54 protein-coding genes and 1 riboswitch (1 of these 55 running past the window's edge) are annotated in these 55,544 nt (G+C 73.0%); of the genes, 27 read left to right on the top strand and 27 right to left on the bottom strand.

From position 1 onward, the window contains the following. Together ACFWRO_RS25245 and tyrS are read left to right on the top strand one after the other, a co-directional pair. On the top strand, positions 1-1,195 hold the 3' portion of the coding sequence (locus tag ACFWRO_RS25245) for a metallopeptidase TldD-related protein (protein ID WP_384513495.1). 200 nt of this gene lie to the left of the window's left edge; 1,195 of the gene's 1,395 nt are visible here — the last part of the coding sequence; the start codon falls outside the window, past its left edge; its stop codon occupies positions 1,193-1,195. A gap of 79 nt (positions 1,196-1,274) precedes the next feature. After that, positions 1,275-2,552: a tyrosine--tRNA ligase gene (gene tyrS, locus ACFWRO_RS25240; RefSeq protein WP_384513493.1), complete on the top strand. Its 1,278-nt coding sequence runs from the start codon at positions 1,275-1,277 to the stop codon at positions 2,550-2,552. 72 nt (positions 2,553-2,624) lie between these two features. Here tyrS and ACFWRO_RS25235 read toward each other — a convergent pair whose 3' ends face one another. Then, positions 2,625-2,900 carry a GlsB/YeaQ/YmgE family stress response membrane protein gene (locus ACFWRO_RS25235; protein WP_384513491.1) on the bottom strand — a complete coding sequence of 92 codons (276 nt, stop codon included), beginning with the start codon at positions 2,898-2,900 and terminating at the stop codon, positions 2,625-2,627. A 180-nt stretch (positions 2,901-3,080) separates the two neighbouring features. Between ACFWRO_RS25235 and ACFWRO_RS25230 the strand changes: the two genes are divergently transcribed. After that, on the top strand, positions 3,081-3,428 hold the full coding sequence (locus tag ACFWRO_RS25230) for a DUF3099 domain-containing protein (protein WP_384513489.1): 348 nt from the start codon (positions 3,081-3,083) through the stop codon (positions 3,426-3,428). A gap of 193 nt (positions 3,429-3,621) precedes the next feature. After that, the gene (locus ACFWRO_RS25225; RefSeq protein WP_384513487.1) at positions 3,622-3,840 is read left to right on the top strand and encodes a hypothetical protein; all 219 of its coding nucleotides are present in this window, start codon (positions 3,622-3,624) and stop codon (positions 3,838-3,840) included. Here the strand turns inward: ACFWRO_RS25225 and moaA are convergent. From moaA to ACFWRO_RS25210, 3 genes are all read right to left on the bottom strand, one after another. After that, positions 3,823-4,821 (bottom strand): GTP 3',8-cyclase MoaA, encoded by a 999-nt coding sequence (gene moaA, locus ACFWRO_RS25220; RefSeq protein WP_384513485.1) that lies wholly within the window; start codon positions 4,819-4,821, stop codon positions 3,823-3,825. The genes ACFWRO_RS25225 and moaA overlap by 18 nt on opposite strands. Positions 4,822-4,973: 152 nt before the next feature. Beyond that, positions 4,974-6,602 (bottom strand): cation acetate symporter, encoded by a 1,629-nt coding sequence (locus tag ACFWRO_RS25215; protein WP_384513483.1) that lies wholly within the window; start codon positions 6,600-6,602, stop codon positions 4,974-4,976. Then, positions 6,599-6,970 (bottom strand): DUF485 domain-containing protein, encoded by a 372-nt coding sequence (locus ACFWRO_RS25210; protein ID WP_384513481.1) that lies wholly within the window; start codon positions 6,968-6,970, stop codon positions 6,599-6,601. The genes ACFWRO_RS25215 and ACFWRO_RS25210 overlap by 4 nt, the downstream gene beginning before the upstream one ends. Positions 6,971-7,263: 293 nt before the next feature. Here ACFWRO_RS25210 and ACFWRO_RS25205 point away from each other — a divergent pair, with 293 nt between their 5' ends. Both ACFWRO_RS25205 and ACFWRO_RS25200 read left to right on the top strand, forming a co-directional pair. Next, a complete protein-coding gene (locus ACFWRO_RS25205) occupies positions 7,264-8,805 on the top strand; it encodes a S8 family serine peptidase (RefSeq protein ID WP_384513479.1) in 1,542 nt (513 codons plus the stop codon). A 99-nt stretch (positions 8,806-8,904) separates the two neighbouring features. Further along, positions 8,905-10,236 carry a CoA transferase gene (locus tag ACFWRO_RS25200; protein WP_384513477.1) on the top strand — a complete coding sequence of 444 codons (1,332 nt, stop codon included), beginning with the start codon at positions 8,905-8,907 and terminating at the stop codon, positions 10,234-10,236. Positions 10,237-10,390: 154 nt separating this feature from the next. Here ACFWRO_RS25200 and ACFWRO_RS25195 read toward each other — a convergent pair whose 3' ends face one another. From ACFWRO_RS25195 to ACFWRO_RS25160, 8 genes are all read right to left on the bottom strand, one after another. Further along, complete coding sequence (locus ACFWRO_RS25195; RefSeq protein ID WP_384513475.1) at positions 10,391-11,434, bottom strand: zinc-dependent alcohol dehydrogenase family protein; 1,044 nt, start codon at positions 11,432-11,434, stop codon at positions 10,391-10,393. An 18-nt stretch (positions 11,435-11,452) separates the two neighbouring features. After that, complete coding sequence (locus ACFWRO_RS25190) at positions 11,453-12,118, bottom strand: lysoplasmalogenase (RefSeq protein ID WP_384513473.1); 666 nt, start codon at positions 12,116-12,118, stop codon at positions 11,453-11,455. Then, positions 12,115-13,005, bottom strand: a complete 891-nt coding sequence (locus ACFWRO_RS25185) for a sterol desaturase family protein (protein WP_384513471.1) — start codon at positions 13,003-13,005, stop codon at positions 12,115-12,117. The genes ACFWRO_RS25190 and ACFWRO_RS25185 overlap by 4 nt, the downstream gene beginning before the upstream one ends. Before the next feature lie 130 nt (positions 13,006-13,135). Then, positions 13,136-13,849 (bottom strand): VIT family protein, encoded by a 714-nt coding sequence (locus ACFWRO_RS25180; RefSeq protein WP_384513470.1) that lies wholly within the window; start codon positions 13,847-13,849, stop codon positions 13,136-13,138. Between the two features lie 24 nt (positions 13,850-13,873). Then, positions 13,874-15,097: an amidohydrolase family protein gene (locus ACFWRO_RS25175; protein WP_384513468.1), complete on the bottom strand. Its 1,224-nt coding sequence runs from the start codon at positions 15,095-15,097 to the stop codon at positions 13,874-13,876. Beyond that, positions 15,097-16,377 carry an amidohydrolase family protein gene (locus ACFWRO_RS25170; RefSeq protein WP_384513466.1) on the bottom strand — a complete coding sequence of 427 codons (1,281 nt, stop codon included), beginning with the start codon at positions 16,375-16,377 and terminating at the stop codon, positions 15,097-15,099. The genes ACFWRO_RS25175 and ACFWRO_RS25170 overlap by 1 nt, the downstream gene beginning before the upstream one ends. 91 nt (positions 16,378-16,468) lie before the next feature. Continuing rightward, the gene (locus tag ACFWRO_RS25165) at positions 16,469-17,353 is read right to left on the bottom strand and encodes an SDR family NAD(P)-dependent oxidoreductase (protein WP_384513464.1); all 885 of its coding nucleotides are present in this window, start codon (positions 17,351-17,353) and stop codon (positions 16,469-16,471) included. Next, positions 17,353-18,150, bottom strand: a complete 798-nt coding sequence (locus ACFWRO_RS25160; protein ID WP_362016409.1) for an acetoacetate decarboxylase family protein — start codon at positions 18,148-18,150, stop codon at positions 17,353-17,355. The genes ACFWRO_RS25165 and ACFWRO_RS25160 overlap by 1 nt, the downstream gene beginning before the upstream one ends. A 129-nt stretch (positions 18,151-18,279) precedes the next feature. On the opposite strand from ACFWRO_RS25160, the gene ACFWRO_RS25155 reads away from it, so the two are divergent. The 6 genes from ACFWRO_RS25155 to ACFWRO_RS25130 all read left to right on the top strand — a co-directional run bounded on the left by ACFWRO_RS25155 (position 18,280) and on the right by ACFWRO_RS25130 (position 23,713). Then, positions 18,280-18,936, top strand: coding sequence for a TetR/AcrR family transcriptional regulator (locus ACFWRO_RS25155; protein WP_384513462.1), 657 nt, complete (start codon positions 18,280-18,282; stop codon positions 18,934-18,936). Between the two features lie 66 nt (positions 18,937-19,002). Then, positions 19,003-19,977, top strand: coding sequence for a DEDDh family exonuclease (locus tag ACFWRO_RS25150; protein WP_384513460.1), 975 nt, complete (start codon positions 19,003-19,005; stop codon positions 19,975-19,977). Between the two features lie 54 nt (positions 19,978-20,031). Further along, positions 20,032-20,265, top strand: a complete 234-nt coding sequence (locus ACFWRO_RS25145) for a hypothetical protein (protein WP_361958709.1) — start codon at positions 20,032-20,034, stop codon at positions 20,263-20,265. A 49-nt stretch (positions 20,266-20,314) separates the two neighbouring features. Beyond that, positions 20,315-21,115, top strand: coding sequence for an SURF1 family protein (locus ACFWRO_RS25140; protein ID WP_384513458.1), 801 nt, complete (start codon positions 20,315-20,317; stop codon positions 21,113-21,115). A gap of 52 nt (positions 21,116-21,167) precedes the next feature. Then, a complete protein-coding gene (locus tag ACFWRO_RS25135; protein WP_384513456.1) occupies positions 21,168-22,952 on the top strand; it encodes a glycoside hydrolase family 15 protein in 1,785 nt (594 codons plus the stop codon). Positions 22,953-22,957: 5 nt separating this feature from the next. Beyond that, positions 22,958-23,713, top strand: a complete 756-nt coding sequence (locus tag ACFWRO_RS25130; RefSeq protein ID WP_384513454.1) for an SDR family NAD(P)-dependent oxidoreductase — start codon at positions 22,958-22,960, stop codon at positions 23,711-23,713. A 39-nt stretch (positions 23,714-23,752) separates the two neighbouring features. On the opposite strand, the gene amaP is transcribed toward ACFWRO_RS25130, so the two are convergent. Genes amaP through ACFWRO_RS25105 form a run of 5 tightly spaced genes read right to left on the bottom strand, consistent with a single transcriptional unit; the run spans position 23,753 to position 26,030 of the window. Continuing rightward, the gene (gene amaP / locus ACFWRO_RS25125; RefSeq protein WP_384513452.1) at positions 23,753-24,340 is read right to left on the bottom strand and encodes an alkaline shock response membrane anchor protein AmaP; all 588 of its coding nucleotides are present in this window, start codon (positions 24,338-24,340) and stop codon (positions 23,753-23,755) included. Beyond that, a complete protein-coding gene (locus ACFWRO_RS25120) occupies positions 24,337-24,966 on the bottom strand; it encodes a DUF6286 domain-containing protein (protein ID WP_384513451.1) in 630 nt (209 codons plus the stop codon). Before ACFWRO_RS25120 ends, amaP begins: the two co-directional genes overlap by 4 nt. After that, complete coding sequence (locus tag ACFWRO_RS25115; protein ID WP_384513449.1) at positions 24,963-25,349, bottom strand: hypothetical protein; 387 nt, start codon at positions 25,347-25,349, stop codon at positions 24,963-24,965. The genes ACFWRO_RS25120 and ACFWRO_RS25115 overlap by 4 nt, the downstream gene beginning before the upstream one ends. Positions 25,350-25,355: 6 nt before the next feature. Further along, a complete protein-coding gene (locus ACFWRO_RS25110; RefSeq protein ID WP_315894609.1) occupies positions 25,356-25,547 on the bottom strand; it encodes a hypothetical protein in 192 nt (63 codons plus the stop codon). A 30-nt stretch (positions 25,548-25,577) separates the two neighbouring features. After that, positions 25,578-26,030: an Asp23/Gls24 family envelope stress response protein gene (locus ACFWRO_RS25105; RefSeq protein WP_384513447.1), complete on the bottom strand. Its 453-nt coding sequence runs from the start codon at positions 26,028-26,030 to the stop codon at positions 25,578-25,580. Between the two features lie 57 nt (positions 26,031-26,087). On the opposite strand from ACFWRO_RS25105, the gene ACFWRO_RS25100 reads away from it, so the two are divergent. Beyond that, entirely contained in the window at positions 26,088-26,783 is a 696-nt protein-coding gene (locus ACFWRO_RS25100) for a hypothetical protein (RefSeq protein WP_384513445.1), read from the top strand. A 33-nt stretch (positions 26,784-26,816) separates the two neighbouring features. Here the strand turns inward: ACFWRO_RS25100 and ACFWRO_RS25095 are convergent, their stop codons facing one another. The 3 genes from ACFWRO_RS25095 to ACFWRO_RS25085 all read right to left on the bottom strand — a co-directional run bounded on the left by ACFWRO_RS25095 (position 26,817) and on the right by ACFWRO_RS25085 (position 29,877). After that, positions 26,817-27,614 carry an enoyl-CoA hydratase/isomerase family protein gene (locus tag ACFWRO_RS25095; protein ID WP_384513443.1) on the bottom strand — a complete coding sequence of 266 codons (798 nt, stop codon included), beginning with the start codon at positions 27,612-27,614 and terminating at the stop codon, positions 26,817-26,819. Positions 27,615-27,733: 119 nt separating this feature from the next. Further along, positions 27,734-27,955: a helix-turn-helix domain-containing protein gene (locus ACFWRO_RS25090; RefSeq protein ID WP_006123601.1), complete on the bottom strand. Its 222-nt coding sequence runs from the start codon at positions 27,953-27,955 to the stop codon at positions 27,734-27,736. 323 nt (positions 27,956-28,278) lie between these two features. Continuing rightward, the gene (locus tag ACFWRO_RS25085; RefSeq protein WP_384513441.1) at positions 28,279-29,877 is read right to left on the bottom strand and encodes an ABC-F family ATP-binding cassette domain-containing protein; all 1,599 of its coding nucleotides are present in this window, start codon (positions 29,875-29,877) and stop codon (positions 28,279-28,281) included. A gap of 265 nt (positions 29,878-30,142) precedes the next feature. Here ACFWRO_RS25085 and ACFWRO_RS25080 point away from each other — a divergent pair, with 265 nt between their 5' ends. Both ACFWRO_RS25080 and ACFWRO_RS25075 read left to right on the top strand, forming a co-directional pair. Further along, positions 30,143-31,033, top strand: a complete 891-nt coding sequence (locus ACFWRO_RS25080) for a neutral zinc metallopeptidase (protein WP_384513440.1) — start codon at positions 30,143-30,145, stop codon at positions 31,031-31,033. A gap of 85 nt (positions 31,034-31,118) precedes the next feature. Continuing rightward, positions 31,119-31,520 (top strand): VOC family protein, encoded by a 402-nt coding sequence (locus ACFWRO_RS25075; RefSeq protein WP_362016381.1) that lies wholly within the window; start codon positions 31,119-31,121, stop codon positions 31,518-31,520. A gap of 122 nt (positions 31,521-31,642) precedes the next feature. Here ACFWRO_RS25075 and ACFWRO_RS25070 read toward each other — a convergent pair whose 3' ends face one another. Beyond that, complete coding sequence (locus tag ACFWRO_RS25070; RefSeq protein WP_384513439.1) at positions 31,643-33,055, bottom strand: hypothetical protein; 1,413 nt, start codon at positions 33,053-33,055, stop codon at positions 31,643-31,645. Positions 33,056-33,187: 132 nt separating this feature from the next. Continuing rightward, positions 33,188-34,315, bottom strand: coding sequence for an alpha/beta hydrolase (locus ACFWRO_RS25065; protein ID WP_384513437.1), 1,128 nt, complete (start codon positions 34,313-34,315; stop codon positions 33,188-33,190). 374 nt (positions 34,316-34,689) lie between these two features. On the opposite strand from ACFWRO_RS25065, the gene ACFWRO_RS25060 reads away from it, so the two are divergent. The 7 genes from ACFWRO_RS25060 (at position 34,690) to ACFWRO_RS25030 (ending at position 43,142) form a co-directional block, all read left to right on the top strand. After that, positions 34,690-35,955 (top strand): anion permease, encoded by a 1,266-nt coding sequence (locus ACFWRO_RS25060; RefSeq protein WP_384513435.1) that lies wholly within the window; start codon positions 34,690-34,692, stop codon positions 35,953-35,955. A gap of 12 nt (positions 35,956-35,967) precedes the next feature. Next, positions 35,968-36,189 carry a hypothetical protein gene (locus tag ACFWRO_RS25055; protein WP_384513433.1) on the top strand — a complete coding sequence of 74 codons (222 nt, stop codon included), beginning with the start codon at positions 35,968-35,970 and terminating at the stop codon, positions 36,187-36,189. A 124-nt stretch (positions 36,190-36,313) separates the two neighbouring features. Then, positions 36,314-36,459, top strand: a riboswitch (cobalamin riboswitch). A 31-nt stretch (positions 36,460-36,490) separates the two neighbouring features. Next, positions 36,491-37,468, top strand: coding sequence for a cobalamin biosynthesis protein (locus ACFWRO_RS25050; protein ID WP_384513431.1), 978 nt, complete (start codon positions 36,491-36,493; stop codon positions 37,466-37,468). After that, complete coding sequence (locus tag ACFWRO_RS25045) at positions 37,465-38,973, top strand: cobyric acid synthase (RefSeq protein ID WP_384513430.1); 1,509 nt, start codon at positions 37,465-37,467, stop codon at positions 38,971-38,973. The genes ACFWRO_RS25050 and ACFWRO_RS25045 overlap by 4 nt, the downstream gene beginning before the upstream one ends. 169 nt (positions 38,974-39,142) lie before the next feature. Further along, complete coding sequence (locus ACFWRO_RS25040; protein WP_384513428.1) at positions 39,143-41,176, top strand: putative cobaltochelatase; 2,034 nt, start codon at positions 39,143-39,145, stop codon at positions 41,174-41,176. After that, positions 41,176-41,784 carry a cob(I)yrinic acid a,c-diamide adenosyltransferase gene (cobO, locus tag ACFWRO_RS25035; RefSeq protein ID WP_384513426.1) on the top strand — a complete coding sequence of 203 codons (609 nt, stop codon included), beginning with the start codon at positions 41,176-41,178 and terminating at the stop codon, positions 41,782-41,784. Before ACFWRO_RS25040 ends, cobO begins: the two co-directional genes overlap by 1 nt. Further along, positions 41,778-43,142, top strand: a complete 1,365-nt coding sequence (locus ACFWRO_RS25030) for a cobyrinate a,c-diamide synthase (protein WP_384513424.1) — start codon at positions 41,778-41,780, stop codon at positions 43,140-43,142. Before cobO ends, ACFWRO_RS25030 begins: the two co-directional genes overlap by 7 nt. A 2-nt stretch (positions 43,143-43,144) precedes the next feature. Here ACFWRO_RS25030 and ACFWRO_RS25025 read toward each other — a convergent pair whose 3' ends face one another. Beyond that, positions 43,145-43,873 (bottom strand): ZIP family metal transporter, encoded by a 729-nt coding sequence (locus ACFWRO_RS25025; RefSeq protein ID WP_384513422.1) that lies wholly within the window; start codon positions 43,871-43,873, stop codon positions 43,145-43,147. 63 nt (positions 43,874-43,936) lie between these two features. Here ACFWRO_RS25025 and ACFWRO_RS25020 point away from each other — a divergent pair, with 63 nt between their 5' ends. After that, positions 43,937-44,815: a hypothetical protein gene (locus tag ACFWRO_RS25020; protein ID WP_384513421.1), complete on the top strand. Its 879-nt coding sequence runs from the start codon at positions 43,937-43,939 to the stop codon at positions 44,813-44,815. Then, complete coding sequence (gene cobC, locus ACFWRO_RS25015; RefSeq protein ID WP_384513420.1) at positions 44,812-46,368, top strand: Rv2231c family pyridoxal phosphate-dependent protein CobC; 1,557 nt, start codon at positions 44,812-44,814, stop codon at positions 46,366-46,368. Before ACFWRO_RS25020 ends, cobC begins: the two co-directional genes overlap by 4 nt. Before the next feature lie 113 nt (positions 46,369-46,481). On the opposite strand, the gene ACFWRO_RS25010 is transcribed toward cobC, so the two are convergent. Further along, on the bottom strand, positions 46,482-47,465 hold the full coding sequence (locus tag ACFWRO_RS25010; protein WP_384513418.1) for an SCO1860 family LAETG-anchored protein: 984 nt from the start codon (positions 47,463-47,465) through the stop codon (positions 46,482-46,484). 315 nt (positions 47,466-47,780) lie between these two features. Next, positions 47,781-48,506 (bottom strand): siderophore-interacting protein, encoded by a 726-nt coding sequence (locus ACFWRO_RS25005; protein WP_384513417.1) that lies wholly within the window; start codon positions 48,504-48,506, stop codon positions 47,781-47,783. 81 nt (positions 48,507-48,587) lie between these two features. On the opposite strand from ACFWRO_RS25005, the gene ACFWRO_RS25000 reads away from it, so the two are divergent. Next, on the top strand, positions 48,588-50,786 hold the full coding sequence (locus tag ACFWRO_RS25000) for a penicillin acylase family protein (protein WP_384513415.1): 2,199 nt from the start codon (positions 48,588-48,590) through the stop codon (positions 50,784-50,786). Further along, on the top strand, positions 50,770-51,450 hold the full coding sequence (locus ACFWRO_RS24995; protein ID WP_384513413.1) for a GNAT family N-acetyltransferase: 681 nt from the start codon (positions 50,770-50,772) through the stop codon (positions 51,448-51,450). Before ACFWRO_RS25000 ends, ACFWRO_RS24995 begins: the two co-directional genes overlap by 17 nt. A 19-nt stretch (positions 51,451-51,469) precedes the next feature. Here the strand turns inward: ACFWRO_RS24995 and ACFWRO_RS24990 are convergent, their stop codons facing one another. Further along, positions 51,470-52,555 (bottom strand): amidohydrolase family protein, encoded by a 1,086-nt coding sequence (locus tag ACFWRO_RS24990; RefSeq protein ID WP_384513412.1) that lies wholly within the window; start codon positions 52,553-52,555, stop codon positions 51,470-51,472. A gap of 41 nt (positions 52,556-52,596) precedes the next feature. Next, positions 52,597-54,153, bottom strand: coding sequence for an esterase (locus tag ACFWRO_RS24985; protein ID WP_384513410.1), 1,557 nt, complete (start codon positions 54,151-54,153; stop codon positions 52,597-52,599). 244 nt (positions 54,154-54,397) lie between these two features. Here ACFWRO_RS24985 and ACFWRO_RS24980 point away from each other — a divergent pair, with 244 nt between their 5' ends. Then, entirely contained in the window at positions 54,398-55,498 is a 1,101-nt protein-coding gene (locus ACFWRO_RS24980) for a pyridoxal-phosphate-dependent aminotransferase family protein (protein WP_384513556.1), read from the top strand. The last annotated feature ends 46 nt before the right edge of the window (positions 55,499-55,544 follow it).

The following is a 55,544-nucleotide window of genomic DNA, read 5'->3' as shown; positions in this document are numbered from 1 at the left end:
CTCGGGAGTCGTGTCGCGCTCGGCGGTGACCGCCGAGGACCTGGAGCCCCTGGTGCGGGCCGCGGAGGCCGCCGCCCGGGCCGCGGGGCCCGCCGAGGACGCGCAGCCGCTGGTCGAGGGCGTCGACGCCTCCCCGGACTTCACGGACGCGCCGGCCGAGACGAGCTCCGCCGTCTTCACCGACTTCGCGCCCGCGCTCGGCGAGGCCTTCGCCCGCGCCCGGGCCGGTGGCCGCGAGCTCTACGGCTTCGCCCACCACCAGCTGACCTCCAGCTACCTCGGTACGTCGACGGGGCTGCGGCTGCGCCACGACCAGCCCAACGGCACCCTTGAGCTCAACGCCAAGTCCCCGGACCGCTCGCGGTCCGCGTGGGCCGGGCGCTCCACCCGGGACTTCAAGGACGTCGACCCGGCGGCGCTCGACGCCGACCTGGCGAAGCGGCTCGGCTGGGCGGAGCGCAGGATCGAGCTGCCCGCCGGGCGGTACGAGACGCTGCTGCCGCCGACCGCGGTCGCCGACCTGCTGATCTACCAGCTGTGGTCCTCGGCGGCACGGGACGCGGTGGAGGGCCGGACGGTCTTCTCGAAGCCGGGCGGCGGCACGCGCCTCGGTGAGACGCTCTCCCCGCTGCCGCTGACGCTGCGCAGCGACCCGAACGAGCCGGGTCTCGAATCGGCTCCGTTCGTCCTCGCGCACGCCTCGGGCGACGACTCCTCCGTCTTCGACAACGGTCTGCCGCTCGCCCGGACCGACTGGGTACGGGAGGGCAGGCTGGAGCACCTCATCACCACCCGGCACACAGCGGGGCTGACCCGCCTGCCCGTGGCTCCCGGCCCGGGGAACCTGATCCTGGACGGCGGCGGGGAGCAGTCCCTGGACGACATGGTCGCCGCCACCGAGCGCGGGCTGCTGCTCACCTGCCTCTGGTACATCCGCGAGGTCGATCCGGCGACGCTGCTGCTGACCGGTCTGACCCGGGACGGCGTCTACCTCGTGGAGAACGGCGAGGTGGTGGGCGAGGTGAACAACTTCCGGTTCAACGAGTCGCCGGTGGACCTGCTGTCGCGGGCCTCGGAGGCCGGCCGGACCGAGAAGACGCTGCCGCGCGAGTGGAGCGACTGGTTCACCCGGGCGGCGATGCCCGCGCTACGGGTGCCGGACTTCAACATGAGCTCGGTCAGCAAGGGTGTCTGACCTCCATGTCTGACCTCCATGTCTGACCCCCATAGACTGGGGTCGGCGTGACGACCATCAATCAAGGAGACCGAAGATCGTGACGGACATCGTCGACGAGCTGAAGTGGCGCGGGCTGTTCGCCCAGTCCACCGACGAGGACGCACTGCGCAAGGCTCTCGCGGACGGTCCGGTCACGTTCTATTGCGGCTTCGACCCGACCGCGGCCAGTCTCCACGTCGGTCACCTGGTCCAGGTGCTCACCGTCCGCCGGCTCCAGCAGGCCGGTCACCGGCCGCTGGCGCTGGTCGGCGGGGCCACCGGCCAGATCGGCGACCCGCGCCCGACGGCCGAGCGCACCCTGAACGACCCCGAGACGGTCGCGAACTGGGTGAACCGGCTGCGGAGCCAGATCGAGCCCTTCCTCTCCTTCGAGGGGGAGAACGCGGCGGTCATGGTGAACAACCTGGACTGGACCGCGGGCCTGTCCGCGATCGAGTTCCTGCGGGACATCGGCAAGCACTTCCGGGTCAACAAGATGCTGACCAAGGACTCCGTGGCCCGGCGCCTGGAGTCCGAGCAGGGCATCAGCTACACCGAGTTCAGCTACCAGCTGCTTCAGGGCATGGACTTCCTGGAGTTGTACCGGCGGTACGGCTGCACGCTCCAGCAGGGCGGCTCCGACCAGTGGGGCAACCTGGTGGCGGGGCTCGACCTGATCCACAAGATGGAGCCGGGGGCGCACGCCCACGCGCTCGCGACGCCGCTGATGGTCAAGGCGGACGGCACCAAGTTCGGCAAGACCGAGGGCGGGGCCGTCTGGCTCGACGCGGAGATGACGACGCCGTACGCGTTCTACCAGTTCTGGCTGAACGTGGACGACCGTGACATCTCCACGTACATGCGGATCCTGTCCTTCAAGTCCCGCGCGGAGCTGGAGGAGATGGAGCAGCTCACCGCCGAGCGGCCGCAGGCGCGGACCGCGCAGCGGGCGCTCGCCGAGGAGCTGACGACGCTGGTGCACGGCGCCGAGCAGTGCGCGGCCGTCATCGACGCCTCGAAGGCGCTGTTCGGGCAGGGCGACCTGGCCGAGCTGGACGAGGTCACGCTCGCCGCGGCGCTCTCCGAGCTGCCGCACGCGCGCGTGACCGGGCTCGGGCAGGTCGTGGACCTGTTCACCGAGGTCGGTCTCGCGCCGAGCAAGTCGGGCGCGCGCCGCACGGTGAAGGAGGGCGGGGCCTACGTGAACAACGTGAAGGTGACCGCCGAGGACGCCGAGGTGGCGGCGGACGAGCTGCTGCACGGCCGCTGGCTGGTGCTGCGCCGGGGCAAGAAGAACCTGGCGGCGATCGAGCTCGTGGCCGGCGCGGAGGGCTGACGCCCCCTGGCGGTGACGGTAGGTACGGCGGAGGCCGGTACGCGCAGGACGCGCGTACCGGCCTCCGTGCTGTCAGGCTCGTTGCTTGTTGCCGCGGATCGTGGTCCACAGCATGTCGCCCAGGCCCACCACGACGACCGCACCGACGAGTTGGAGCAGGTGGCGGGTCCAGTCGATGCCCTTGGTGTCCTCGACACCGATCCAGCCCGCGACGGCATTGCCGAGAATGCTGCCGAGAATGCCGAAAATGGTCGTCAGCCACAGGGGGATCTGCTGCTTCCCCGGAATGATCGCCTTGGCGATCAGACCGAGGACGAACCCCACGATGATTGCCCACAACCAGCTCATGCTCGCCTCCTCATGCGGCGCAATCTGCGCATGTGGGCCCAGTCTCGGCCCATGCACCATACGGCGCATGTCGGACGGATCCATACGTGACCCGGCCTCCTCGGGCTCGGACCTCAGGCGTACCGTGGAGACAGGTCCGGAACGGGGAGAGTCCGGCGTGGACGCTGGTGGTGGAATGTGATGCGGAAGCATGGCGGAGCCGAGGTCTTCCGGATCACCGGGGCCCGGCAGGGCCTCGCCGAGGACGTGCGGGGCCGGGAGCGGCGGTACGTGATCTCGATGGCGGTGCGGACGCTGTCCGTCATCGCCGCGGTGGTCCTGTGGAACGTCGAACGCCACGTGGCCGTCGTCGCCCTGGTGCTGGGAGCGCTCCTCCCCTACGTCGCCGTGGTCATCGCCAACGCGGGTCGGGAGCGGCCGCCGTCGCTGCCGTCGACGTTCGTACCCGGCCCGACGAGGCCCGAGCTACCGGCGGCGGGGGACGCTCCGGCGGAACCTCGAACGGAACGCGCACACGGTCAGAGTTGATCATCACAGCGACCTAAAAGCTCAGGAAAAGCTCAGATCAATCATGAAGTTCCTGTGCACCACACCCCGCTCCCCGTGACATACTTCCTACGCGCTCCGCATCCCCCGTCGGAGCGACGGACCGATGCCGGGCAGCTCCCCCCGTGGCTGCTCGGCATCGCCATTGCTGGACAATGATCAGGTGATCAATCCGGTGAGTGACGAGACCCCGATCTGCTCCGCCAAGGGCTGCCGCGCCGACGCGGTGTGGGTCCTTGCCTGGAACAACCCCAAGCTGCACACGCCCGAGCGCCGCAAGACCTGGCTCGCCTGCGAGGAGCACCGCGAGCACCTCTCCCAGTTCCTGGGTGTACGGGGCTTCCTCAAGGACGTCGTCGCACTGACGGAGTGGGACTCAGCCGCCGATCGCTGACATCGGGCGGTCCGGCTGCAGGAAGCTCGGGTCGTCCAGGCCCGAGCCCGCCTTCTTGCCCCACATCGCCAGCTTCCAGATCCGGGCGATCTCGGCGTCCGAGCCCTCCGGACCCGCCGCGCGAAGCGCCGCCCGCAGGTCGGTCTCCTCGGTGGCGAACAGACACGTGCGCACCTGGCCGTCGGCGGTCAGCCGCGTCCGGTCGCAGGCCCGGCAGAACGGGCGGGTGACGGAGGCGATGACGCCCACGGTGTGCGGTCCGCCGTCCACGACCCAGCGCTCGGCGGGGGCCGAGCCGCGCTCGTCCGAGCCCTCGGGGGTCAGGGTGAAGCGGGTGCGCAGGGACTCCAGGATGTCCCCGGCGGTGATCATGCCGTCGCGCTTCCAGCCGTGCTGGGCGTCGAGCGGCATCTGCTCGATGAAGCGGAGCTCGTACTCGTTCTCCACGGCCCAGGCCAGCAGGTCGGGGGCCTCGTCGTCGTTGAGCCCGGGCATCAGGACCGCGTTGACCTTCACCGGGGTGAGCCCGGCGTCCCGCGCGGCGGCCATGCCGTCGATCACGTCGTGGTGGCGGTCGCGGCGGGTCAGGGTCTTGAAGACGTCGGGGCGCAGGGTGTCGAGCGAGACGTTGACCCGGTCGAGGCCGGCGGCCTTCAGCGCGGCGGCCGTCCGCTTGAGTCCGATGCCGTTCGTGGTCAGCGACATCCGGGGGCGGGGCTCCAGGGCCGCGCAGCGCTCGACGATGCCGACCAGGCCGGGGCGGAGCAGCGGCTCACCGCCGGTGAAGCGGACCTCGGTGACACCGAGCTGGGTGACCGCGATCCGTACCAGCCGGACGATCTCGTCGTCGGTCAGCAGGTCGGGCTTGGCCAGCCACTGCAGACCCTCCTCCGGCATGCAGTACGTGCAGCGCAGATTGCAGCGGTCGGTGAGCGAGACGCGAAGGTCGGTGGCCACGCGGCCGTACGTGTCGATGAGCACTGTGGGCCCCCTCCCCTTCGTTCGGTGATTTATACAGCGAGCCTACGCGAGACCACCGACACCGAGCAGGGGCCGTTTGTCACGAGGACCGCGTCGGCCGCGTCGTAGGACCCTACGACGCGGCCGACGCGGTGTCGCTCACCGTGTACGGGTCAGTGCGCTCCGACACCGGTGAGGGACTTGACCTCCAGCTCGGCGTACTTGCCCTTGTCCGGCTCCTCCTTGGAGAGGATCGAGCCGAGCCAGCCGAGCAGGAAGCCCAGCGGGATAGAGACGAGGCCCGGGTTCTCCAGCGGGAACCAGTAGAAGTCCACGGTCTTGAACATCGAGGTGGGCTTGCCGGAGACGACCGGCGAGAAGAGCACCAGGACGACCGAGGAGATCAGACCGCCGTAGATCGACCAGAGCGCGCCCTGCGTGGTGAACCTCTTCCAGAACAGGCTGTAGAGGATCGTCGGCAGGTTGGCGGAGGCGGCGACGGCGAAGGCGAGGGCGACCAGGCCGGCGACGTTGAGGTCGCGGGCGAGCGCGCCGAGGGCGATCGAGACGACACCGATGAGGACGGTCGCCCAGCGGGCCGCGCGGACCTCCTCCTTCTCGGTGGCCTTTCCGCGCCGGATGACGTTGGCGTAGATGTCGTGCGCGAAGGAGGACGACGAGGCCAGGGTGAGTCCGGCGACCACCGCGAGGATGGTGGCGAAGGCGACGGCGGAGATCACGGCGAGCAGGATCGCTCCGCCGGTGGAGCCGGAGCCGCCGCCGATCTCCAGCGCCGCGAGCGGCGCGGCGGTGTTGCCCGCCTTGTTCGAGGCGATGATGTCGCTGTTCTTCAGCAGGGCGGCGGCGCCGAAGCCGAGCACGATCGTCATCAGGTAGAAGGCGCCGATGATGCCGATGGCCCAGTTGACCGACTTACGGGCGGCCTTGGCGGTCGGCACCGTGTAGAAGCGGATCAGGATGTGCGGCAGGCCGGCCGTGCCGAGGACGAGCGCGATGCCGAGCGAGATGAAGTCCAGCTTCGAGATGCTGGTGGCCCCGTACTTGAGGCCGGGCTCCAGGAAGGCCTGGCCCTTGCCGCTGTTGGTGGCGGCCGCGCCGAGCAGGTCGGAGAGGTTGAAGTCGAACTTCAGCAGGATGAGGAAGGTGATCAGGAGCGTGCCCGCGATGAGCAGGACGGCCTTGACCATCTGCACCCAGGTGGTGCCCTTCATGCCGCCGATGGTGACGTACACGATCATCAGGATGCCGACCAGGGCGACGATGGCGACCTTGCCGCCGTCGCTGGTGATGCCGAGCAGCAGCGAGACGAGCACACCGGCGCCGGCCATCTGCGCGAGCAGGTAGAAGATCGAGACGACGATCGTGGAGGTGCCGGCAGCGGTACGGACCGGGCGCTGGCGCATCCGGTAGGCGAGGACGTCGCCCATCGTGAACCGGCCGGAGTTGCGCAGCGGCTCGGCGACCAGGAGCAGGGCGACCAGCCAGGCGACCAGGAAGCCGATGGAGTACAGGAAGCCGTCGTAGCCGAAGAGCGCGATCGCGCCGGCGATGCCGAGGAAGGACGCGGCGGACATGTAGTCGCCGGAGATCGCGAGGCCGTTCTGGAAGCCGGTGAACTGGCGGCCTCCGGCGTAGAAGTCGGCGGCGCTCTTGGTCTGGCGGCCGGCCCAGACGGTGATGAAGAGCGTGGCGACGACGAAGGCACCGAAGAGGGCGATGATCAGGGGCCGGTGCTCGGTGGTGGCGCTGTCCGCCGCGAGAAGGAGGGTGGAGCTGTTCACGCGTCGGCCTCCATACGGGACTTGATGGCCTCGGCCTTGGGGTCGAGGCGCTCGGCCGCGTGGCGGGAGTAGAGCCAGGCGATCAGGAAGGTGGTCGCGAACTGGCCGAGGCCGAGGACGAGCGCCACGTTGATGTTGCCGAAGAGCTTGGTGCCCATGAAGCCCCCCGCGTAGCTGGAGAGCAGCACGTACAGCAGGTACCAGGCGATGAAGGCGACCGTCAGGGGGAAGGCGAAGGAGCGGTACGTGCGGCGCAGTTCGCCGAATTCCGCACTCTCCTGCACCTCGACGAAGGCCTCGGTCGTGGGCTGGACGGGGCCGACGGCGGCCTCGGTGCCGTCAGGGGGCGGCGGTGCTTCGGTGACCACGGAATCTCCTTGGGGCGCGGGTGCGGTGGGCATGGACAAAGGGGCCTCACTGGGGGTCGGGGACGGTGCTCCGGCCGGAGCTCCTCCCCTGCACAACGGCACGGAGCGCGCGGCGAAGCGGTTCACGGGGAGTGGTTTTCCTCCCGCGGTCTGTCTGGATATTCCTCCGGATCCACGCCAATCCCTCTCAACTCATTGATGACGCGGGAAGATCAGCGATAACTTCACTCGTCATGCACCTGCCCGTGCGCAAACGGCGTACGGGCAGTACATACGGATGATGTGGAGAACCCATGGCTCATCTGGGATCGAGACGCGGCCGAGTACTCGCTCTGCCCGTCGGTCTCGCGCTGACGGCCTCGCTCGGCTTCCTGCCGGCGGGCGCCTCCGCCGCGGAGGTCAGCGACGGCGCCGCGACGACCGCCGTCTCGACGAACGGCCCCAAGCTGTCCTACGTCGTCAACGTCGACGGGGGCCGCGGGACGGCCGCCTCGGTGAAGAAGGCGATAGCCGCGGCCGGTGGCACGGTGGTCATCGCGTATGACCAGATAGGCGTGATAGTCGTCCACTCGCAGAACCCCGAGTTCGCGAAGACGATCCGCAAGGCCCGGGGGGTGGTGTCGGCCGGTTCGACGCGTACCGCACCCCTCTCCGTCCAGAAGGACACCTCCGTCGGCGAGGGTGGTCAGGCGCTCACCGCGTCCGAGGCCACCTCCGCCGCGGCGCGTGCCACGGACGACCAGGACGCGCTGGAGCCGCTGCAGTGGGACCTGCCCGCCATCAAGGCGGACAAGGCCCACCGGAAGACCCTCGGCAGCAGCAAGGTCACGGTCGCCGTCATCGACACGGGTGTCGACGACACCCACCCGGACCTGGCGCCGAACTTCGACGCCCGTGCCTCGGCCAACTGCGTGACCGGCAAGCCGGACATCACCCCCGGCTCGTGGCGGCCGCAGGCGGGCGAGAGCGACCACGGCACGCACGTCGCGGGCACGATCGCCGCCGCCAAGAACGGCATCGGCATCACCGGTGTCGCGCCGGGCGTGAAGGTCTCGGGCATCAAGGTGTCCACGACCGAGGGCTTCTTCTACACCGAGGCCGTCGTCTGTGGCTTCGTGTGGGCGGCCGAGCACGGTGTCGAGATCACCAACAACAGCTACTACACCGACCCGTGGCTGTTCGCGTGCAAGAACGACGCCGACCAGAAGGCCCTGATCGAGGCCGTCACCCGCGCGACCCGCTACGCGGAGCGCAAGGGCACGGTCAACGTCGCGGCGGCCGGCAACTCGGACATGGACCTGGCGGCGGACGAGCTCACGGACGTCACCAGCCCGAACGACACCACGCCGGTGACGCGGACCATCGACCCGCGGGAGTGCTTCGACTACCCGGCGATGCTGCCGGGCGTGGTCACCGTCTCCGCGACGGGCGCCAAGGACCTGAAGGCCTCGTACTCCAACTACGGTCTCGGCGTCGTCGACATCGCGGCGCCCGGTGGCGACCGCACCGAGTACCAGACCCCGGAGGCCCCGGCGGTCAACGGCCGCATCCTGTCGACCACGGTCAACGGCGGCTACAACTACAAGGCCGGTACGTCGATGGCCTCGCCGCACGCCGCCGGTGTGCTCGCGCTGCTGAAGTCGACGCACCCGAAGGCGAGCCCGGCCGAGCTGAAGGCCCTGCTGTACGCGCAGGCCGACGACCGCGCCTGCACCAACCCGTACGACATCGACGGTGACGGCGCCGTCGACGCGGTCTGCGAGGGCGGCAAGAGCAAGAACGGCTTCTACGGGGCCGGTCTCGTCGACGCGCTCGACGCGGTCAAGCGCCGCTAGGCACGTTCGTAGGACATTCCGTAGGACATGAGGAGGGGCCCTGGTGTGGTGCGCCACGCCGGGGCCCCTTCGCGTGGCACGGAGTGCCATCATGCGCGGATGGACAAGCTGATGGACAACACGGTGCGTACGGGTACGGAGTTGTTGTGGTCGGCCCTGGGCGGCGATCCCTCGCTGGTCGACCGGGTGGCGTACGGCGGTCCGTCGGGGCTGCTCGCGGCCCGGCTGCCGGTGATGGACCTGGCGCGGGCGACGGTCGCGGTCGCGGGGCTCGCGGCGGTGGAGCGGGGCGGGCTGCCGGGGCGGGTCCGGGTGGACGACGGGGCGGTCGCCACGGCCTTCGTGAGCGAGCGTCACCTCCGGATCGACGGCAGGGTGCCGGTCACCTTCGCGCCGCTCTCCCGCTTCTGGCGGGCTTCGGACGGCTGGGTCCGTACGCACGCCAACTACCCGCACCACCGGGCGGCGTTGCTGGCGGCCCTGGGTGTGCGGGAGGAGTCGGTGGAGGCGGTGGACGCCGTGGCCGCGGCGATCGCCGAGCGGGAGGCCGTGGAGACCGAGACGGCGGTGTACGCGGCCGGTGGCCTCGCCGTCGCCCTGCGGACGCCGGAGGAGTGGGCGGCGCACGAGCAGGGCCGGGAGGTGGCGGCCCGGCCGCTGCTGACGCGGGAGCGGCTCGACGACGCGGCGCCTCGACGGTCCTCGCGCGCGGGCCGGCCGCTGCGGGTCCTGGACCTGACCCGGGTCCTCGCCGGGCCGGTCGCGACCCGGACGCTCGCGCTGCTCGGCGCGGACGTGCTGCGGATCGACCCGCCGGCCAACCCCGAACTGCCCGACCAGCACGCGGACACCGCCATCGGCAAGCGGACCGCGGCGCTCGACCTGGCGAGCCCCTCGGACCGGCGGACCCTCGACGAGCTGCTCGACGCGGCCGACGTCCTGGTCACCGGCTACCGCCCCGGCGCCCTGGACCGCTTCGGCCTGCACCGCACCGGCCTGGTGATCGCCCGGCTCTCGGCGTGGGGCGACTACGGGCCCTGGGGCGAGCGGCGCGGCTTCGACAGCCTGGTGCAGGTGGCGAGCGGCATCGCGGTGACCGAGGGTTCGGCGGAGGGGCCGGGCGCGCTGCCCGCGCAGGCCCTGGACCACGGGACGGGCTACCTGCTCGCGGCGGCGGTGCTGCGCTCCCTGACCGAGCAGGAGCGGGAGGGCGGCACGCGTCTCGTACGCCTGGCGCTGGCCCAGACGGGCCACTGGCTGACGCACGTGCTGCCCCGGTACGAGCCGGGGCGGTACCTCACGGAGACGGACGGCCCGCTGGGCCGGCTGCGGCATGCGCTGTCGCCCGTCTCGTACGAGGACGGCCCGGCGGGCTGGTCACGCCCGCCGGGCGTCGCGGGAGCCGACGCTCCGGAGTGGCTCGGGGCTTGAGCTCGGGGCTTGGCCTCGGGGCTTGAGCTCGGGGCTTGGCCTCAGAGCTTGGCCTCAAGGCTTGGCCTCAAGACTTGGCCTCAAGACTTGGCCTCAAGACTTGGCTCAGAGCTTGGCTCAGAGCTTGGCTCAGGGCTTGGCCTCAGGGCTTGGCTCAGGGCTTGACGAGGACCTTGAGGGCGGTGCGCTCGTCCATCGCCTTGTAGCCGCCGGGGACGCCGTCGAGCCCGACCGTCAGGTCGAAGACCGGGGACGGGTCGATGGTGCCGTCGAGGACGTCCGGGAGCAGCTCGGGGATGTACGCGCGGACCGGGGCGACGCCGCCGCGCAGGGCGATGTTCCGGTCGAACATGACGGAGAGGTCGAGTCCCGTACCGCTGCCGTGCGGGACGCCGACGTAGCCGATGGAGCCGCCGTCGCGGGTGATGGCGACGGCGGTGCGCATCGACTGCTCGGTGCCGACGGCCTCGATGACGGCGTGGGCGCCCTGGCCGCCGGTGAGTTCGAGGACGGCCGCCTCGGCGGCCTCGCCGCGCCCCGCGACGACGTCGGTAGCGCCGAAGGTACGGGCGATGTCGGTACGGACGGTGTGGCGGCCGAGCGCGATGATCCGCTCGGCGCCGAGCCGCTTGGCGGCGAGGACGCCGCAGAGGCCGACGGCGCCGTCGCCGACGACCGCGACGGTCGAGCCCTTGACGACGCCGGCGCCGAGGGCGGCATGGTGGCCGGTGCCCATGACGTCGGAGAGGGCGAGGAGCGCGGTCAGGAGGTGGTCGTCGGAGGCGGCCTCGGCGGGCAGCTTGACGAGGGTGCCGTCGGCGAAGGGGACGCGGACGGCCTCGCCCTGCCCGCCGTCGGAGCCGACGGAGCCCCAGAAACCGCCGCGCGGGCAGGAGGTCTGGAGGCCCTCGGCGCAGTAGTCGCAGGTGCCGTCGGACCAGACGAACGGGGCGACGACGAGGTCGCCTGCGGCGAAGCCGGAGACGGCGGCGCCCGCCTCCTCGACGATGCCGAGGAACTCGTGCCCGATGCGCTGGCCGGGCTGCCGGGCCGACTCGCCGCGGTAGGCCCACAGGTCGCTGCCGCAGATACAGGCCCGCAGGACCCGTACGACGACGTCGGTGGGGTCCTGGACGAGGGCGTCGGGGACGTCCTCCACGCGCATGTCGAACGGGGCGTGGATGGTGGTGGCGCGCATGCGGGGAGGTCCTTGCTGTCAGGCGGCGGTACTCCGTTCACCGTACGCCTGTGTGAGGACGCCGGTGGTCAGCAGGTACTGGGCGGCGATGTAGGTGGCCATGATCCAGAAATCGGGGGCGGGCAGCTGGGGCCACTCGGCGACGCCGGTCGCGATGAGGGTGTCGGAGAGCAGGAAGAGCGCGCCGCCGGCGCCCGCGGTGAGCCCGAGGGAGCCGGCGCGGTAGGCCATGGCGGTGAGCAGGAGGGAGTAGCCGGCGACGGGGACGCGCAGGTCGGCGGGGAGGTCGGGCCAGAGCAGCGCCACGGTCCCGACGAGGGCGACGGCGTACGCGATCCCGAGGGGCACGGACGCACTCCGGCGCCCGAAGATCGCGAGATAGCAGACGTGTCCGGCGGCGAAGGAGCCCATGCCGACGAGGAAGGCCCAGTCGGCGTCGAACAGCAGGAAGACGTCGCCGCCCCAGCCGAAGAGCAGCGCGACGATCAGGAGCCTGGGGGCGCCCCGGGTGGCGGCGTACGCGGCGAGCAGTGGCATGAGCAGCGGCTTGGCGATCCGGTGCCCGAGATCGGCGCCGGCGAGGAGGGAGACCAGGTCGACGGCGACGGCGAGCGCGAAGGCGGCGAGGAGGGCGCGGGAGAGCGTGCTCGTCACGGCGGCGGGGGCCGCGGTACGGGCGCTCACGCGGCGGGCTCCGGGGCGGCGGGACCGGTGCTCTGGTTCTCGCCCTGGGCCGGCGGTGGCCCTGGCTGCCAGCCCGGCCCCCGGAACACCCGCCCGGCGCGCTCGCGCCAGCTGGTCGCGGCGCGGACGTCGCGGGCGATGGCGGCGTACTCGTGGGTGGCGACGCGCAGCGGGTTGTACGTCTCGATGTTCTTGGTGAGGCCGAAGACGGGCTTGGCCGTCTCCCCCACCCAGGAGCCGAACATCCGGTCCCAGACGATCAGGATCCCGCCGAAGTTCCGGTCCAGGTAGCCGCCCTGGGAGGCGTGGTGGACGCGGTGGTGGGAGGGCGTGTTGAGGACGTACTCGAAGGGGCGGGGCAGCTTGTCGATGCGCTCGGTGTGGATCCAGAACTGGTACACGAGGTTGATCGAGTAACAGAACGCGACGGCGGCCGGGTGCACGCCGAGGGCGATCATCGGCAGATAGAACGGCCAGGACGTCAGGCTGGTCCAGGGCTGGCGCAGCGCGGTGGTGAGGTTGAACTTCCGGCTGCTGTGGTGCACCACGTGGCAGGCCCACAGGACGCGGATGACATGGTGGCCGCGGTGCTGCCAGTAGTAGAAGAAGTCCTGGGCGAGCAGCATCAGCGGGATCGTCCACCACAGGACGGGGACGCGGAGCGGGGTGAGCTCGTAGACCGCGGTGTAGATGGCGACGATCGGGATCTTCCAGAGGAAGTCGAAGGCGAGACTGCCGATCCCCATGCCGAGGCTGGTGGCGGCGTCCTTGGTCTCGTATCCGGCGGCGTCCTCGTCGGGATGGAGCCGGTAACTGACCATCTCCAGGACGGTGAGCAGGACGAACGCCGGTATGGACCAGAGCACGACATCGGGCAGGTTCGGCATGCCGACGACGGTAGAGGTGCGGGTCGGGGTGCGGCTAGACGCTGTTACCAACAAGTATGCGAGACGACTTGTCAGCAAGCTTTGGCACCTTCCGACAAGAACGGGTCCGGTCCGGACCGGACGAGGCGCCCTAGACCCCCGCCGCCCCCAGCAACGACCCCGCCCCGTACGTCACCGCCATCGCCAGGGCGCCGCCGCCGACCGTGCGGAGGATGGCTCGGGTGGGTGGGGACGTGCCGAGGCGGGCGCTGGTCCAGCCTGTGAGGGTGAGGGCCGCCAGGACCGAGAGGACCGTGATCCAGAGGCGGGTCGAGGGGGGTGGGAGGACGATCGCGAGGAGCGGGAGCAGGGCGCCGGCCGTGAAGGCGAGGAAGCTGGCGGCCGCCGCGTGCCAGGGGTTGGTGAGGGCGTCGGGGTCGATGCCCAGCTCCACGCGCGCGTGGGCGCGCAGGGCGTCGCGTTCGGTGAGCTGGACCGCCGCCTCGCGGGCCACGTCGGGGCTGAGGCCGCGCGCGGACAACAGGTTCGTCAGCTCGGCGAGTTCGGCCTCGGGCTCGTCGCGGAGTTCGCGCCGTTCCTGGGCCAGGGCCGCCTTCTCCGAGTCGCGTTGGGTGGAGACCGAGACGTACTCCCCCACCGCCATCGACATCGACCCCGCGAGCAAGCCCGCGAGGCCGGCGGTCAGGAGCGCGGCCTGCGACTCCGTCGCGCCGGCGACGCCGACGACGAGACCCGCCGTGGAGACGATGCCGTCGTTGGCTCCGAGCACGGCGGCCCGGAGCCAGTTGAGACGGGTGCCGAGGCCGCCGCCGTGAGCCTCTGTGTGGGTGGGGGCGTCAGTCACTCCGGGAGGGTCTCACCCGGTCCGTCACCAGACCCGGACCGACCCGCCCGGTGCGAACGCCGGGCTGGTGGCGGCCGCCGGGACCTCCTTCAGGGGCTCGGCGATCTCCTCGACGGTCGGGCCGTGCACGGCCGCGAGGGAGTCGAGGAACGGCAGGTCGAAGCCGTAGACGCGAGCCGCGTTGCCGCCGACCATCGCCGCGACCTCCTCCCTCGGCAGCCCCGCGTAGGCGATGCGGAGGCCTTCGCGGGAGTACGGCGTCGTGCCCTCGTCGTGCGGGTAGTCGCTGCCCCACATGATCTTGTCGAGGCCGATCCGGTCGCGCAGCGGCACCTCGTGCGGGCGCATGAAGCTCGCGCCGACGAAGCAGTTGTCGCGCCAGACCTCACTGGGGCCCTTGCCCATGGACTCCGCGAGCCCCGCGCCGAACTTGGACTCGGCGGTGGCCGCCCGGGAGGCCGCCGCGACCAGGCGCGCGTGGTAGTAGTCCAGCATCTCGACGACGCCCGGGATCCAGCCCGAGCCCTGCTCGGTGAGGACGAGCTTGAGGTCCGGGTGGCGGCGGAACGCACCGCCGAACACCAGGTGCCAGAGCGCCCGGTGCGAGAACCAGGTCGTCTCCACCATGAACACCGCGCGCGCCGCCGGTTCGTCGCCGAGCGGCGGCGACGCGGAGCCGCCGTGGTGATTGACCGGGACGTCGAGCTCCGCGCAGACCGCCCAGATCGGGTCGTACGTCTGCGAGTACAGCTCCGGGATCCCGCTGCCCGGCGGGGCGCCCGGCAGGAGGATGCCGCCCGTGAGGCCCGCCTCCTTGGTGCGGTGGATCTCCTTCACCGCCTCGTCGACGTCGTTGAGCAGGATCTGCGCGACGCCCGCGCGGCGGCCCGGCGCGTCCGCGCAGAACTCCGCCAGCCACCGGTTGTGCGCGCGCAGCCCCGCCCAGCGCTGTTCGTACTCCTCCCGCGTCGGCGCGGGCGCCATCAGCGAGGCGGACGGGAAGAACGGCGGGATCGTGTTGGGGAAGACGACCTCGGCGACGATGCCGTCCTCCTCCAACTCGCGGAGCCGGCGCCGGGAGTTCCAGTTGCGGTCGGCGGTGTCGGCGAGCAGGTCCTCGTACGGGTTGACGTAGCCGGCCGCCCAGGCGTCGAAGGCGTCGTGGTGCTTCTTCTCCAGGTACGGCTTGTAGTCCAGGAGGTCGGCGCCCGCGTGGCAGTCCGCCGAGATGACCGTGTACCGGTCCATCAGTTCACCCCCAGGGTGGGGAAGTCGTGGTCCGTCAGCCAGTGCCGGCCGACCTCGCGCGAGCGGGCCCAGGACGCCTCCACGGCCGCCTGGTCCGGCGACTGGCCGAGGTCGGCGGGGGTGGGGCCGATGCGCTTGGCGATCGGATCCAATATTCGAATATTGAATCCGAACACCTCCGCCGCCGCCAGGCCCAGCATCCGTCGCGTCTCCTCCACCGGGATGTCGTGGAAGGTGTTCCGCAGCCACGCGCGCGTGTTGGGCCAGGTCCCCTCGGGGTGCGGGAAGTCCGAGCCCCAGAGGATGTTGTCCACGCCGATCTCGTACCGCTGCGCCAGCTCGCGCCGCTTGGTGTTGGTGGCGCAGACGAAGACCTGGCGGTCCAGGTACTCGCTCGGCGGCCGCTTCAGCTCCGCGAACGGGGAGAGCTTCTTGCCGCCGTGCGCGCCGAGGTAGAGCCGGTCCATGAACCAGAGCAGGTTCGGCAGCCACCAGCAGCCGGACTCGGCGACGCCGAACTTCAGCCCCGGGTGCCGCTCGAAGACGCCGGACCAGAGCAGGAACCACAGCGGCCTGGCCGGCCACCAGGTCACCTCGCTGACGTAGATGCCGAGGTGGTCGCCGTACTCCTCGCGCGGCGCCGCGCCCGAGTGGGTGACGAGCGGCATCCCCGTCTCGGCGGCGGCCGCCCAGATCGGGTCGTAACGCCGGTCGTGGTACGGCTCCTTGTCCACCCACATGGAGGGGATCATCAGCGCGCCGAGCCCGGACTCCTTGGCCCGGTGGATCTCGGCGACGACCTTCGACGGCTCGGCCGTGATCGGCAGCAGCGCCACCCCGCAGTGCCGCTCGGGGTTCTGGCCGACGAACTCGGCGAGCCAGCGGTTGTGCGCCTGCGCGCCCGCCATGCCGAGCTCCGGGTCCTGGTCGCCGGAGAGCCCGAGGCCGACCCCGAAGGGCGCGGCGGTCTGGCTGTCGACGGCGTCCGCGTCGGGGAAGACGACCTCGGCAGCCACCCCGTCGCCGTCGAGCTCCTTGAGCCGCTGGGCGGCGTCCCAGCCGCCCCGCAGCCCTTCCTCGTTGTCGCTGAACCACTTGGTGGCGAAGTCCTCGTTGCGCACCCCGAGCCGCGTCATGGCCTCGCGGCGGGCCTCGCGCCCGGCGAGGAACTCGTCGAAGTCGCGGTGGAACCGGGGGTCGAGATAGGGCCGGTAGCGCTCGGTGGGCAGTCCGGCGTGGCAGTCGGAGGAGATGATCAGATACGGGTCCTCATGGGTCATGGCCAAGCCCCCTCAGTCGAGAATGCTGTGCCTTCCCGGGGGACGACCCCCGGACCCCCGGCCGAAGATCGCGGCCGACGGGGCGGCACAGTCAGTCGAGGATGAAGTTCTCCAGGTAGGACGGGTTCGCGCGGTCGAGCATCGACCGCGAGCGCGCCCGGATCTGCTTGTCGCTGTGCTCGCTCGCCGGCAGCATCCAGAACCGGTCGGCGCGGATGCCGTCGACGACGTGCTCCGCGACCTCCTCGACGGGCGTGAAGGCGACCTCGTGCCCGGCGTCCTTCATGGCCGCCTCCCACTGGTCGAGGCTGCGGTACGGGGTCTTGCGCGGCCGCTCCTTGGCGTACCGCTCGGGCCGGTTGCGGTGCGACTCCCACAGCCCGGTGCGCAGCATGTGCGGGCCGGGGAAGAGCACGGACGCCCCCACGCGCGCGTGCTCGGCCTTCAGGTGCGCGTACAGCGACTCGGTCATGGTGACGACGGCCGCCTTGGTGACGGCGTAGACGGAGGCGGTGGGCAGCGGGGCGATCCCGCCGTCGCCGGATGAGGTGTTGACGACGTGCCCGGGCTCGCCGCCGGCGATCATGCGCGGGACGAAGGCCTGGATGCCGTGGAAGACGCCCCAGACGTTGACGGAGAAGGCCCATTTCCAGTCGTTGGGCTCGTGCTCCCACATCCGGCCCTCGGCGCCCGAGCCGACGCCCGCGTTGTTGCAGAGGACGTGGACGGCGCCGAAGGTGTCGAAGGCCGCGTCCGCGAGGTCCCGGACGGACCGCGCGTCGCTGACGTCGACGGTACGGGCGAGGACCTGCGCCCCGCCCTCGGTCAGTTCCCCGGCCGCCTTGGCGAGCGCGGTCTCCTCCACGTCGGCGAGGACGACGGCGAGGCCCTCGGCGGCGAAGCGGCGGGCCATCGCGAGCCCGATGCCGCTCGCCGCGCCGGTGACGACCGCGACCTGCCCCTGACGCAGCTCCATCACACGCTCCCTTCCGGCGGGCCGTCGAGGATCTGCTGCGGGTCGTCGTAGCGCTGGTGGATGTACGGCAGGAGGGCCTGGGCGCTCACGCGTTCGGCGACCCGGCCCTTCTGGTCGGTGGTCTTCTCGCCGATCGTGATCTCGACGACCCGGCGTACGGGGAGGTCGGCGACGGGGTCGTACATCGACTCGCGCAGGACGATGTCGCCGGTGATCCGCTCCAGCTTGCGGACCTTCTCGTTGCGCAGGCAGTGGACGAGGACCGGGTCGGCGTCGAAGCCCGTGCCGTCCACGCCCGGCAGGAACTTGAAGTAGAAGTCGGTCTTCTCGGTCGGCTCGGGCAGCGGGAGCGGCCCGGAGACCGCGCCGCGCACCTCGACGAAGTCGATGCCGTGCCGGCCGAGGGCGGCGCGGACGACGAGTCCGTCGCGTTCGACGACGACCTGGCCGAGCTTCTTCGGCTCGCCGAAGACCTCGCGGCCCCCGATGAGGGCCCGCTCCAGGGTCATCGGCATGACCAGCGGGTACCAGCCCTCCTGGTCGCCGTGGGCGGCGGCCACCGCGACGGAGCCCGCGCCGAGGGGGTAGCCGGGCAGGTCGACCTGGGAGATGTTGGCCCGGACCAGGGGCCGCTCAGTGGGTTTCAGCGGCGGCGGCAGGACCGCCGCGACCACGTCCGGATCGGTCTCCCAGACGGCGACCACTCCGGTGGACCAGATGTCGGGAAGCTTGCTGCTCTTGGCGCGGGCCGCCGAGATCTCGGCGTCGGTGCGCGCCCCGTACCGTACTCGTGCCATGACGTACCACCCTTCAGGGACTTCAGGGACCGTCGGCCTGTAACACAGTTACACCGGCGGCGATGAAGGGTAAAGAGCCGTGCACGCGGAAGAAGCGGACGGAAGAACGGCGGAGGGACGGGGGACCGGATGGCGCGCAGCGCACTCACCCGCGAGGAGGTCCTGGCCACCGCCGCGGCGCTCGTGAAGCAGCACGGCCCGGACGCCCTCACCATGCGCAAGCTCGCGGCCGAACTGGGCACGGCGGTGACCTCGATCTACTGGCACGTCGGCAACCGCGAGTCGCTCCTCGACGCGCTCGTCGAGCGGACGGTCGCCGACCTCTCGACGATCGGCGCGCGCGGCCGCACCCCCGCCGAGCGGATCGTCTCGGTGGCCCGCGCGCTCCGCCGCGAGCTGCGGGACCGGCCGCATCTGGTGGCGATGGTCCACGAACGCGGCCTGACGGAGCGGATGTTCCTGCCCGCCCAGCGCGCCCTGGCCCACGAGGTCCACGCGGCCGGGCTGCGCGGCGCGCGGGCGGCGGAGGTGGTCCGGGCGGTCCAGGTCCAGGTCGTCGGCTACGTCCTGGTGGAGCGCAACCGCGAACGCGCCCCGGTCCAGTCCCCCGCCGAGGAGGAGCTCTGGGAGAGCGCCACGACCGACCCGGACGACCCCGCCCTCACCCGCGCCCTGGCCCGCCCGATCGACCCCGAACGCCTCTTCACCACTTCCGTACGGGCCCTGGTGGAGGGACTGTTGGCCGCCCGCACCGGCAGCGCCGAGGAGCGGCGGGCGTCAACCTGATGGCCGGTTCCTGAGGGTGGGTGGGGCACCGGGGCGTCGAGGTGTCAGTAGGGGCCCGTATTCTCAGTGACCATGCTCGACGACCAGACGACAGCAGCATTGTGGCCGACCGCCTACCCGCAGGGGTACGCGGTCGTCGACGTGGAGACCACCGGACTCGCCCGCGACGACCGGATAGTGTCGGCTGCCGTCTACCGCCTGGACGCCCAGGGGAACGTCGAGGACCACTGGTACACGCTGGTCAATCCGGAGCGCGACCCCGGTCCGGTCTGGATCCACGGCCTCACCCGTGACCTGCTCGAAGGCGCGCCGCTCTTTCCCGAGATCGCCGCCGAGTTCTCCGCCCGGCTCGACGGGCGGGTCCTGGTGGCGCACAACGCGCTCTTCGACTGGTCGATGATCGCCCGCGAGTACGCGCGTGCCGAGAGCGCCGCGCCCGTGCGACAGCGGCTGTGCACCATCGCCCTCGCCAAGGAGCTGTCACTCCCGCTGCCCAACCACAAGCTGGAGTCGCTGGCCGCGCACTTCGGCGTCGTCCAGCAGCGCGCGCACAACGCGCTGGACGACGCGCGCGTGCTGGCCGAGGCGTTCCGGCCGAGCCTGCACGCGGCGGCCGAGCGGAACGTACGGCTCCCGCTCCTGGAGTGCCGGCCGCTGACCGAGTGGGTCTCCACGCCCGCCCCCGCCCGGATCGGCCACCAGGCCTCGTACACCACGAACGGCTGGCGTCCCTCGCGGAAGCGGCCGCCGTGCCCGTACCCGAACCCCGGGCGTTACGAAGTGGACAAACCACTCAAGCAGGGCATGCGGGTGGCGTTCTCGGGTGACACCTCCATCGACCGCGAGCTGCTCGAGGACCGCGCGGTCGAGGCCGGTCTCCATGTCGCCACCAGCGTCTCCCGCCTGACGAGCCTGCTGGTGACGAACGATCCGGACTCCGCCACCTCCAAGACGGTGAAGGCGAAGTCCTTCGCCACCCCCGTCGTCGACGAGGCCGCCTTCACCCAGCTGCTGCGCGACGTGGCCCCGGCAGACGGGTGACGCGCCGGGCGTGCCGCCCGCGGCTCGTCCGCCGCGGGCCGCACCCTGTGGCGCATGGCACGTTGTGAGGTCTGCGGAAACGACTACGGCATGTCCTTCGAGGTGCACGCGCAGGGCGCGGTGCACGTCTTCGACTGCTTCTCGTGCGCCATCCACCGCATGGCGCCCATCTGCGAGCACTGCCGGGTCTCGATCATCGGGCAGGGCGTCGAGGTCGAGGGGAACTGGTACTGCGGCGCCCACTGCGCCCGCGCGGAGGGAAAGGTGGGCATCGTCGACAGGGTCTGACCACAACCCCCGTGCGTGCACCCCATGACCACAGTTGTACGGTCATGGGGTGTACCGCTTCCTGTTGTCCCGGCAGTGGGTGATCCTCACCCTCGTCGCCCTCGTCCTCGTCCCGACGATGATCGAGCTGGGCTTCTGGCAGTTCCACCGGCACGAGCGCCGGGTCGCCCAGAACGCCCTGATCGCGGACAACCTCAAGGCGGAACCCCTCCCCGTCGAGGAGCTGACCTCCCCCGGCCACACCGTCCCGCGCGCCGACTACTGGCGGACGGTCACGGCCACCGGCACCTTCGACACCGCGCACGAGGTCGTCGTCCGGCGCCGCACGAACGCCGACGACCAGCAGGGCTACATGGTCCTGACCCCGCTGGCCCTGAAGGACGGCCGGGCCGTCATGGTCAACCGCGGCTGGGTCCCCGCCGCCCCTGACCAGAAGGCCTACCCCGAGGTCCCGCCCGCCCCCAGGGGCGAGGTGACCGTGACCGGCCGGCTCAAGGCGGACGAGACGACCGGCGCCAGCGGCATCAAGGACCTGCGCGGGCTGCCGGACCGTCAGGTGATGCTGATCAACAGCGCCCAGCAGGCGGAGCTGACCGGCCTCACCGTGCTCGGCGGCTATGTCGAGCAGACCTCCCCCGAATCGCCCGGCGGCTCCCCCGAGCTGGTCCCCGAGCCCGACCACGACTCGATCGGCGCCCACATGGCGTACGCCGTTCAGTGGTGGCTCTTCACGGCCGGTGTGCCCGTCGGCTGGGTGATCCTGGTGCGCCGCGAGAAGCGCGACCGGGAGGCCGCGGCCGCTACGGACGGCGGCGCGGGGACTCCCGAACCCGAGCCGGCAGCGGTGTAGGCCACAGCGCCCCTCTGATTGACCGTCGCCTCGCGCGGGAACACGCCAAAGCGTGACGCAACGTATCGACGACTACGCCCTCATCGGCGATCTCCAGACCGCCGCGCTCGTCGGACGCGACGGGTCGATCGACTGGCTGTGTCTGCCGCGCTTCGATTCGGCCGCCTGCTTCGCCGCGCTCCTCGGCGACGAGGAGAACGGCCACTGGCGGCTCGCGCCCAAGGGCGCCACGACCTGCACCACCCGGGGCTACGCGGGTGACTCGCTGGTCCTGGAGACCTACTGGGAGACCCGCACCGGCACCGTGAAGGTCATCGACTTCATGCCGCAGCGCGACGCGTACCCCGATGTGATGCGGATCGTGGAGGGGGTCAGCGGCACCGTCGAGATGAGCGGGGTCCTCCGGCTCCGCTTCGACTACGGCTCGATCGTGCCGTGGGTGCGGCGCAGCGAGGACCACCGGGTGGCCGTCGCCGGTCCCGACTCGGTCTGGCTGCGCAGCGAGCCGCCGGTGAAGACCTGGGGGCAGCAGTTCTCCACGTGCTCCTCGTTCACCGTCGACGCCGGCCAGAAGGTCGCGTTCGTACTCACCTGGCACCCCTCGCACGAACCGCGACCCGAACTGATCGACCCGTTCGGCGCGCTCGACGAGTGCCTGACGGACTGGCGGGACTGGGCGTCGCGCTGCGCGTACGAGGGTCCGTACCGGCAGGCGGTGCTGCGCTCGCTGCTGACCCTGAAGGCGCTCACCTACCGGCCGACCGGCGGCATCATGGCGGCCCCGACCACCTCGCTGCCGGAGGAGCTGGGCGGCGTACGGAACTGGGACTACCGCTCCTGCTGGCTCCGCGACTCGACCCTCACCCTCGGCGCGCTCCTGTCGGCCGGTTACGTCGACGAGGCGGCGGCCTGGCGCGACTGGCTGCTGCGGGCGGTCGCGGGCGATCCGGCCGACCTCCAGATCATGTACGGGCCGGCCGGCGAGCGGCGGCTGCCGGAGACGGAGCTGACCTGGCTGCGCGGCTACGGGGAGTCGGCGCCGGTCCGGGTCGGGAACGCGGCGGTGGAGCAGTTCCAGCTCGACGTGTACGGCGAGGTCATGGACTCGCTCCACATGGCACGGCAGGCCGGGATCCCGCCCGGCGACCACGCCTGGAACCTCCAGCTCAGCCTGCTCGGCTTCCTGGAGTCGACCTGGCGGAACCCGGACGAGGGGCTGTGGGAGGTGCGCGGCGCTCGCCGGCACTTCGTGCACTCGAAGGTGATGGCCTGGGTGGCCGCCGACCGGGCGGTGCGCACGCTGGAGGCCGACCCCTCGCTGCGCGGCGACCCGGCGCGCTGGCGGGCGATGCGGGACGAGATCCACGCGGAGGTGTGCGACAAGGGGTACGACCCCCGGCGCAACACCTTCACCCAGTCCTACGGCTCGCGGGAGCTGGACGCGGCGACGCTGCTGATCCCCCGGGTCGGTTTCCTGCCGCCGGACGACCCCCGGGTGGTGGGGACGGTGGACGCGGTGCGGGAGGAGCTGACGCACGGCGGCTTCGTCCGCCGCTACAGCACCGAGGGCGGCTCGGTCGACGGCCTGCCCGGCGACGAGGGAACGTTTCTCGTCTGCTCCTTCTGGATGGCCGACGCGCTGCGGATGACCGGCCGGAAGGACGAGGCCCGGGAGCTCTTCGAGCGCCTCCTCGAGCTCCGCAACGACGTCGGGCTGCTCGCGGAGGAGTACGACCCGGTGGCGCGGCGTCAGCTGGGCAACTTCCCGCAGGCGTTCAGCCACATCGGTCTGGTCGGGACCGCTCTCGCGCTGGGCGAGGAGGACCCGGCAGGATAGGGCGCATGGATCTTGGACTGAAGGACCGTGTGTACGTGGTGACCGGCGGGACCCGGGGGCTCGGCCGTGCCTCGGCCGAGGCGCTGCTCGCCGAGGGCGCGAAGGTGCTGGTCACCGGGCGCGAGGAGAAGACGGTCGCCGAGGCTGTCGCCGAGCTCGGCCCGGACGCGGCGGGGCTCGCCGCGGACAACGCGGACCCGGAGGCGCCCGCCCGGCTGATCGCGGAGGCGCGCTCCCGCTTCGGGCGCTTCGACGGCATCCTCGTGAGCGTCGGCGGCCCGGCCCCGGGCTTCGCCGCGGACAACACCGACGAGCAGTGGGCGGCGGCCTTCGACAGCGTCTTCCTCGGAGCGGTACGGATGGCAAGGGCGGCGGCCGAGGCGCTGACCGAGGGCGGGGTCATCGGCTTCGTCCTGTCGGGCTCGGTCCACGAGCCGATCCAGGGCCTGACGATCTCCAACGGGCTCCGCCCGGGCCTCGCCGGCTTCGCGAAGTCCCTCGCGGGGGACCTGGGCCCGCGGGGCATCCGGGTCGTCGGCGTGCTGCCGGGCCGGATCGACACGGACCGGGTGCGCTCACTGGACGCCCTCTCGGGCGACGCGGACGCCGCCCGCACGGCGAACGAGTCCCGCATCCCGCTGCGCCGCTACGGCGCCCCGGAGGAGTACGGCCGCACGGCGGCGTTCCTGCTGTCGCCGGCGGCCTCGTACGTGACGGGCGTGATGGTGTCGGTGGACGGCGGCGCCCGGCACGGCTTCTGACGGGGTCGCGGGGCACGGCTTCTGACGGGGCGCGGGGCGTCACGTCACGCGGCGGGCACTGTGCTTGACCGCCCGGAGGCGGGCCTCCGTGGGAAGGGCGGTCAGGCCCGTCGAGGTGCGGGCGTTGGCCAGGGCCTCCGTGCTCAGCGAGGCCAGGGCGGCGCCCGGGGAGGCGTACGGCTCCAAGAGCAGCGCCACGCGCGCGTGCGGGGCCGTGCGGCGGCCCGTCAGGGCGACCCGGGCCCGCGCCACGCCGTCCTGGGCCGTCGCGTCCGCCTCCAGGACGGCCTCCAGGGTCCGGCCGCGTACCCTCGCGCCCTCCCCGTCGCCCGTGTCGATCAGGACCTCGGCGAGCCGGGCGCGCCGGAACTGCGCGAGGAGCCACCACAGGGCGAGGAGCACGATCACGCCGAGGACGGCGATCACCACCGGCCACCACCAGCCCTCGTCGCGCCAGCGCAGCCGGTCGGCCCGGCTCAGCAGGACATCGGAGGGGTCGTACCACGGCCACCACGAGGGCACCGGCAGGTCGAACCCGGCGGCGAGGACCGCCCCGCCGACGACGACGAGCACCAGGCCGATCAGGGCGAGCAGCACGCGGTTGACGCGGCGCAGGACGACGGTCACACCCGGCCCCCCTTCGTCGGCGGGCGGCCCACCCGTACGGTCAGCGCCGGCGGCCGGGCGAGGCCCAGGTCGTCGATGCCGGTGCCGAGGACGCTCTCCACGTCGGCGCGGATCTCGTCGAGTTCGCGGAAGTGCGAGACCGCCCGGACGGCCACCTTCTTGCGCCCCATCCGTACCCGTACCGACTGCACGCCCGAGATCTCCATCGCCCGGTCCCGCAGGGTCAGTGCGGCGGCGTCGCGGTCGAGCCCGGCGCGTACGTCGGTGTGGTCCCGGCGCATCGGGAGGACCGCGCGCAGCCCCGGGGTGGCCGCCAGGATCAGCAGCCAGACGCCGACGAGGACGGCGACGGACGCGCCGGCCAGCACCCAGGCGTTGTCGAGCGGCCGGGTCGCCAGGTCGTCGGCGAGTTCACGGCGCCAGGCCATGGCCGTGCGGTCGGCCCGGACGGCGGCCACGTCGTAGAGCAGCAGGCCGGTGGCGCCGAGCAGGACGAGCGCGATCAAGGCCGCGGGGATGCGCCGCACCGCCCAGAAGCGGCGCGCGCCGGGCGGCGGCGGTGGGTCCTTCGGTACGGGTACGGGCGCGTCCTCGGCTCCGGTGCCGGTCGCCGTGTCCGTGGTCATCGCAGCCTCCGCCCGTCGGACTCCCGCGCCGTGCGCGGGGAGTGCAGCCGCTCGACGTGGACGGCCACCTCGGGGACCTCCATGCCCGCCAGCTCCCGTACCCGGCTCATCACCCGGCCGCGCACCGCGCCGCACTGGCGGCCGAGGTCGGAGGGGTAGGCCAGCTCCAGGGTGACCGAGACGCGCGCCGTGTCACGCAGCACGACGACCGAGGCGTGCGGCGCCGAGCCGCCCGGGGGGACCGCGTCGAGCGCCTCCCTCGCGGCACGCGCGGCGATCTTCGCGACGACCCGGTCGGCGATCGTGGTCGCACCACGGCCGGCCGGGCCCACCCGCTCGACCGGCCGGTCGAGCGCACCACCGCCTGCCCCGTCGACTGTCACCCCCGGTCACCGCCGCCGGTCGCCGCGCTCGCGACCCCGGAAGAAGTCGCCGGGTTCGAGGTCGCCCTCCAGGAACCGCCCAACGACGAAGCCGACCGCGCCCAACGCCGCGACCAGCACGAACGCCCCGAATCCGCCGAAGTATCCGGCGAATCCGAGGGCCATTCCGGCCACCAGGCCGACCACCGCCATGCTCATGCTGAGCCCTTTCCGCCGGTCAGCCCGCGGCTACTGGAGCCGTGACTCCGGCACCTCGTCCTCTTCGTCCGGCAGCTTCACGTCGCTCACGGCGATGTTGACCTCGACGACTTCGAGGCCGGTCATCCGCTCGACGGCGGCGATGACGTTCTCGCGCACGGCCCCGGCGACATCGCCGATGGAGACGCCGTAGTCGACGACGATCTCCAGGTCGAGGGCGGTCTGCACCTCGCCGACCTCGGCCTTCACGCCGCGGGTGACCCCCGACTTGGTACCGCCTCCACCGGGCACCCGGTCCCGTACGGCACCGAGCGTGCGGGAGAGCCCACTGCCCATGGCGTGGACGCCGACGACCTCGCGGGCCGCAAGACCGGCGATCTTCTCGACGACGCCGTCGGCGATGGTGGTCCGGCCGCGGGCGGCCGGATTTCCGCCGCCCCGCTTGGTGACGGACGGTTCCTTGGGGTGTGCGGGGTCATTCATCACCGTTCATCCCTTCCGTGGGACTATCTGTGCCTTTGCCCACATTAGGCTGGGGCGATGACGACGACACCTGGGGCGGGATGGGCGGGAACGGTCCGTGAGCGGCTCGGGCCCGGACGGCTGCTGCCGCTCGGGGACGCGGCGGACGGGGCGTGGCTGGCGGAGCGCGCGGCCCGGACGGTGCTGCTGCGGGCGGCGGGCGCGGTACTGGGCGTGGTGCCGGGGGCGCTGCGGGTGGGGCTCGCGGAGGCGGGGGCGGAGGCACCGTTCCCCGTACCGCCGGGCGGGTTGCCGCCGGGGACGCTGCGGATCACCGGGGAGTTCGCGGCGGAGGCGGATCGGGTGGCGGAGCGGCCGCTGCCGGAGCTGGCCAAGGACGTGCGCGGCGTGCTGTTCGTCTCGGCAGAGCGGGAGCTCGGCCTGGTGGTTGCGGCGGTGGACCTGCGGGTGACCGGCCTCGCGGAGGCCGCCCCGGATTCCCCGGCCGCCACTCCCCCACTCGGGCGAACTGCGGGTGGGAACTCCACACCCGAGGACCCGGTGGCGGTCGCCGTGCTCGGGGTGCCGGGCGTGGCGGGCCTCACGTCCGTGCTGGGCGCGCCGCTCCACCGCTCCCCGGGCGCGCTGCGCGTGGAGCTGGCGGTCGCCGCGGGTCACCGCGCCCTGGACGTGGCCCGCGCCGCCCGCGCCCGGGCGGCCGAAACGGCTCCCGGGGCGGCGGCGGTCACGGTCCTGGTCGCGGAGATCCGCTGAGGGCCCGCGTGCGGCGCACGCCCGCGCGCCGAATCAGTCGCCGAGCCCGGCCAGATCGCGCAGTCGGCGGGCCTGGGCGGCGCGCTCGGCGACGCGCTGGTCTTCGTACGAGCGGTCGGCGGCACCCTGGAGCAGCGCCTTGGTCTCGATGACGGCGTCGCGCGGGCCGGAGAGCAGCGCGGCGCTCAAGTCCCGTACCGCACCGTCGAGTTCGTCGGCGGGCACGGCGATGTTGGCGAGGCCGATGCGCTCGGCCTCCTGCGCGTGGACGAAGCGGCCCGTGGCGCAGATCTCCAGCGCACGGGCGTAGCCGACAAGACCCACGAGGGGGTGCGTGCCGGTGAGGTCGGGGACGAGTCCCAGGCTGGTCTCGCGCATGGCGAACTGCACGTCGTCGGCGACGACCCGCAGGTCGCAGGCGAGGGCGAGCTGGAAACCCGCACCGATGGCGTGCCCCTGGACGGCCGCGATCGACACGAGGTCGCTACGACGCCACCAGGTGAACGCCTCCTGGTACTCGGCGATGACCGCGTCCAGGTCCTCGTCCGAACCCCGTGCCAGGTCCAGGAAGGACGGCTCTCCGTCGAAGCCCTCGGGCGTGAACGCCTGCCGGTCGAGCCCCGCGGAGAAGGACTGCCCCTCACCGCGCAGGACGACGACCCGCACGCTGCCCGGCAGTGACCGGCCGGCCTCTGTCAACGCCCGCCACAGAGCGGGAGACTGGGCGTTGCGCTTCGCCGGATTGGTCAGGGTCACCGTGGCAACGGCGTCCTCGACGGTGAGCCGTACACCGTCCTTGTCGAACACGAGCACAGAGTCGAGCGAAGTCATGGGGCGCCTCCGGTTCCGGTGCAGCACGCTTAAGTGACTGCACAGTAACCACCCGGTCGACCGCACGGGCGACCGGGTGGCCACCGTAAGAACCGATGGACCCGACGAACCGCGCCCAGTCAGGCCGAGGCTGCCTTCTTGCCCCGTGTCGCTCCGCCGCGTCCACGCAGCGTGACTCCGGATTCGCTGAGCATCCGGTGGACGAATCCGTAGGAGCGGCCGGTTTCCTCGGCCAGCGCCCGGATGCTCGCACCGGAGTCGTACTTTTTCTTCAGGTCTGCCGCGAGCTTGTCGCGCGCGGCGCCGGTTACCCGGCTGCCCTTCTTCAGAGTCTCGGCCACCCGTGCCTCCTCATGGGAAGTGCGCTCTGGACTTCTCATGATCACCCCTTCCGGACGTCCTGGCCACCCATTCGACAAGGTCCGTGGCACCAGGTTTGCGCCTCGTCGGCCCGTCGCCACGAGCGGAGTCTTTGATTCCGGATGGCGTGATCCACACTCCGGGACACGCCCGGCCAGGAAGTACCAGGTCAGCGCCGCAGAGGGCGAAACAAGGCGGCGCGGCTCTGGCGGAAGGATTCCGCAGAGAGCCGCGCCGGGGGGTATGAGACGCCCTCACTCAGATGAAGGATCACCCATGAGCCGAATGATCCATACCGAGATGATCAGGCGAGCGTCACGAGGTCCTTGTAGTCCGGGCCCCACAGGTCTTCGACACCGTCCGGGAGCAGGATGATCCGCTCCGGCTCCAGCGCGTCGACCGCGCCCTCGTCGTGCGTGACGAGGACGACCGCGCCCTTGTAGGTGCGCAGCGCGCCGAGGATCTCCTCGCGGCTGGCCGGGTCGAGGTTGTTGGTCGGCTCGTCCAGGAGCAGCACGTTCGCCGAGGAGACGACCAGGGTCGCCAGGGCGAGCCGGGTCTTCTCGCCGCCGGAGAGCACCCCGGCCGGCTTGTCGACGTCGTCGCCGGAGAAGAGGAAGGAACCGAGCGTCTTGCGCACGTCGACCAGGTCGAGGTCGGGCGCGGAGGAGCGCATGTTCTCCAGGACCGTGCGCTCCGGGTCGAGCGTCTCGTGCTCCTGGGCGTAGTAGCCGAGCTTGAGACCGTGGCCCGGGGTCACCTCGCCGGTGTCGGCCTTCTCGGCCCCGGCGAGCAGCCGGAGGAGCGTGGTCTTGCCCGCGCCGTTGAGGCCGAGGATGACGACGCGCGAGCCCTTGTCGATCGCGAGGTTCACATCGGTGAAGATTTCCAGCGAGCCGTACGACTTGGACAGGCCCTCCGCCGTCAGCGGGGTCTTGCCGCAGGGCGCGGGCTCGGGGAAGCGGAGCTTGGCGACCTTGTCGGAGACGCGGACGGCGTCCAGGCCGGAGAGCAGCCGCTCGGCGCGCTTGGCCATGTTCTGCGCGGCGACGGTCTTGGTGGCCTTGGCGCGCATCTTGTCGGCCTGCGAGTTGAGGGCGGCGGCCTTCTTCTCGGCGTTCTGGCGCTCGCGCTTGCGGCGCTTCTCGTCGGCCTCGCGCTGCTGCTGGTAGAGCTTCCAGCCCATGTTGTAGACGTCGATCGTGGAGCGGTTGGCGTCCAGGTAGAAGACCTTGTTCACGACGGTCTCGACGAGGTCGACGTCGTGGGAGATGACGATGAAGCCACCGCGGTAGGACTTCAGGTAGTCGCGCAGCCAGACGATGGAGTCGGCGTCGAGGTGGTTGGTGGGCTCGTCGAGGAGCAGGGTGTCGGCGTCGGAGAAGAGGATCCGGGCCAGCTCGACACGGCGGCGCTGACCACCGGAGAGGGTGTGCAGCGGCTGGCCGAGGACGCGGTCCGGCAGGCCGAGGGCGGCGGCGATGGTCGAGGCCTCGGCCTCGGCTGCGTACCCGCCCTTGGTGAGGAACTCGGTCTCCTGGCGCTCGTACTGCTTCATCGCCTTGTCGCGCGTGCCGCCGGAGCCGGTCGCGATGCGCTCCTCGTTCATCCGCATCTTCTTGATGAGGACGTCGAGGCCGCGGGCGGAGAGGATGCGGTCGCGGGCCAGGACGTCGAGGTCGCCGGTGCGCGGGTCCTGCGGGAGGTAGCCGACCTCGCCGGAGCGGGCGATCTGGCCGCCGGCGGGCACGCCCTCGCCCGCGAGGCACTTGGTGAGGGTGGTCTTGCCCGCTCCGTTGCGGCCGACCAGGCCGATGCGGTCGCCCTTGGCGATACGGAAGGAAGCGGACTCGATGAGGATGCGGGCGCCGGCGCGCAGCTCGATGCCGGTAGCGGTGATCACGGACAGACTCCAGGGCGAACGGTTCGGCGGAAGGGGTTGAGTGCGGATTCGACGCCGCTAGTCATGCGCGCGGAGAATGGCCATACGGCCAGTCTAACGGGCCCATGCAACTGCTTTTCGGCTGCTGTCCCCGGCCTGCCCACCGCCACCCCTTCCCCCCAATACCGCCCACACCAGACAAAAGGGGCGATCGCTATCGGATTCGCCGATACTCGGGCGCAAGGCGGCGGTCTCTGCCGCGGCGCGACGGCAGAGGGTGTGGCCCATGCAGTTCGACGACGACGCCAACCTGGACACCTCGGAGGTCAAGGACGTCCGCGGCAGCCGCATCCCCGGCGGCAAGGCGACCGTGGGCGGCGGCATCGTCGGATTCATCGCACTGATCCTGGGGCTGCTCTTCGGGGTGGGTCCCGAGCAGCTGGGGCTCTCCGCCGGCGATCCCGAACCGGTCGCGACCTCGTCCTCGCTCGCCCAGGTCGAACAGACCTGCCGGACCGGCGCCGACGCGAACGCCCGCGAGGACTGCCGGATCGTGGCGGTCGTCAACAGCGTGCAGGACTTCTGGCGGGCGGAGTACGAGCGGCGGGGCGGGCAGTACGGGGACGCGCGCACGGTCATGTTCGCCAACCGGGTCGGCACGGCCTGCGGCTCGGCCACCTCGGCGGTCGGGCCGTTCTACTGCCCCGGCGACCGCCAGGTCTATCTGGACCTGGGCTTCTTCGACGAGCTGCGGACCAAGTTCGGGTCGAGCGGCGGACCCTTCGCCCAGGCCTACGTGGTCGCGCACGAGTACGGCCACCACATCCAGAACATGATGGGCACCCTGGCCCGCGCCCAGGACGGGCGGACGGGCGCGAACTCCAACGCCGTGAAGGTCGAGCTGCAGGCCGACTGCTACGCGGGCGTCTGGGCGCGCCACGCGACGACCACGCCCGACGGGAAGACCGGCCGGCCGCTCCTCACCCGGCTCACGGACGAGGACATCCGGGACGGTCTGGACGCGGCCGCGGCGGTGGGCGACGACCGGATCCAGGAGAAGTTCCAGGGCCGGGTGACACCGGAGAACTGGACGCACGGCTCGGCGGCCCAGCGCCAGCAGTGGTTCTACACCGGGTACCGGACCGGGGACATGGCGCAGTGCAACACCTTCCGCTGAGCCGCCCCGATGTCAGTGCCGGTGTCAGCGCCGGATGCCAGACTGAGACCCAGGTCACATTCCGCCATGAGAAGGAGTGATCGGGATGGCTGAGGCACCCCATATCTGTCCGACCCTGACCTACCACGACGCGCACACCGCGATCAGACAGCTCACGGAGGCGTTCGGCTTCACCCGCACCGCGGTGTACGAGGGCGAGGACGGCAAGGTCATGCACGCCGAGCTGTCGTTCGGCAACGGAATGGTGATGCTCGGCAGCAAGGGCACGGGGACCGAGTTCGACAAGCTGGTCGAGGGCTCCGGGCCCAGCGGGGTGTACGTCCACGTGGACGACGTGGACGAACACCACGCGCGGGCGGTGGCCCACGGCGTCGAGATCGTGATGCCGCCGACCGACCAGGAGTACGGCTCGCGGGACTACATCGCCCGCGACGGCGAGGGGAACGTCTGGAGCTTCGGCACCTACCTGCCGGGGGCCACCGGCTGAGGAGGGGGCGGGGAGCCCGGACGGAGAACCGGGGCGGAGAGCAGAGACACAGAGCCGGGGTGCGAAGCCCTGCGGAGACCCATGGCGGAGAGCCCGGGCGCGGGGGCCCGGGCCGCTGAGCGTCAGGCTCCCCCGGTGTGCACCTGGAAGGCCGCCCGGCGGACCGCCTTGGCGAGGGCGGGGTCGGGGTGGGCGGCGGCGAGGGCGACCAGGACCTGGACCGTACGGGGGTGGCCGATGGCGCGGACCTCGTCGAGGAGCGCCGGGACCGTGCCCTGGACGGCCGACTCCAGGTGCCGGACCAGGAGCGTGCTCTCGCCGTGGTCGGCGACGGCCGCGGCGGTGTCCACCCAGAGCCAGGTGGCCTCCTCGCGGGTGAGCACCTCGGGGGCGTCGTCGGGGTCGGCGCCCTCGTACTCGGCGAGCCAGAGCAGGGCGTACGGCCGCAGCGAGACCTCCTCGGCCGCGGCGCGGACCTCCGCCTCGGCGGGGGCCCCGACGACCCGGAGCGCCTCGAAGGCGAGGCCGCGCAGCAGGGCGTCCTCGCCGCGGGCGACGGCGATCAGCTCGGCGACCGCGCCGGCGAGGGTGCGGGCCGCGAGCCAGGCGCGGTACTCGTCGCGGGCGGGTCCTGGGGTGAGGCCGGCGCAGCCGCGGAGCATGTCCTCGGCGGACTGTTCGATGTTGCCGGCCGGGCTCTGGGCGGCGACGCAGATCTGCTCCAGCTTGACCCAGACCGCCCAGTTGCCGAGCGGGGTCAGGGTCGCCTGACGGCCTTCGGACCCCTCGCCGAGGGTCAGGGCGCCGACGGCGGCGAGCCCTTCCAGGGCCCAGTCGAGCAGCGCGGCGAACCGGTCGGGCCCGGCGGCGGAGGCCGTGACGGGGGCGGGGGCGCCCTCGACGGGCACCTCGCAGCGCTCCTCGCGCAGTTCGTCGACGCGCTGCCCGAGCAGGTCGAGCAGGGCCGGGACCACCACGGGTCCGGCGGAGAGCTGGAGGAGCGAGAGCACCTGGGGGACGGCCTCGACGACCTCGGCGACGGCGCCGGGGGCGACGTCCTCCGGAGCGGGGTGGACCAGGGACCAGGCGTCGAAGAGGGCGACCCAGCCGCGCAGCACGGCGGAGTCGTCGCGGTCCCAGGCGTGCAGCCGCCAGCCGGGGCGGGCGGTGTCGCCGTGGAGCTCCACGAGTCCGGCGAGCCGGGCGCGGTCCCAGCCGGCCCGGATCTGGCCGGGTGTCAGGTCCAGCGCGGCGGCGGCCCGTTCCTGGTCGGGGACGGCCTGCGGGCGGGGTGCGGCGGCGGTCCCGGGCTCGGCGTCGAGGGCCGCCCAGCGGGCGATCCGTACGGCGTCGGCGAGGACGGTCCGGGCCTGGCGGGCCAGTTCCGCGCGGGGCGGAGTGCCCTCCGGCGGGCGCGGGGCCGGGCGGGTGCGCCGGGTCGTCACGGCCCGCCGGGCGGTGGCGAGTGCCCGCGGTCGGACAAGTCGGAGTCTGGAGTTGCGCGCCAATTGCTCATCGGGCTTTCGAGACGTCACGGAGGCAGTCTTCCCGTTGACGGCCCGAAAGCCCAATCGGAATCGAAGGACGCCCGCGCCGGGCCCCGGCCGTGGCGCCACCGCGGCCCGGCGCGGGGCAAGCGGAAGACTCGTGGAGGGCTCGCGGGAGCGCTACAGAAGGGGGGTGAGGAAGCGGCGCAGGGCCTCCTCGTAGCGGATCGGGTCGGCGTTCCACATCGCGGCGTGCGGGGCGTTCCTGACGGTGTGGAGGGTGACCAGTTCCGGTCGGCGGGCGGCCAGTTCGAGGGAGGGTTCCCAGGGGGCGATCGTGTCGCCGGGGCCGTGCAGGACGAGCGTCGGTACGCGCAGGGCGGCCGGGTCGGCGACTTCCGGGAGCCGGTCGCCGTGGGGCCAGCCCCGGCCGGTCGCGGCGCGCACGGCGAGCGGGAGCAGCGGTCCAGGGACGCCCCGGGCGGCGGCGAGGTTGCGCAGGGTGGCCTCCCGGTCGAGGACCGGGGAGTCCAGGACGAGGCCGCGGATGACGTCCCGTACGCCGGATTCGGCGGCGGCGTGCAGGGCCATCGTGGCGCCGGTCCCCCAGCCGTGCAGGACGACGTGCTCGGCGCCCCGGCGGACGGCGTAGCGGACGGCCGCGTCGACGTCGCGCCACTCGGAGTCGCCGAGGTGGCCGAGGCCGTCCGGGGACTGCGGCGCGCCCTCGTCGCCCCGGTAGGAGAGGCAGAGGACGGGGATCTGCCGGCGGGAGAGGAAGGGGACGAGGTTCAGGGGGTGCCGGCGGGTGGTGCCGATGCCGTGCAGGGCGATGACCCAGGTGGAGCGCGGCCCGGGGACGAGCCAGGCGGGGAGGGAGCCGAGTTCGCCGGGGATCTCGACGTCCTCCTGGGCCACGCCGAGGGCGGTCTCCGGGGTGCCGCTGTGCAGCTCGGGCGTGAGCCGGACCCGGGCGCCGGGGCCCAGGTCGCCGTGCTCGACGCGTTCCAGGCGCCGTACGACGGTGTCGGCGGTGTGCGGCACGCGGTCGAGGACCGGGCCCACGACCGCGTGGACGCCGGGGCCCTCGATCCCGTACGTACCGGGGCGCAGGGAGGCGAGGCTGCGGGTCAGGGTGACCTGGCCGGGGCCCGTGGCGTGCACGGTGAGCCGGGGGTCGCCGGGCAGGGGCCGTCCTGACGTCGCCTTCAGGGCGATGTCACCGGCGTACCGACCGGCCGCGAGCGCGGCCGCACCGGCACCGAGCAGAGTGGTGACGGCCGCTGCCGTCGCTGTAGCGGGGCGCACGGTCCCAGTGTCGACACGTCGGGCCGGGGCTGCCACCGGACGAACCCGCCCGTGGCGGTCCCCTGTGAGAGTGACGTGGATCTCGTTGCGGGTCCCTCGGCGGGATGACGACCCTCCGGGCCCGTCCACGGGCTGACACGGGCGAGGGTGGGCGAAGCGGGCGATGTCCCCTGTTTCCGGTGACGGCACGGATTACCCGGGGTCGCACGGCGCTCACATCGTGGACAGAGCGTTCACGCAAGGCCCCTCGGCGGCTCAAGCGGAATGGCTGGAACCCGATTTGGGACACCACAACGCCCGGCCCAGTTCACCTTCCGTTCACTCAGGTTGCCTACGTTCGTCCAGCCACTGACGTCAAACGATTGCCTGGGTAAATGGAACACATCACGCTGCTGCTCGCGATTGTGGTCGTGACAGCTCTCGTGTTCGATTTCACGAACGGTTTCCACGACACCGCCAACGCGATGGCGACGACCATCTCGACCGGTGCCCTCAAGCCCAAGACCGCGGTGGCCATGTCCGCCGTGCTCAACCTGGTCGGTGCCTTCCTGTCCGTCGAGGTCGCCAAGACGATCTCCGGCGGGATCATCAACGAACAGGGCATTCGTACTGAAGTGATCTTCGCGGCGCTCGTCGGCGCCATCCTCTGGAATCTGCTGACCTGGCTCCTGGGTCTGCCGTCCAGCTCCTCCCACGCACTCTTCGGCGGACTGATCGGCGCGGCCGTGATGTCGGCCGGCTGGTCGGCCGTCAACGGCTCGACCGTGGTCAGCAAGGTCCTGATCCCCGCGATCGCCGCGCCGCTCGTCGCCGGCCTCGCCGCGATGGCGGCCACCAAGCTGACGTACAAGCTCGGCTCCAAGACGGAGACGAAGGCCACCGCAAAGGGCTTCCGGGCCGGCCAGATCGCCTCCGCCGGTCTCGTCTCCCTCGCCCACGGCACCAACGACGCGCAGAAGACGATGGGTGTCATCACCCTCGCCCTGGTCACCGGCGGCGTCCTCGCCCCCGGCTCCAACCCCCCGATGTGGGTCGTCGTCTCCGCCGGTATCGCCATCGCGCTCGGCACCTACCTCGGCGGCTGGCGCATCATCCGCACCATGGGCAAGGGCCTCACCGACCTCCAGCCGCAGCAGGGCTTCGCCGCCCAGACCAGCGCGGCCACGGTCATCCTGGCCTCGTCCAACCTGGGCTTCTCGCTCTCCACCACGCAGTCCTGCTCCGGCGCCGTGATGGGCGCGGGCCTCGGCCGCAAGGGCGGTGTCGTCCGCTGGTCGACCGCCACCCGGATGTTCGTCGCCTGGGGTCTGACCCTGCCCGCCGCGGGCCTGGTCGGCGCCGGCGCCGAGTTCCTCACCAAGCAGGGCCCCTGGGGCGTCGCCGTCGTCGCGGTCCTCCTGGTCGCCGGCTCGGCGGTCATCTGGGCGCTCTCCCGCCGCAAGCCGGTCGACCACCACAACGTCACGGCCGACGAGATCGACGGCGAGCCCGCGGGCGTCGTGACCACCGCCATCGCGGCCGTCACCCCGCCGGCCCCCGCCGGTTCCTTCGCCACCGTCGCGGACGACGACCTCAAGACCACCATCCCCTCGCCGGCCCCCACGGACCCGGCAGCCCCCGCCGCCTCGGCCGCGGTGTAAGGAACCAACGACATGAAGATCGACTGGGCAGCTCTCGGCTCCGTCTTCGGAGTCAGCCTCGTGGCGACCGTCGCCCTCGTGGGCCTCTTCACCCTCGGCATCATCGGCCTCTCCAAGCAGGAGCAGGCCGCGGCCCAGGGCGGCTCCGCGGCCATGGCGCGCACCGGCGCGTACGCCTGCTTCGCGCTCTGCGCGGCGGCCGTCGCGTACGGCATCTATCTGATCGTCGTCTGACGACGATCCCGCTCCGCCGGCCGGGCGGGTCGCACCTTCGGGTGCGGCCCGCCCGGTCGTCGTTTCACCGGGTCCGTGTGGTGCTTCGCACAGTGTCCCGCCGCAGGTCAAGCGTGAGTTGACGGGTGTTCGCACACGTGGTGGACTTCCGGGGCCATTACGGCGGCAAACAGAGGAAGCCCGGTGCGAATCCGGCGCGGTCCCGCCACTGTGACCGGGGAGTCGCTCCCCCGGGAGCCAGGAACTCTCGCCGCCGGTCACGTCGAGCCAGGGCGCGGACCCTGAGTGAGGACACAGCGCCATGCCCGGCCGCAGTGCTGCCCCAGGTGTATTCGCTTACGGCGCGGCCGCCGGCCTTGCCGCCGATCTGATCGTCGGCGACCCCCGCCGCGGCCACCCGGTCGCCGCGTTCGGGCGCGCCGCAGGGGCCGTCGAGAAGCTGCTCTGGCGCGACCACCGCGGGTGGGGCGCGCTGCACACCGCCGTCTGTGTCACGGGCGCCGCGGGCGCCGCCGCGCTGGCCGCCCGTACCGTACGTGACCACCCCCGGGCCTCCGCCGCGCTGACCGCCGCCGCCGTGTGGGCCGTCGTCGGCGGGACGACCCTGGGCCGGGAGGCCCGCGCGATCGGCGGGGCGCTCGCCGCCGGCGACCTGGACGTGGCCCGGGAGCGGCTCCCCCATCTCTGCGGGCGCGATCCGCAGTCCCTGGACGGTCCGGCAATGGCCCGCGCGGTCGTGGAGTCCGTCGCCGAGAACACCTCCGACGCCGTCGTAGGGGCCCTGGTCTGGGGCGCGGTCGCGGGCGTACCGGGCCTGGTCGGCTTCCGGGCGGTGAACACCCTGGACGCCATGGTCGGCCACCGGTCGGCACGGTACCGGCGGTTCGGCTGGGCCTCGGCCCGGCTCGACGACGTGGCCGGCTGGCCGGGCGCCCGGCTGACCGCCGCGCTGGCGACGGTGGCCGGGGGCGATCCGCGGGGGGCGGTACGCGCCTGGAAGGCGGACGCGGCGAAGCACCCGAGCCCCAACGCCGGCCCGGTGGAGGCCTCCTTCGCGGGGGCGCTCGGGGTACGGCTCGGCGGGACGCTGTCGTACGGCGGCCGGGTCGAGCACCGGCCCGTACTGAACGGGGAGGGACGGGCCGTGGAGGTCGCGGACATCGAACGGGCGGTCCGGCTCTCGCGCCGGGTGACGGGGCTTACGCTCGCCGTCTGTGTGGGCGGACGGATCGTGGCGGGCGCGCTGAAGGCGCGTGCGGTGAAGCGGAGGACGATATGAGGGGCGGCGGGCTGCTGGTCGCCGGGACCACGTCCGACGCGGGCAAGAGCGTCGTCACGGCGGGCATCTGCCGCTGGCTGGTCCGGCAGGGCGTGAAGGTCGCCCCGTTCAAGGGCCAGAACATGTCCCTGAACTCCTTCGTGACCCGGGAGGGCGCGGAGATCGGCCGGGCACAGGCCATGCAGGCCCAGGCGGCCCGGGTCGAGCCGACCGCGCTGATGAACCCGGTCCTCCTGAAGCCGGGCAGCGACCGCTCCAGCCAGGTCGTCCTGATGGGCAAGCCGGTGGGCGAGTTGAGCGCGCGCGGCTACCACGGGGGGCGGCAGAAGGAGCTCTTCGAGCCGGTGATGGCGTGCCTGGAGGAGCTGCGGGGCACGTATGACGCCGTGATCTGCGAGGGGGCGGGCAGTCCGGCCGAGATCAACCTGCGCCGGACCGACATCGTGAACATGGGCATCGCGCGGGCCGCGCGGCTGCCGGTGCTCGTGGTCGGGGACATCGACCGGGGCGGGGTGTTCGCCCAGTTCTTCGGCACGACGGCGCTGCTCGCGCCGGAGGACCAGGAGCTGATCGCGGGCTATCTCGTGAACAAGTTCCGCGGCGACGTGACCCTGCTCGAGCCGGGGCTCGACATGCTGCTGGGGCTGACCGGGCGGCGTACGTACGGTGTCCTGCCGTACGCGCACGGGCTCGGCATCGACGAGGAGGACGGACTGCGGGTCTCCCTGCGGGGCGCGGTCCGCGAGTCGGTCGTCGCGCCGCCGGTCGGCTCGGACGTGCTGCGGGTCGCCGTGTGCGCCGTACCGCTGATGTCGAACTTCACGGACGTGGACGCGCTGGCGGCCGAACCGGGCGTCGTCGTGCGGTTCGTGGACCGGGCCGAGGAGCTGGTCGACGCGGACCTGGTGATCGTGCCGGGCACCCGGGGCACGGTGAAGGCCCTCGCGTGGCTGCGCGAACGCGGGCTCGCGGACGCGTTGGCCCGGCGCGCGGCGGAGGGCCGGCCGGTGCTCGGCATCTGCGGCGGCTTCCAGGCGCTCGGGGAGCGGATCGAGGACGAGGTCGAGTCGAAGGCCGGCACGGTCGACGGGCTCGGGCTGCTGCCGGTACGGGTCCGGTTCGCGGCCGAGAAGACGCTCGCGCGGCCGGTCGGCGAGGCGCTCGGTGAGCGGGTGGAGGGGTACGAGATCCACCACGGGGTCGCGGAGGTCCTTGGCGGGGACCCGTTCCTGGACGGGTGCCGGGTCGGCGCGGTCTGGGGCACGCACTGGCACGGCTCGCTGGAGAGCGACGGCTTCCGCCGGGCGTTCCTGCGGGAGGTCGCGGCGGCGGCCGGGCGGCGCTTCGTCCCGGCCCCGGACACGTCGTTCGGGACGCTCCGCGAGGAGCAGCTGGACCGGCTCGGGGACCTGATCGAGGAACACGCCGACACGGACGCGCTGCTGCGGCTGATCGAGCACGGGGCGCCGGCGGGGCTGCCGTTCGTGCCGCCGGGGGCGCCGTGAGCTGCGCCCGGCCTTCGGCCGGGCTTGGGTTCCCACCCGCACCGCCCGTGCGGCATGGAGAACAGAGGTGCGGGTGGCCCCTGTGCGTGGTCACTCACCATCGGCGACCGCGGGCCGTCGCACATCGACAAGAACGTCAGCGAACCGAACTCGAAGAGAGGACCACCCGATGAGCACCCGGTATCCGTTCACCGCCGTCGTCGGTATGGACGACCTGCGCCTCGCGCTGCTGCTCAACGCGGTGAGCCCGGCCGTCGGTGGAGTCCTCGTGCGGGGCGAGAAGGGGACCGCCAAGTCGACCGCCGTGCGGGCGCTCGCGGACCTGCTGCCGTCGGTGGCGGTCGTCGCGGGCTGCCGGTTCAGTTGCGACCCGGGCTCGCCCGATCCGCAGTGCCCCGACGGGCCGCACGAGACCGCGGGCGCCGACGCCCGGCCCGCGCGGATGGTCGAGCTGCCCGTCGGCGCCTCCGAGGACCGGCTCGTCGGTGCGCTCGACATCGAGCGGGCCCTCGCCGAGGGCGTGAAGGCCTTCGAGCCCGGTCTGCTGGCCGACGCGCACCGGGGGATCCTCTACGTCGACGAGGTCAACCTCCTCCACGACCACCTGATCGACCTGCTCCTCGACGCCGCCGCGATGGGTTCCTCGTACGTCGAGCGCGAAGGCGTCTCCGTACGGCACGCGGCCCGCTTCCTGCTCGTGGGCACGATGAACCCCGAAGAGGGCGAGCTGCGGCCGCAGTTGCTGGACCGGTTCGGTCTGACGGTCGAGGTCGCGGCCTCCCGCGAGCCCGAGCAGCGGGTGGAGGTCGTCCGGCGGCGGCTCGCCTTCGACGACGAACCGGCCGCGTTCGCCGCGCGCTGGGCGGGCGAGGAGACCGCGCTGCGAGAGCGGATCGTCGCCGCGCGCGAGCTGCTGCCGCGCGTGGCGCTCGGGGACGCGGCCCTGCTCCAGATCGCCGCGACCTGCGCCGCGTTCGAGGTGGACGGCATGCGCGCGGACATCGTGATGGCCCGGACGGCGACCGCGCTGGCCGCGTGGGCCGGGCGCACGGAGGTGAGCTCCGAGGACGTCCGGCAGGCGGCGCTGCTCGCGCTCCCGCACCGCCGCAGGCGGAACCCCTTCGACGCGCCGGGGCTCGACGAGGACAAGCTCGACGAGACGCTGGAGCAGTTCAAGGGCGAGGACGAGGGCGACGAGGACCCGGACCCCGGTCCGGACGGCCCCGGCGGCCCGGGTGGCGGCGGAGGCGGCGTTCCGCCGCAGAGCGAGGGGCCGGAGGGGAACTCTCCGCAGGACGCCGGGCCCGACGAGGCGCCCGCGCCGGCTCCCCAGGGGCCCGGAGGCGCCGGTGAGCGTGCCGCCGTCAAGGCCGCCGAGCCGTTCCGTACGAAGATGCTCAGCGTCCCCGGACTCGGCGAGGGCGCGGCGGGCCGCCGCTCCCGGGCCCGTACCGAACACGGCAGGACCACCGGTTCCGTACGGCCCCGGGGCGCGCTGACCAAGCTGCACCTGACCGCGACCGTGCACGCCGCCGCCCCGCACCAGAAGGCGCGCGGGCGGAGCGGACCGGGGCTCGTCGTCCGCCGTGACGACCTGCGGCAGGCGACGCGCGAGGGCCGGGAGGGGAACCTGGTGCTCTTCGCCGTGGACGCCTCCGGTTCGATGGCGGCGCGGCAGCGGATGAGCGCCGTGAAGGGAGCGGTGCTCTCGCTGCTCCTCGACGCCTACCAGCGGCGCGACAAGGTCGGCCTGGTCACCTTCCGGGGCCGGGACGCCGAGGTGGCGCTGCCGCCCACGTCCTCGGTCGACGCCGCCGCGGCCCGGCTCGAACAGCTCCCCACGGGCGGCCGTACGCCGCTGTCGGCGGGGCTGCTGAAGGCCCACGACGTGCTGCGCGTCGAGCGGCTGCGCGACCCCTCGCGCCGGCCGCTGCTCGTGGTCGTGACCGACGGCCGGGCGACCGGCGGCGGCGCCGACCCGGTGGCGCTCGCCGCCCGCGCCGCGCGGCTGCACGCCGCCGAGGGCACGGCCGCCGTCGTCGTGGACTGCGAGACCGGTCCCGTACGGCTCGGGCTCGCCGGGGACCTCGCCCGCGAACTGGGCGGCACCGCCGTGACCTTGGACGAGCTCCGCGCCGACTCGATCGCCGGGCTCGTCAGGAACGTACAGGCAGAGCAGCACGCAACGAGGAGGGCAGCCTGATGCCGCAGGGACAGCCGACCGCAGTTCCCGACGACGGTCTCACCACCCGCCAGCGCCGCAACCGGGCGCTGGTGATGGTCCACACCGGCGTCGGCAAGGGGAAGTCGACCGCCGCCTTCGGCATGGCGCTGCGCGCCTGGAACCAGGGCTGGCCGATCGGGGTGTTCCAGTTCGTCAAGTCCGCCAAGTGGAAGGTCGGCGAGGAGAACGCCCTCAAGGCACTCGGCGAGACCGGCAAGGGCGGCACGGTCACCTGGAACAAGATGGGCGAGGGCTGGTCCTGGATCCAGCGCGAGGTCGCCGAGGGCGAGCAGTCCCACGAGGACAAGGCGCGCGAGGGCTGGGAGCAGGTAAAGCGCGACCTCGCGGAGGAGAAGTACAAGTTCTACGTCCTCGACGAGTTCGCGTACCTGCTGCACTGGGGCTGGATCGACACGGCCGAGGTGGTCGAGGTGCTCCGCGACCGTCCCGGGCATCAGCACGTCGTCATCACCGGCCGCAACGCCCCGCAGGAGCTCGTGGACTTCGCGGATCTCGTCACGGACATGTCGAAGGTGAAGCACCCGATGGACGCGGGTCAGAAGGGCCAGCGGGGCATCGAGTGGTAGCACGTCTCGTCATCGCCGCGCCGTCCTCCGGCGCGGGCAAGACCACGGTCGCGACCGGCCTGATGGCCGCGTTCGCGGGCCGTGGCCTCGCGGTCTCCCCGCACAAGGTCGGCCCGGACTACATCGACCCGGGCTACCACGCGCTCGCGACGGGGCGGCCGGGCCGCAACCTCGACGCGTACATGTGCGGTACGGGGCTGATCGCGCCGCTCTTCGAGCACGGGGCGCGCGGCTGCGACCTGGCGGTCGTCGAGGGCGTCATGGGCCTGTACGACGGGGCCGCCGACCAGGGCGAGCTGGCGTCGACCGCCCAGGTGGCGAAGGTGCTCAAGGCGCCCGTGGTGCTGGTCGTGGACGCGTCCTCGCAGTCGCGGTCGGTGGCGGCCCTGGTGCACGGGTTCGCCTCCTGGGACCCGGAGGTGCGGATCGGCGGGGTCATCCTCAACAAGGTCGCCTCGGACCGGCACGAGCACCTGCTGCGGGAGGCGCTCGGCGGGTCGGGGGTGCCGGTCATGGGCGTGCTGCGGAGGGCGCCCGCGGTGGCGACTCCCTCGCGGCACTTGGGCCTTGTGCCGGTGGCCGAGCGGCAGGCCGCTGCGTTGGCCGCCGTGGCGGCGCAGGGGGAGCAGGTGCTTCAGGGGTGCGACCTGGATGCGCTGTGGGCGCTTGCGCGGTCGGCGCCGCCGATGCCTGGAGAGGCCTGGGACCCCGTGGGCGCCGTTCAGGTGCGGCCCGGTGGGGTGGCACGACCGCGCGTGGCCGTCGCCGGTGGCGCCGCCTTCACGTTCTCGTACGCCGAGCATGCCGAGTTGCTGACCGCCGCCGGGGCCGAGGTGGTGACGTTCGATCCGCTGCGGGACGAGGCGCTGCCCGAGGGGACCTCCGGGCTCGTCATAGGTGGCGGGTTTCCCGAGATGTACGGTGCCGAGCTGTCCGCCAACGAGCCGTTGCGGAAGGCCGTCGCCGAGTTGGCCGGGTCCGGGGCGCCGGTCGCCGCGGAGTGCGCCGGGCTGCTGTACCTCGCGCGTTCGCTGGACGGGCGGCCCATGTGCGGGGTGCTCGACGCGGAGGCGCGGATGTCGGAGCGGCTCACGCTCGGGTACCGGGACGCCGTGGCGGTGAGCGACAGTCCGCTCGCCGAGGCCGGGGCGCGGATGCGGGGGCACGAGTTCCACCGGACCGTGATCGAGCCGGGCGCCGGGGACCAGGCGGCCTGGGGGCTGCGGCAGCCGGAGCGGCGTTTGGAGGGGTTCGTCCAGGGCGGGGTGCACGCGAGTTATGTGCACACCCACTGGGCGGGGGCCCCGGAGGCGGCGGTCCGGTTCGTCGCGCACTGCGGGAACGGGCCTGCCGCGTGAGATCAGCCGCCCGACACACCCACCACGAGCCAGATGAAGCCGACGCCCGCCACCGTGCACAGCAGGGTGGAGAGGGCCGGGTGTTCGTGGTGGGCCTCGGGGAGGATCTCGGCGGCGGCGAGGTAGAGCAGGGCGCCGCCGAAGAAACCCAGATAGCTGCCGAGGAGTTCCTCCGGAAGGGTGAACAGCAGCGTGGACGCCGCGCCGACGATCGGGGCGGCCGCGTCCGCGATCAGCATCAGGACCGCCTTGCGCCGGGCGTTCCCGTAGAGGCTGGTGATCGTGTACGTGTTGAACCCGTCGGCGAAGTCGTGGGTGATGACGGCGAGCGCGACGGTCGCGCCCATGCCCCCGCCGACCTGGAAGGCGGCGCCGAGCGCGATGCCGTCCATGAGGCTGTGGGCGACCATCGCCGCCGCCGCGGTGAGGCCGACCTGCGGCACCCGCTCGTCGGCCCCGACCCCGTGCGCGGCCTGACGGACCGCCAACAGCCGTTCCACGACATGGGCGAAGAGGAACCCGCCCATGAAGAGCAGCAGGGCCTGCGGCACGCCGAAGACCTTCTCGCCCGCGGCTTCCATGGCCTCCGGCAGGAGGTCGAGTCCGACCACGCCGAGCATCAGTCCGCCGGCGAGGCCGAGGACCAGGTGGCGTCGGTCGGTGACGCGCTGCGCCGTCCAGCCGCCGAAGAGCGTCATGAGGAACGCGCCGAGCGCGACGAAAACGGCCATGCGCCTTTGCTATCGGATCGGGCGCGATCCGCGCACATCGGACTCGCCTTCGGGCGCCTGGGGTTGGCCTGGGACGACGCCGTCGTGGTGGAGGGCTCGGTGCCCGACCGCGCGGTGAACGTCTGCCGGGCGCACCCCAAGGTGGCCGTGCTGCCCGCGCCGGGCTTCGGGCCCGCCGAGCTGGGCTCGGCGCTGGCGCACCGGGTGGCGTCGCGGACGCTGGTGGTGTTCTCGGCCCTTGGCGATCCGTTCCGCGAGCGGTTCGAGCGGGTGGAGCCGGCGGAGGCGATGTGCCGCGGCTGGGACGGCGTGAGCCTGGTCCTGTGCCTGGACGAGTCGCGGCAGGACGGGCCCGCTCCGGTGGTCACCGGTCCGCTCACCGGGCCGGGGCGGTGGGCGCTGCCGGACGGGGAGTTCGCGGCCGGGAGCGCCGGCAGGTCCGTACTGCCGTACGAGGCACGGGCGTTGGCGCTCGCGCGGCTCGGGCCGCGGGCCGGGGATCTGGTCTGGGACATCGGTTCGGGCTGCGGCGCGGTGGCGATCGAGTGCGCCCGGCTCGGCGCGGCGGCGGTCGCCGTGGAGCGGACGGCGTCGGGGGTCGAGCGGGTCCGGGCGAACACGGCCGCCCACGGGGTGGAGGTGCGGGCTGTGCGGGGGGAGGCGCCTGCGGTGCTGACCCATCTCGCCGATCCGGACGGGGTGTTCGTCGGGGGCGGTCCTGGTACGGGCCGTGAGCTGGAGTCGATCGTGCTGTCGGCGGCGCGGCGGGCGCGCCGCGCGGTGGTGGTGGCGGTGCCCGACCGGGAGCGGATCTCGCCGGTCCGGTCGGCGCTCGCGTCCTGCGGGTTCGCGGCCGAGGGGGTGCTGCTGCGGTCCGAGCGGCTGGACGCTCCGTCCGCGGCGCCGGTGCCGCCGGTGTGTCTGGTCTGGGGGACGCGATGAGCGGGGTGACGGTCGGGGTCGGCGCGCGGTCCGGGGTGTCCGTGGACGAGGTGCTCGCCCCGGTGGTGGCGGCGCTGCGGGAGGCCGGTCTCGCGTGCTCGGACGTGGTGGCGTTCGCGACGCTGGAGGTACGGGCGGCGGAGCCGGGGATCGTGGGCGCGGCCCAGCGTCTCGGCGTACCGCTGCGGGCCTACGGGTCCGAGGAGCTGTCCGCCGTGTCCGTACCGCACCCCTCGGGGGTCGCGCTCGCGGCGACGGGGACGGCGTCGGTGGCGGAGGCGGCGGCGCTGCTCGCGGCGGGGCCGGGTGCCGTGCTGCTCGTACCGAAGCGGAAAGCGGCGCGTGTGACGTGTGCGATCGCCCGCGGAAACCGGGCCCTCCGGCTTCGTCCGAACGAAGATGCCGCCGCCGTACGGTTGTTGCCCCAGGGACGGGGGTACATCGACGGTCAGACGGAGCCCCGTACACCCCCCACTCATCACCCGACGGCGGCCATGGATACCCACGCGCATTCTGACGTCCACGATCTGCGGCACCACGGTGACGCGGAGGTACGGGACGAGAAACTGATCGATCTCGCGGTCAACGTCCGGACGCACACGCCTCCGGAGTGGCTGCGGGCACGTATAGCTGATTCCCTGACCGGCCTGGCGCAGTACCCGGACGGCCGGGTCGCGCGGGCCGCGGTCGCCGAGCGGCACGATCTGCCGGCGGCCCGGGTGCTGCTCACGGCCGGGGCGGCGGAGGCGTTCGTGCTGCTCGCGCGGGCGCTTCCGGCGCGCCGGCCGGTGGTGGTGCATCCGCAGTTCACCGAGCCCGAGGCGGCGCTGCGCGACGCGGGGCACACGGTGCGCCGGGTGCTGCTCCGCGAGGAGGACGGCTTCCGGCTCGATCCGGCGGCCGTGCCGGAGGACGCGGACCTGGTGGTGATCGGGAACCCGACGAACCCGACGTCCGTGCTGCATCCGGCGGCGGCGATCGCGGCCCTGGCCAGGCCGGGGCGGACGCTGGTGGTGGACGAGGCCTTCATGGACGCGGTGCCGGGCGAGCGGGAGTCGCTGGCCGGGCGGACGGACGTGCCGGGTCTGGTGGTGCTGCGGAGCCTCACGAAGACCTGGGGCCTCGCGGGGCTGCGGATCGGCTACGTCCTCGCGCACCCGGACACGATCGCCCTTCTCCAGCGGGCGCAGCCGCTCTGGCCGGTGTCGACTCCGGCGCTCGTGGCGGCGGAGGCGTGCATGTCGCGGGCGGCGCTCGCGGAGGCGGAGCTCGCGGCGCACCGGATCGGCGTGGAGCGGGCCCATCTGCTCGCGGGGCTCGCGGAGTTCGACGAGGTGCGCGCGGTGGCGGCGGCGGAGGGTCCGTTCGTACTGATCCGGATCGATCGCGCGGACGCGGTACGGGAGCGGCTGCGGGCGCTCGGCTTCGCCGCGCGGCGCGGGGACACGTTCCCGGGCCTGGACCGGAACTGGCTCCGGCTCGCGGTGCGGGACCGGGTCACGACCAACCGTTTCCTGCAGGCTCTGGACCAGGCGCTGTTGATCGAGGGCTGAGGGCCCTTTTCGGGCTTTCGCGCGTACGTCACGCGCACGGGGAGGGCGGCGCCGTCGCGCCGCCCTCCCCGCGTGCTCCCCTACCCCTCGGGCCCCAGGCCCCCTCGGGTCGGTCAGCCGCGGGCGCGGCTGCGGGCCAGGACGAGCGCTCCCGCGCCGCCGCCGAGCAGGACGATGGCGCCGCCTGCCAGGTACGGGGTCATCGAGCTGCCGCCGGTCGCGGCGAGGTTCTGATCGGTGGGCTTGGCGCCGTCGTTCTGGGTCTTCACGCCACCGGCGTCGGTGGGCTCGGTGGAGGGCTCGTGCGAGGGCTTCTCGGTCGGCTGACCGGTGGGCTCCTCCGTGGGCTTCTCGGTCGGCTTCTCGGTGGGCTTCGTGCCCTTCGGCGTCTCGCAGGTGGCCTCGGCGAGGGTGACCGTGCCGTTGACCTCGGCCACGCCGAGCTTCAGCGGGTTGACCTCCACCTTCAGTTCGAGGGCGGTGGCGGCGGCGGTGCGCGAGGTGGTGGACGTACGGGACAGGTCGAGGGTCACGTCGCCGACGCCCGGCACGCTGACCTTGGTCTGGCCGGCCGTCGACAGGGTGGTCTTCTTGCCGAGGACGGTCACGTGCCCGAGCAGGTTCGCCTCGGCGACCGGCTGCTTGCCGGTCTCGCAGAGCGCCTTGGCGGTGACCTTCTCGACCTCGATCAGGGAGAGCAGGGGCACGCCGGGGACGTGGACCCGGGCCTTGACCAGGTTGACGTACCCCTCGGCCTTGTCCTTGTCGACCGTGGCCTTCGACGTGGCGACGTCGGCGCGCAGCACGTCGATCGGCTTGCCGTTCTCGGCGCCCCGCACCTTGACGGTCAGCGCGGTCTTGTCCTCGGTCTCCGGCGCCTTGACCTCGTTGAGGGAGACGCGCAGCGGCACGTCGACCGACTTGTTGAGCAGGGAGACGTCGAGACCGGTCCGCAGGACGACGGCGGTCGCGCGCCCCTCGCCGCCGGTGGCGTGCGCCGCGGGGGCCAGGAGGACCACGGGCCCGACGGCCAGCGCGACGGCGGTCGCCGCGGCGGCGGTGCGGCGTACGGGCATGCGGAAGGTGTTGCTGTTCAAGATGGTGGTACCCCCACAAGAGACATGGCGTCGCCGGCCGCTCACCACGGGGACACGGGGTCGACGCGGTCTCGGCGACTTGAGACACCGGAATCTTTACGCACGGAGGGTGAACTGGCAGACACCTGGCGTGAGTTCACTCCAAAGGGGGGTTTCCGCGCCCATATTCGATTCTTTCGGCACACGCGTTCCCGCGCGCCCCGCGCGTTGCGAATCGCGCGGGGCGCACCACGGAAGTGCTTCAACGACGCCCGCCGACCTCCGGTAACGGACGGTCAACCCGACGCATCGGCGGCGGGCCGGATCGGGGTCGGGTCAGGAGGCGCGCCAGTAGCCCAGGGAGTGGACCCGCTCCTTGGGGAGCGCGAGCTCCTTGCGGACGTACGCGGCGAGGGTGCGGGTGGTCGCCGTGTCGCAGGCGATCCAGACGTACGGGTCCTCGCCCTTCTCAAGCAGCTCGGGAAGGTCGCCGCGCACCCGCTCGACGAGCGCGGCGCCGCCGGCCTGGCGCGGGACCCGGCGCAGCTCGTGGCGGTCCGCGTCGAGGCGCAGCGGCAGCTCCTCGTCGGCCTCGTGCGAGGTCTCGAACCAGAGGGTGGCCGGGACGTCGGGCGCGGAGTCGAGGAGCGAGTTGATGGCGGGCAGCGAGGCGGGGTCGCCGATCACGAACATCCGGCCGGGCCGGGGCTCGGGGGCGGTGAAGCCGGTGCCCTGGAGGGTGGCCTCGATGGTGTCGCCGGGGGCGCAGGAGCGGGCCCAGTCGCTGGCGGCGCCGTCATGGAGGGCGAACTCCAGGCTGAAGGTGCCCGCCTCCTGGTCGGGGTCGACGAGGGTGTAGGCGCGCTGGTGCGGCTTGCCCGCGCTCTCGAACCAGAGCCGTACCCACATCGTCGGGTGGACACCGACGGCGGCGAGCAGGCCGCCGTCCGTCAGGTGCACCCGGCGGTAGTGCTCGGTGACCTGCTCGGCCCCGGTCACGGTGAACGTGAAGTCCCGCCCCCGGAACAGCTTCAGGACCACACCTTCCCAGCCATGCCCCACCGCGATCGCCTCCCCATGCGTTACCTGTAGATTAATTTAGGTCAGCCTAACCTAAGCAGAGCGAAGAGGATCGGGGTCGGAGTGGGTATCGAGGTCTACCGGGACGATTGGGGCGTTCCGCATCTGCGGTGCACCGATCAGGACGAACTCGCCTTCGCGCAGGGACGGGTGACGGCGGTGGACCGGGCCTGGCAGTTGGAGGTCGAGCGGCACCGGGCGCAGGGCACGACGGCCGCGTTCCTCGGCGCCGGCGAGACCGGCTGGGACACCTTCGCGCGCCAGGCCAGGCTCGCCGACACCGCCCGCCGCTGCTTCGACCGGCTGGACGAGCGGACGGCGCGCTGGGTCCGGGCGTACGTGGACGGGGTCAACGCGGGCCTGCCGGAAGGCGCGGCGCGCGCGGGCCAGTTCGCGCGGGTCGGGCTCGCGCCGGGCCACTGGGAGCCGTGGACGCCGCTGGCGGTCTGGCTCACCACCCACATCCTGTTCGCGGGCTTCCCCGCCAAGCTGTGGCGGGAGGAGGTCGCGCGCCGGCTCGGCGAGGAGTGGACGGAGCTGTTCGCCACGGACGGCCCCGGGACCTCCGGCTCCAACGGCTGGATCGTCTCCGGCGCCCGGACGGCGAGCGGCTCCGCGATCATCGCGGGCGACCCGCACCGCTTCATCGAGGCGCCCGGGGTGTACCAGCAGATCCGCCTCGCGTGCCCGGAGTACGACGTGCTCGGCCTGGCGGTCCCGGGCGTCCCCGGCATCGCCCACTTCGGCCACACCGGAGGCGTGGCCTGGGCGATCACCAACGCCATGTCCGACTACCAGGACGTCTACCGGGAACGGCTCCGCCGCACCGCCGACGGCGGCGTGGAGGCGCTGGGCCCGGACGGCTGGCGCCCGGCGTCCGCCCACCGGGAGACGGTGGAGGTCGCGGGCGGCGACCCGGTCGTGATCGAGGTGATCGAGACCGAGCGCGGCCCGGTGATCATCGGCCCGGACGGCGGGCCGATCGGGGGTCCGGAGCAGCCGGTCGGGGGTCCGGAGAAGCCGGTCGGCGGGGACGGGGTCGTCTGGGAGGCGATCAGTCTGCGGTACCCGCCGCGCGTGACCGGAGAGCTGGGGTTCGCGGTGCTGCCCGAGCTGCTCGCCGCCCGGACCGTCGCGGACGTGGACCGGGCCGTCGACGGCTGGGTCGAGCCGGTCAACGTCGTCATGGCCGCCGACGTGGACGGCGGACTGCTGCACCGGGTCGCCGGGTACGTCCCCGTCCGCGACCACGCCAACTCCGTGCGGGTGGTACCCGCCTGGGAGGCCGCGCACGACTGGCGGGACGGGGCCGCGGTGGCGACGCCGCGCGCGGAGGTGGAGGGCCACGCCGTCATGGCCAACGCGCGCGGCCTCGCGGCGCCGCTCGGCATCGAGTTCGCCCCGCCGCACCGGGCGGCCCGGATCGACGCGCTGCTCGAAGCCTCGACGGCCTGGACGCCCGAGGCGATGGCCGGCATCCACACCGACACCGACAACCCCTCGGCGGCCCGCCTGCTCGCGGCGATCCGCGCGACGGCCCCGGAAGCCGAAGCCCCGGACACCGCCGCCGACGCCGCCGACGCCCACCCCGACGCCCCCGCCCTCCCCCCCGGCGCCCTCGCCGTCCGCGCCCGGCTGCTCGGCTGGGACCGCCGGATGGACGCGGACAGCACCGACGCCGGTCTGTACGCCGCCGTGCGCGGCGCCGTCGTCCGGCGGCTCACCGGGCACCCGGCGTTGGCGGCGCTCCGGGAGCCCGCCCCGTACCCCGCGGTCTTCCAGCCCTGGCTGGCCCTCGGGCCGCGGGTGGCCCTCGCCCTGGAGACGCTGCTGTCCTCCGGCCCCGTACCGGCCGCCGATGTCGCCGAGATCGTCCGCGAGGCCCTGGAGGAGGTCGCCGCCGGCGAGGAGCCGCCCGCCTGGGGCGTCACGCACCGGCTCGCTCCGTGGCAGGCGCTCCCCGACGAGGACGAGGACGACGCCGACTGGCCCGGTCTCTCCGGGGACCACGACTGCGTGATGTCCTCGACCAGCGTGCCCGGCTACACCGACCGCAGCGCCCGCGCCTCGGCCGCCCGCTACGTCTGGGACCTGGCCGACCGCGACAAGAGCCTGTGGATCGTGCCGTTCGGCGCCTCCGGGGTCGCCGACGACCCCCACCACCGCGACCAACTCCCCCTGTGGCTGCGGGGCGGACTCGCCCCCGTCACCACCGACTGGCACCACCTCACCAAGGAGCACCCGCATGACGACCGCCACTGAACCGATCAGACCGGCCGGGCCGATCGAGCCGATCGAGCCGGCCGGGCCGGTCGAGCCGGTCGAGCCGGTCGGGCCGGTCGAGCCGGTCGAGCCGGTCGAGCCGGTCGTCGGTCCGGTCCACGTCCAGGCCGTCGAGGGCTTCGGGACCGTCCGGATCGACCCCGTCGACCCCGACCGCGACGCCGCCCTCGTCCACGGCTGGGTCAACGAGGACCGCGCCCGCTTCTGGGGCATGGGCGGCACCACCGTCGACCAGGTACGGGAGATCTACGCCCACCTGGACTCGCTCACCACGCACCACGGCTTCCTGGTCCGGCGGGACGGCGCGCCGGTCGCGCTCTTCCAGACGTACGAGCCCTCCGCCGACCGCGTCTCCGAGTGCTACGGGGTGGAGCCCGGAGACATCGGCGTGCACATCCTGATCGCGCCGACCGCCACCCCCGAACCGGGCTTCTCCGCCCGGCTGTTCGTCGCGCTGACCGCGTTCGCGCTGCACGGCCGCACGCGCGCCGTCGCCGAGCCGGACGCCGACAACGAGAAGGCGATCGCCCGGCTGGTGCGGGCCGGTTTCGAACTGGGCCCCGAGGTGGTCCTGCCGGAGGTGGACCTCCCCGAGGTCTTCATCCCGGAGAAGCGCGCCCGGCTGGCGTTCCTCACCCGCTGACACCCCGGGAGCGGGTCGGTCAGCCGATCACGCGCCCGTTCACGACGACCCTGCGCGGCGCCGCGAGTACGCGGACGTCCGCGCGGGGGTCCTCGCCGTAGACGACGAGGTCCGCCGGGGCGCCCTCCTCCAGGGCGGGGCGGCCCAGCCAGGAGCGGGCGCCCCAGGTGGTCGCCGAGAGGGCCTCGATCGGCGGGATGCCCGCCTTGACCAGCTCCTCGACCTCGGCCGCGACCAGGCCGTGGGCCAGGGAGCCGCCCGCGTCCGTGCCGACGAAGACCGGGACACCGGCGTCGTACGCCGAGCGGACGGTGTCGTACCGGCGCTCGTACAGCCGCCGCATGTGCGCCGACCAGCGCGGGAACTTCTGCTCACCGCCTTGCGCGAGCTTCGGGAACGTGGCGATGTTGACGAGCGTGGGGACGATCGCGACGCCCCGCTCGGCGAAGAGCGGGATGGTGTCCTCGGTTAGTCCGGTGGCGTGCTCGATGCAGTCGATGCCCGCCTCCACCAGGTCCCGCAGCGAGTCCTCGGCGAAGCAGTGCGCGGTGACCCGGGCCCCGAGCCGGTGGGCCTCGGCGATCGCCGCCTCGACCTCGGCGCGGGGCCAGCAGGCGCCCAGGTCGCCGGACTCGCGGTCGAGCCAGTCGCCGACGAGCTTGACCCAGCCGTCGCCGCGCCTGGCCTCCTGGCCGACGTACGCGACCAGGTCCTCGGGCTCGATCTCGTGGGCGTAGTTGCGGATGTAGCGGCGGGTGCGGGCGATGTGCCGGCCTGCGCGGATGATCTTCGGCAGGTCCTCGCGCTCGTCGATCCACCGGGTGTCGGACGGCGAGCCCGCGTCACGGATGAGGAGCGTGCCCGCGTCGCGGTCGGTCAGTGCCTGCTTCTCGCTGGTGGCGGCGTCGACCGGGCCGTGCTGGTCCAGGCCGACGTGGCAGTGCGCGTCGACCAGGCCCGGCAGGGCCCAGCCCTCGATCGTGAGCGCCTCGCCGCACGGACGGGTGTACGTGACGCGCCCGTCGACCGCCCAGAGCTCGTCCCGTACGTCCTGCGGGCCGACGAGCACCCGCCCCTTCACATGCAGCACCACGTGATCGCTCATGTCTGCACTCTACGAGGGGCGGGCACCCCGCTGAAGACCGCTCATTCGTCGATCGCGGCCCCGAAGGCGGCGTCCACGGCCGGTCCGCCGAGCGAGGCGGCGGAGTACGTCCACGAGCCCGCCGCCGTCAGCCCTCCCGTACCGGCCGAGAAGACCCAGACGTGCCCGTCGCCGGTGTTCTCGCCGGGGGCGGCGGCAAGCAGCCCGAAGCGGCCTTCGCCGTTCGGGTCGGTGAGCCGGACCTGGCCGCCGAACCGGTCGGCCCGCTCGACCGCGCCGGGCACGGACGGCGAGTCCTGCGTCCACGACCGGGCGCCGGTGGCGGTGAGTCCGGCGCGGGTGCCGCGCAGGACGGTGACCATGCCCGCGTCGGCGACGGTGCCGATGTCCTCCTCGGGCGCGCCGATCGCCACGTCCGCGTAGCCGTCGCCGTTCGTGTCCGCGACGGACAGGTCGGAGCCCCAGCCGTCGCCGCGCTCGTTGGCGCCCGGTACGCCCGGGGAGTCCTGGGTCCACCAGCGCGGCGGGGTGCCGGGCCCCTCGACGCCGGCCGGTCCTGAGGGGCCGCCGAGGTACACGCCGACCATGCCGCCGGTCATCGACTCGCCGCCGTCGTCCGGGCTGTGCGGCTCGCCCGTGACGAGGTCGTCGTAGCCGTCGCCGTTGATGTCCCCGGACGCGGCGACCGGTCCGCCGCGCAGGGCGCGCTCGTAGAGCAGTTCGTCCGCGTGGCCCGAGAGGTACCAGGACCAGCCGTGGCCGGGTTCGGTGCCGGTGGAGACCCCGCTGATCACGAGGTCGGCGAAGCCGTTGCGGTCGTAGTCGCCGGTGGTGACGGACCGTTCGGAGATGTCGCGCCACTCGGCGGCCGCCTTCGGGGCGGAGCCGGTCAGCGCCGTGCCCCGGTCACCGCGGACGGTCGCGCCCGGCTGCGGGGCGGCGGCGAACAGGTGCCGTTCCGCGCCGTTCCGGTCGAGGGTGATCAGCTGGTCGCCCGGGGTCTCCGCGGTGAAGCGGGCGGCGGCGAACGCCGAGCCGAAGCGCGCTCCGGCCGTGGGGCCGAGGAGGCTGTCGAGGCCCTGGCTGCGGGCGCCGGAGAGCCCCTTCGGCGAGCCCCAGAGGATCACGGCGCCGCCGGCGTCGGCCAGGGTGCCGATGTCCTCGCCGGGGGCGCCGACGATCGCGTCGTCGTAGCCGTCCCCGTCCAGGTCGCCGGTGGCGACGGCCTGGCCGAAGGCGTCGCCGGCCTCGGCGGCGCCGGGCACACCGGCGGTGTTCTGGTGGACGACGGCGGCGCGGGTGGTGCCGATGCCCCGGGCCGAGCCGTACTGGACGGTGACGAGACCGGCGCCCCGCTTGCCGCCGACGGTCGCGCCGGGCGCGCCGACCAGGACGTCGTCGTAACCGTCCCCGTCGAAGTCGCAGTTGCGGTCGTCCGCGCGGGTGGAGCCGGGGACTCCGGCGTGGGCGGCGGGCGCGGTGACGAGCCCGACGCCGGCCGTGAGGAGGAACGTCGCGGCCGCCAGAACGAGTCCGCGGTGGGTCGGGCGGTCCGTGAGGCGGTTCGTGCGGGTGTGCGTGACGCGGTGCGTGCGCATGGAGCGGCTCCTGGATGCTGGAGAGGATCCGGGCGGCTGCGGGGGTGTCCGGAAAGGGCCCGTCCCTTGTCCGTCGCACCGTTTGACATCGGATGCACCGTGAGGGTTGTACGCGCGCGATGGCCGGTTTCGGGTACGAAGGGGAGCGGAGGTCCGAAGCCGCCGGGGGGCGCCTCGGTACGCTGAACCGACGCTCGACCCCTTTTCGTACGTTCGACCTTTCGAAGAAGGCACCACCGTGACCGTGACACACCCGCTGCTGGACCTGGCCCCGCTGACCGCCGCACACTTCGCGTCCATCGAGCGGCGGGTCGCCGCCCTGCTCTCCACCGAGCAGGACGTGGTGATCACCCAGGGCGAGGCGCTGCTGCCCCTCGAGGGCTGCATCCGCAGCGGGGCCCGGCCGGGTTCGACGGCCCTGAACATCGTCACCGGTCCGTACGGTCAGACCTTCGGCAACTGGCTGCGGGACTGCGGCGCCACGGTCGTGGACCTGGAGGTGCCCTTCCACGCGGCGGTGACGGCCGCGCAGGTGGAGCGGGCGCTCACCGAGCACCCGGAGATCGACTTCGTCTCCCTGGTGCACGCGGAGGCGGCGACGGGCAACACGAACCCGGTGGCCGAGATCGGCGAGGTCGTGCGGGCGCACGGGGCGCTGTTCTACCTGGACGCGGTGGCGTCGATCGGCGCGGAGCCGGTGCTGCCGGACGCGTGGGGCGTGGACATGTGCATCATCGGCGCGCAGAAGGCGATGGGCGGTCCGGCGGGCGTCTCGGCGGTCTCGGTGAGCGAGCGGGCGTGGGAGCGGTTCGCCGCCAACCCGCGGGCGCCGCGCCGCTCGTACCTCTCCCTCCTGGACTGGAAGGAGCGCTGGATCGACGGCGGCCGTACGACGCTGCTGCACGCGCCGGCGCAGCTGGAGATGCTGGCCCTCGAGGCGTGCGTGGAGCGGATCGAGTCCGAGGGGCTCGACGCGCTGATGGCCCGTCACGCGTCCGCCGCGGCCGCGACCCGCGCGGGCGCCCTGGCCCTCGGCGGCGGTCTGGAGCCGTACGTCCACGAGGCGAAGGACGCGGCCCCGGTCGCGACGACGCTGCGCGCCCCGGAGGGCGTGGACGCCTCGGCGCTGGTCGCGGCGGCGCTGGCTGCCGACCCGTCGCTGCCGCTGATCGCGGGCGGCGGGGCGCTGTCGAAGGAGATGATCCGGGTCAACCACTACGGCGTGGACGCGACCCCGGGCGCCATCCACTCCTCCCTGGCGGCCCTGGGCGCGGCCCTCACCGAGACGGGCCGCCCGGTCGACCTGGAGGCGACCCGCCGCGCGGTGACGGAGGCGTGGAGCTAGGAGCCGCTCCTAGAACCCGGCGCACGAGGCCGGGGCGAGGGCGGAC

The sequence above is a fragment of the Streptomyces sp. NPDC058579 genome, assembly GCF_042718575.1.
Taxonomy (GTDB): domain Bacteria; phylum Actinomycetota; class Actinomycetes; order Streptomycetales; family Streptomycetaceae; genus Streptomyces.
Note: the sequence above shows the minus strand (reverse complement) of the source record. Positions and strands in the feature narration are given on the sequence as shown.

Coding starts and splice junctions, on each gene's coding strand:
- ACFWRO_RS25235 (WP_384513491.1), bottom strand. CDS start 2,900: ATGAGCTGGTTGTGGGCAATCATCGTGGGGTTCGTCCTCGGTCTGATC.
- ACFWRO_RS25230 (WP_384513489.1), top strand. CDS start 3,081: ATGCGGAAGCATGGCGGAGCCGAGGTCTTCCGGATCACCGGGGCCCGG.
- ACFWRO_RS25205 (WP_384513479.1), top strand. CDS start 7,264: ATGGCTCATCTGGGATCGAGACGCGGCCGAGTACTCGCTCTGCCCGTC.
- ACFWRO_RS25200 (WP_384513477.1), top strand. CDS start 8,905: ATGGACAAGCTGATGGACAACACGGTGCGTACGGGTACGGAGTTGTTG.
- ACFWRO_RS25195 (WP_384513475.1), bottom strand. CDS start 11,434: ATGCGCGCCACCACCATCCACGCCCCGTTCGACATGCGCGTGGAGGAC.
- ACFWRO_RS25185 (WP_384513471.1), bottom strand. CDS start 13,005: ATGCCGAACCTGCCCGATGTCGTGCTCTGGTCCATACCGGCGTTCGTC.
- ACFWRO_RS25175 (WP_384513468.1), bottom strand. CDS start 15,097: ATGGACCGGTACACGGTCATCTCGGCGGACTGCCACGCGGGCGCCGAC.
- ACFWRO_RS25170 (WP_384513466.1), bottom strand. CDS start 16,377: ATGACCCATGAGGACCCGTATCTGATCATCTCCTCCGACTGCCACGCC.
- ACFWRO_RS25165 (WP_384513464.1), bottom strand. CDS start 17,353: ATGGAGCTGCGTCAGGGGCAGGTCGCGGTCGTCACCGGCGCGGCGAGC.
- ACFWRO_RS25160 (WP_362016409.1), bottom strand. CDS start 18,150: ATGGCACGAGTACGGTACGGGGCGCGCACCGACGCCGAGATCTCGGCG.
- ACFWRO_RS25155 (WP_384513462.1), top strand. CDS start 18,280: ATGGCGCGCAGCGCACTCACCCGCGAGGAGGTCCTGGCCACCGCCGCG.
- ACFWRO_RS25145 (WP_361958709.1), top strand. CDS start 20,032: ATGGCACGTTGTGAGGTCTGCGGAAACGACTACGGCATGTCCTTCGAG.
- ACFWRO_RS25130 (WP_384513454.1), top strand. CDS start 22,958: ATGGATCTTGGACTGAAGGACCGTGTGTACGTGGTGACCGGCGGGACC.
- ACFWRO_RS25120 (WP_384513451.1), bottom strand. CDS start 24,966: ATGACCACGGACACGGCGACCGGCACCGGAGCCGAGGACGCGCCCGTA.
- ACFWRO_RS25110 (WP_315894609.1), bottom strand. CDS start 25,547: ATGAGCATGGCGGTGGTCGGCCTGGTGGCCGGAATGGCCCTCGGATTC.
- ACFWRO_RS25105 (WP_384513447.1), bottom strand. CDS start 26,030: ATGAATGACCCCGCACACCCCAAGGAACCGTCCGTCACCAAGCGGGGC.
- ACFWRO_RS25100 (WP_384513445.1), top strand. CDS start 26,088: ATGACGACGACACCTGGGGCGGGATGGGCGGGAACGGTCCGTGAGCGG.
- ACFWRO_RS25095 (WP_384513443.1), bottom strand. CDS start 27,614: ATGACTTCGCTCGACTCTGTGCTCGTGTTCGACAAGGACGGTGTACGG.
- ACFWRO_RS25080 (WP_384513440.1), top strand. CDS start 30,143: ATGCAGTTCGACGACGACGCCAACCTGGACACCTCGGAGGTCAAGGAC.
- ACFWRO_RS25075 (WP_362016381.1), top strand. CDS start 31,119: ATGGCTGAGGCACCCCATATCTGTCCGACCCTGACCTACCACGACGCG.
- ACFWRO_RS25060 (WP_384513435.1), top strand. CDS start 34,690: ATGGAACACATCACGCTGCTGCTCGCGATTGTGGTCGTGACAGCTCTC.
- ACFWRO_RS25055 (WP_384513433.1), top strand. CDS start 35,968: ATGAAGATCGACTGGGCAGCTCTCGGCTCCGTCTTCGGAGTCAGCCTC.
- ACFWRO_RS25050 (WP_384513431.1), top strand. CDS start 36,491: ATGCCCGGCCGCAGTGCTGCCCCAGGTGTATTCGCTTACGGCGCGGCC.
- ACFWRO_RS25045 (WP_384513430.1), top strand. CDS start 37,465: ATGAGGGGCGGCGGGCTGCTGGTCGCCGGGACCACGTCCGACGCGGGC.
- ACFWRO_RS25040 (WP_384513428.1), top strand. CDS start 39,143: ATGAGCACCCGGTATCCGTTCACCGCCGTCGTCGGTATGGACGACCTG.
- cobO (WP_384513426.1), top strand. CDS start 41,176: ATGCCGCAGGGACAGCCGACCGCAGTTCCCGACGACGGTCTCACCACC.
- ACFWRO_RS25025 (WP_384513422.1), bottom strand. CDS start 43,873: ATGGCCGTTTTCGTCGCGCTCGGCGCGTTCCTCATGACGCTCTTCGGC.
- cobC (WP_384513420.1), top strand. CDS start 44,812: ATGAGCGGGGTGACGGTCGGGGTCGGCGCGCGGTCCGGGGTGTCCGTG.
- ACFWRO_RS24995 (WP_384513413.1), top strand. CDS start 50,770: ATGACGACCGCCACTGAACCGATCAGACCGGCCGGGCCGATCGAGCCG.
- ACFWRO_RS24990 (WP_384513412.1), bottom strand. CDS start 52,555: ATGAGCGATCACGTGGTGCTGCATGTGAAGGGGCGGGTGCTCGTCGGC.
- ACFWRO_RS24985 (WP_384513410.1), bottom strand. CDS start 54,153: ATGCGCACGCACCGCGTCACGCACACCCGCACGAACCGCCTCACGGAC.